We start from the raw sequence: 57,671 nt of genomic DNA on the forward strand, positions 1-57,671 counted from the left end.
GTAAGGTCAAGTCGGCCGCCGCAAGCAGCGAGCAGGGCACCGCCGTCGGCGGACAGGTGGCGTGCCTCGCCGGAAGCTGCTCGCAGGCCACTTTGCAACAGATCGCCAACGCCGAACGCGGCATGCCGGTGCTCCGTCTCGACCCCGACCGTATTCTTACGGGAGCAAACGAAACGCAGCGTGCGCTGGACTGGGCGAAGCAGCGATTGGCCCAGGGCCCCGTGCTGATTGCATCGAGCGCGACGCCGGCTGACGTCGCTGCGCTCCAGGCGCGTCACGGTCGCGACGCCGCGGGGCATGCCATCGAGCAGACGATGGCCGACATCGCCGAAAGCCTAGTGAAATCAGGTGTTCGGCGCCTGATCGTGGCCGGCGGCGAGACCTCCGGCGCCGTCGTCGACCGTCTCGGGATTCCTGGTTTCCTGATCGGCGCGGAGATTGCCGCGGGTGTGCCGGTGCTTCGCGCTGTTGGCGCCGCCGCCAGCGATATGCTGCTCGCTTTGAAGTCCGGCAACTTCGGTGGACCGGAGTTTTTCGCAGACGCGATTAGGCTCATGCGCTGAGCGCAGAGCATCCTTATCCCCTCATTCATTTCTTTAAGGTTCCGTACTCGTACGGAGTCGTAGTTAACAACTGCTCAGTCGCTTTGTTGTTGGATGTCGGCACCGCCGCTTTTGGTTGATCCATTCGACGCGCCGCCGCGCCAACGCAAAGAGACCGCCCATGTTCGCCACCATCTCTATCCGCGCCAAGATCATCAGTGTCGTGGCGTTCCTGCTGGTCGCGATGACCGGTATGGGCCTGCTCGCCGTCATGAAGATGCGGACGATCAACGCCAACACCGTCGACATCACCACGAACTGGATGCCGAGCGTCCGCGTGATCGGCGATCTGCGCGCCAGCGTCATCACCTACCGCAACGTGGTCCGCCAGCACATGCTGGCCGAGACCCTCGAGGACAAGCTCGCGACGGAGAAGGTCGCCGGCACCGTGATCGAGGCGCTCGCCAAGGCCCGCAAGAGCTACGAAACGATGATCGCCTCGCCAGAAGAGAGAGCGCTCTACAACCAGTGGTCCCAGCTCTGGGACGACTACAAGAAGGGCACCGAGGAGGTTTTTGCTCTGTCCCGCAAGGAGGCCGGCAAGGTCCCGCACGAAGCGCAGGAGTTGAACACCCAGAAGGTCAACAAGATCGGCCTCGCCGCGGATGAGGTCCTCACGAAGGACATCGAGCTTAACGCCAAGGGTGGCGACCAGGCGGCCGCGGATGCCGCCGACACCTTCTACTACGCCTTCATGCTGGTCGCGATCATCCTCGGTGTCGCCGTCATCGCCGGCACCGGCGTCAGCTTCTATCTGGTCCAGGATGTCTCCGCCGGCATCAACTCGATCATCCAACCGATGCAGGCGCTGGGCCGGGGCGACCTGACCGCCGAAGTCCCGCACTGTGACGAGAAGACCGAGATCGGTTCGATGGCCGACGTGCTCCAGGTCTTCAAGGAAGCGCTGATCGCCAAGAAGGCTGCGGACGAAGCTGCTGCGGCCGACGCCGAAGCCAAGATCGAGCGCGGCCGCCGCGTCGACGGCATCACCCGAGATTTCGAAACGATGATCGGCGAGATCGTCCAGACCGTGTCGTCGGCCTCGACCCAGCTCGAAGCCTCGGCCTCGACGCTGACCTCGACCGCCGATCGATCGCAGCGGATGGCGACCACGGTTGCCGCGGCCTCGGAAGAAGCCTCCACCAACGTCCAGTCGGTGGCCTCGGCGACCGAAGAGATGGCCTCCTCGGTCGGCGAGATCAGCCGTCAGGTGCAGGAATCGGCGCGGATGGCGGGCGATGCCGTTGGCCAGGCCCGTGCCACCACCGAGCGCGTCAGCGAGCTCTCGAAGGCCGCCTCGCGCATCGGCGACGTCGTCGAGCTCATCAACACCATCGCCGGCCAGACCAACCTGCTGGCGCTGAACGCGACCATCGAGGCGGCGCGCGCCGGTGAGGCCGGCCGCGGCTTCGCGGTGGTCGCCTCCGAAGTGAAGGCGCTCGCCGAGCAGACCGCCAAGGCGACCGGCGAGATCGGCCAGCAGATATCCGGCATCCAGGCGGCGACCAATGATTCGGTCGGCGCGATCAAGGAGATCTCCTCGACGATCGAGCGGCTCTCGGAAATCTCCTCGGCGATTGCCGCCGCGGTGGAAGAGCAGGGCGCTGCGACCCAGGAAATCGCCCGCAACGTGCAGCAGGCGGCCCAGGGCACCCAGCAGGTGTCGTCCAACATCACCGACGTGCAGCGCGGCGCCACCGAGACCGGCACGGCCTCCTCGCAGGTGCTCTCGGCCGCACAGATGCTGTCGAACGACAGCACACGGCTGAAGACCGAGGTCAGCAAGTTCCTGACCAACGTCCGCGCGGCTTGAGCCGGGACACGATAGCGGTTCTGAAAGCGGCGCCTCCGGGCGCCGCTTTTTTGTGTCGGCGGCAGTTGCTTCCGCGATCTCTGGGCGCAGGCTGCATATCTGGAATGCGATTTCGCGGTGCGATAGCAGGGAAGTGACCGCGCGTGACACGCTGTCGTTGGCCATTTCGGCGGTGTTCGGGTAGATCAGCTCAGGGAAACCGTGGGGGCGTGTTCCCTGTCCCCGTATTTGGAATTGCCTGACGAATGATTGCTCTGGTTCGTATTGCCCTGAGCCGGCCCTACACGTTTGTCGTGCTCGCGCTCCTGCTCCTGATCATCGGACCGCTAGCAGCGCTGCGGACGCCGACCGACATCTTTCCGGACATCCGCATCCCCGTGATCGGCGTGGTTTGGCAGTATACCGGCCTGCCGCCGGACCAGATGTCCGGCCGCATCACCACGCCGTTCCAGCGGGCGCTGACGACCACCGTCAACGACATCGAGCATATCACGGCCAATTCCTATAACGGCTTTGGCATCATCAAGATCTTCTTCCAGCCCAATGTCGACATTCGCACTGCCAATGCGCAGGTCACCGCGATTTCGCAGACGCTGCTGAAGCAGATGCCGCCGGGCGCAACGCCGCCGCTGATCCTGAATTACTCCGCCTCGACCGTGCCGATCATCCAGGTGGCGCTGTCGGGCGATGGCCTGACCGAGCAGAACCTCGCGGACATCGGCATCAATAATCTGCGTACCCCGCTGGTCACCGTGCCCGGTGCGGCAATCCCGTATCCGTTCGGCGGCAAGCAGCGCCAGATCCAGATCGACCTCGATCCGACCGCGCTCCAGGCCCGCGGCCTGTCGGGCCAGGACGTTGCCAATGCGCTGGCAGCCCAAAACCTGATCACGCCGGTCGGCACCCAGAAGATCGGTCAGTTCGAGTACAACATCCAGCTCAACAATTCGCCGCTCAAGATCGACGAGCTCGGTAATCTGCCGATCAGGACCGTCAACGGCGCCATGGTCTATGTGCGCGACGTCGCAACCGTGCGCGACGGCAATCCGCCGCAGACCAACATCGTCCATGTCGATGGCAACCGCTCGGTGCTGATGATGGTGCTGAAGGCGGGCGCGACCTCGACGCTCGACATCATCGCCGGCATCAAGCAGAAGGTGATCGACGTCAAGGACCAGCTGCCGGACGCGCTGAAGATCGGCTTCATCGGCGACCAGTCGGTGTTCGTCCGCGGCGCGATTCAAGGTGTCGCCTTCGAGGGCGTGATCGCGGCGCTGCTCACCAGCGTCATGATCCTGCTGTTCCTCGGCAGCTGGCGCTCGACCGTTATCATCGCCGTGTCGATCCCGCTTTCCGTGCTCGGCGCCATCATCATGCTGTCGGCGATCGGCGAGACGCTCAACATCATGACGCTCGGCGGTCTTGCGCTCGCGGTCGGCATCCTCGTCGACGACGCCACGGTGACCATCGAGAACATCAACTATCATCTGGAGCAGGGCAAACCCGTCGAGCAGTCGATCCTCGACGGCGCCAACCAGATCGTGACGCCCGCCTTTGTCTCGCTGCTCTGCATCTGCATCGTGTTCGTGCCGATGTTCTTCCTCACCGGCGTCGCCCGCTTCCTGTTCGTGCCGATGGCCGAAGCCGTGATGTTCGCGATGATGTGGTCGTTCCTCCTGTCGCGCACGCTGGTGCCGACCATGGCGAACTATTTGCTGCACGCGCATGTCCATCACGAGGGCACGCCGCCGAAGTCGCGCAATCCGCTGGTCTGGTTCCAGCGCGGCTTCGAGGCCCGGTTCGAGCGCATTCGCGGCGGCTACCATGATTTCCTCGGGCTGGCGCTGGCGCACCGCGCCGTGTTCGTGATCGGCTTCCTCTGTGTGGTCGGCGCGTCTTTTGCGCTGGTGCCGTTCCTCGGGCGCAACTTCTTCCCCGCGGTCGATGCCGGCAACATCCTGATGCATGTCCGCACCCAAGTGGGTACTCGCGTCGAGGAAACCGCCAACCAGCTCGCCGATGTGCAGAAGGCGATCCGCAAGCTGATCCCCGGCGAGATCGACACGTTGACGGATAACATCGGCATGCCGATCTCCGGCATCAACATGACCTACAACAACACCGGCGTGATCGGTCCGCAGGACGGCGACATCCAGATCAAGCTGAAGGAAGGTCACAAGCCGACCGAAGAGCATGTGAAGGTGCTGCGTGAGCAGCTGCCACGGCTGTTCCCGGGCGTCAGCTTCGCCTTCCTGCCGGCCGACATCGTCAGCCAGATCCTGAACTTTGGCGCGCCGGCGCCGATCGATCTCCAGATCCGCGGCGCCAACGCGGAAGCCAACTTTGCTTACGCCAACAAGTTGCTCGCCAGGGTCCGGCGCATTCCCGGCGTCGCCGACGCGCGCATTCAGCAGTCGCCGAGCAACCCGACCTTCAACATCGATGTCGACCGTACCCGCGCGCAATATGTCGGCTTGACCGAGCGCGATGTCACCAACAGCCTCGTGGTCAATCTTGCCGGCTCCTCGCAGGTCGCGCCGACCTACTATCTCAATCCCGACAACGGCGTGTCCTATTCGATCGTGATGCAGACGCCGCAATACCAGATCGACTCGCTCAGCGCGCTCCAGACGTTGCCGATCACGGCGACTGGAAACTCGCAGTCGCCGATCCTGGGCGGCATCGCCGACATCAAGCGTTCGACGTCGAGCGCGGTAGTGTCGCAATACGACATTCAGACGCTGGTGCAGATTTTCGCGACGACATCGGGCCGCGATCTCGGCGCGGTCGCCAACGACATCCGCCAGGTGATCGCCGACACCGCCAAGGAGGTGCCGAAAGGATCGTCGGTGGCGCTGCTCGGTCAGGTGCAGACCATGAACAGCGCCTTCTCCGGTCTGCTGTTCGGCCTGCTCGGCGCCGTCGTGCTGATCTATTTCCTGATCGTCGTGAACTTCCAGTCCTGGTCCGATCCGTTCGTGATCATCACCGCGCTGCCGGCCGCGCTCGCCGGCATCGTCTGGATGCTGTTCACGACCCAGACCACGCTGTCGGTGCCGGCGCTCACAGGCGCCATCATGTGCATGGGTGTCGCCACCGCCAACAGCGTGCTGGTGATCTCCTTCGCCCGCGAGCGCTATGAGGAGCTCGGCGACCCCATCGCTGCCGCGCTCGAAGCCGGCTTCGTCCGGTTTCGTCCGGTGCTGATGACGGCGCTCGCCATGATCATCGGCATGGCGCCGATGGCCCTGGGCTTGGGCGAGGGCGGCGAACAGAACGCGCCGCTTGGCCGCGCCGTGATCGGCGGCCTGATCTTTGCAACTTTCGCCACGCTGATGTTTGTTCCCGTGGTGTTCAGTATGGTACACAAGAAACAAGGCGCCAAAGCCGCCGCCCCCTTGGAGACTCCGCATGTCGCCCACTGAACCCCGCTCCCCGGTGTCGCACCGGAAACTGGGCATTTTCGGCGTGGTGGCGCTGATTGCGGCAGGCCTCGTGGTCGGCACCGGCATTCGGGCCCGAGAGGACCAGAGCTCCAAGCTGAAGGAATGGACCGACGATCAGGCCGTTCCCAGCGTTGCTGTGACTCTGCCCAACGCCAAGGCGCTCAATTCGACCATCGACCTGCCGGGCCGGCTCGAGGCCTATTACCGCGCGCCGATTTTCGCGCGCGTCTCCGGTTATCTCAAAAGCTGGAGCGCCGACATCGGCGCCCGCGTCAAGGCTGGCCAGGTGATCGCCGAGATCGAGGCGCCCGACCTCGACCAGCAGCTCTTGCAGGCCCGCGCTGACCTCGCCAGCCAGCAGGCCAGCGCCAGGCTGTCGGAAGCGACCCTCAATCGACGTAAGACGCTGGTCGCCTCCAACTTCGTCTCCGCCCAGGAGATCGACGAGCGCACCGCCGATCTCTCCAACAAGAACGCCGCCGTCCATTCCGGGCAGGCCAATGTCGAGCGTCTCGAGGCGCTCGCCGGCTACAAGAAGATCACGGTGCCGTTCGATGGCGTGGTCACGGCGCGCGACACCGACGTCGGCGCGCTGATCAACGCCGGCGGCGGCTCCGGCCCGGCGATGTTCGTGGTCTCCGACATCACCAAGCTGCGCGTCTACGTCAACGTTCCCCAGAACTATGTGCCGGCGATCAAGATCGGCGCCAAGGCCACCATGGTGATGCCGGAATATCCGAACCGGACGTTCCAGGCGACGGTGGAAGCTTCTTCCCAGGCGGTCGACGTCGCCTCGGGCACCACGCGCATGCAGCTTGGGCTCGACAATTCCAGCGGCGAACTGATGCCCGGCGGCTACGCCAGCGTGAAGCTCAACCTCCAGCGCGATACCGCGCCGCTGAGCATTCCCGCCAGCGCTTTGATCTTCAACGGCAGCGGCCTGCGCGTCGCGACCGTCGGTGCGGACGACAAGGTGCAGTTCAAGACCGTGACCATTGCCCGCGACCTCGGCAAGGAGATTGAGCTTGCCTCAGGGATTGCGCCCGACGACCGCGTCATCGCCGCTCCGCCGGACGGCCTGTCCGACGGGGATCAGGTTCGTGTGGTTGGTGGTGCCGGCGCCAAGGGCAAGCCGGCGACCGCGTCGGAGCAGCAGCCGCCAAAGGGTTAGGCCACCCGCCACTCCGGCACACCATCGGCGGCCATCGCGATCTCGCCGAGCGAGCCGACCGGCGTCCTGTCCATGTCGAGCAGATGCTTTAGCGTCGCTCCGTCGCCCGCCGGAATCCGCGCCAGTGTGCGCCGGTCATCCGCCGTGCGCAACATCACCACACCGTGCTCGGCATCGCCGCCACGGCCGTAAAGCACCGTAAAGCTCTCGACCTTGCCCTTACCGTTCGCCTCCGTGACGAACTCCGGCACCGCACGCTTGTTGCGGTCGGCCTCGCCTTGCACGCTGGTCTCCTGCGCCAACGCCTCCCGCGGCGGTGTCTTCGAAACGACCAGGGCGTGATGCTTGGTGACAAAGCCGCCCTGGCCGTAGAGCAGGCCGAGCTTGTCGCCACTACGCAGGCGCCGCACCATCGCGCAGGCTGCATGCGTCATGTAGGTGTTGAGCGGTGCGCCGAAGAAGGTGAGGCCGCCGTTCACGGTGGGCTGCACGTCGGCGCCCAGACCCAGCGTCCGCCGCGCCATCTTCGGCACGCAGGGGAAGCAGCTATAGAGCTCGATCGCATCGAACTTTCTGCCGTCGCCGCCGGCGATGTCCATCACGGCCTTCAGCACCGCGTTCTGCGAATGGCTCTCGTAAAACTGATCGCGCAGGAGATAGTCGCGCGGCTCTTCAGCCGAGGTGCCGCCGAGCGGATAGACCAGTCTGTCTTCCGCAATGCCGGCCGCACGCGCTTTGGCAAGGCTGGTGAGCAACAGCGCGCCGCCCATGTTGACGCTGGGGTTGGCGACCATGAGCTTGTTGTATGGCCACGCGATGAGCCGGTTGTCCGCGGTCGGCGTCGTGATCTCGTCCGGCGCATAGCGCCGCTTTAGCCAGGCGTTGGGATTTTGCGCGGCGGCTTCGGAATAGCGCGACCACAGCGTGCCTGATTCCGCCATCGCCTCGCGCGGCGTCTGGCCCCAATGCGCGGACGATGCCGCTTCATAGAACGGATAGACCGTGACGGGCCGGAACACGCCGAGCTTGACGGCGAGCGGCTTCTGGAACGCTGCGCCGCGCTTCGGCTCCGCGACATCGTGGGCGAACGGCGTCCATGGCAGCTTCACGCCGGCACGCTCCGCCTTGGTTGCCGTCGATTGCGCTTCTGCACCGCAGACCGCGGCGACGGTACATTCGCCGCGCGCGATGCGTTTGGCTGCTTCATGAATGAAGCGGATCGGGCTCTCGCCGCCGACCGGACCGTAATGGCAATGCGCCGGCGAGGCGCCGAGCCGCTGCGCCAGCAGCTTCTCCGGATCGCGATAGCGCCAGCTCAGGAAGTTGACGACGTCGAGCGACTGCACCTCGCCGAGCAGCTTGGCGCCGGCGTCAGCCTCTGCGCGTCGCAGTGCCTGTTCGAGCAGGTCGAGCGGCTCGAGGCCCTCGGCGATCTCCTTGGGGCGGTCGACGATCTCGCCGATGCCGACGATGACGGGGATGCGGTCTTCGGGAATGTTGGTCATTTCTTCTTGGTTCACTTTCTAGGTCTTCGGCACGCCGTCGCCCTTCGAGGGCCGCTGAAGAAGCGGCCACCTCAGGGTGACGGCTACGGGGACAGCGTCATCCTGAGGTGCGAGGCCTGCGGCGCAGCGCGCCGTCGAACGAGCCTCGAAGGATGGGCCCCGAGTACTGCTCCGGCCACGGGCAGCTACTCCGCCACCAGCGCATTCATGTGCTCGACGGCTTCGGCAAACTCTTCCTTGAACTCCTGCACCACGGCGCCCGCCGATTTCACGCTGTCGATCAGGCCGACGCCCTGGCCGACGAAATAGCTGACGAGGTCGCGCGCCCTGGCGTTGCCGCTCGCGGCCGCGCGGTCGATCGAGTTGAAGGCATCGCGGCTGATGATGCTCTGAAGCGGCATCGGCAGCGCGCCGGGGCTCTCCGGCGCGCGGTCCCAGGCATCGGTCCAGACCGAGCGGAGCTGTCGCGCCGGCTTGCCGGTGCGGCCCTTCGAGCGGATCGCATCACGGGACGATGCAGCGATCATCTTCTCGCGAAAGATCTCAGAGGTTTCGGACTCGACGGTGGCGAGCCACACCGAACCGGTCCAGGCGCCGGCTGCGCCCATTGCCATGCAGGCCGCCATCTGCCGTCCTGTCATGATGCCGCCAGCTGCGAGCACCGGCACGTCGCGGACCTTCTTGATCGCCTTGATCACCTCCGGCACCAGCACCATGGTCGAGACCTCGCCGCAATGGCCGCCGGCCTCGGTGCCCTGCACCACGAGGATATCGACACCGGCCGCGACCTGGCGCAACGCGTGCTCCTTGGCGCCGACGAGGGCTGCCACCGGCACGTTGTGCTTCTTGCCCATCTCGATCATCGCTTTCGGCGGCACGCCCAGCGCGTTCGCGATCAGCCGGATCGGATGATTGAACGAGACTTTCAGCAGCTGCAGCGCGGTCGCGGCGTCGAACGGCTGCGGCTGATTGTCGGCCACATCGGTCGTGGTCAGCTCGATGTCGTACTTCTTCAGGAGATCGCTTGTGTATTTGCGGTGCTCCTGCGGCACGCGCGCTTCCAGGCTCTTCCAGGTGACGTCCTTCTCGCCCGCGGTCGAGATGTTCTCGGGGATCAGCACGTCGATGCCGTAGGGCTTGCCGTCGACGTGGTCGTCGATCCATTTCAGCTCGCGTTCGAGCGTATCAGGCGTATGCACGGTAGCGCCGAGCACGCCAAAGCCGCCAGCGCGGCTGACGGCCGCAACGACATCGCGGCAATGACTGAAGGCGAGCAGCGGGAATTCGATGCCCAGCATGTCGCAGATCGGCGATTTCATGGTCCTCTCCCGGCGGCCTTCGACGACGCTAGCCCATCGTCATTTGCGATGCCACGCCGGATTCCCGCGCGCATCTTGCGCGCAGGCGTCACGTCGTGCCGTGAGCCATTCCGTCGCGCAAAATAAGCGGAGAGGGGCTGCGGACAGTTCGGGCGCAATTCGTCGTGCCTCGCTGGCTTGCGCGTCGGCCTGATCGGTACGGGGTCGTCAGGCATCCAATCGCCGAGCAGGCGAAACATCTCGCGGTGTTCCAGTCACGGTGTTCCAGCGCACGGCGAATTTCTCGATCTCGCGTTGGGAGCGTGGCGGACGCATGACGCGGGCCTGAGGCCCGCGCCGGACGCAGACCCGGCAGGCCTTGCCATCGCCGGTCCGTGGGCTAATTAATGCAGGCGCATCTTTTCGCCGGAGCCCCCGCATGACCGATACCCCTTACGTGCCGCCCAAGGTCTGGACCTGGAACAAGGAGAATGGCGGTCAGTTCGCCAGCATCAACCGGCCGATTGCCGGGGCCACCCATGACAAGGAGCTCCCGGTCGGCAAGCATCCCTTCCAGCTCTATTCGCTGGCGACGCCGAACGGGGTGAAGGTCACGGTGATGCTGGAGGAGCTTCTGGCGCTCGGCCACAAGGGCGCCGAATACGATGCCTGGCTGATCAAGATCGGCAATGGCGATCAGTTCGGCAGCGGCTTCGTCGATATCAATCCGAACTCGAAAATCCCGGCGCTGATGGACCGCTCCGGCCCCGAGCCTGTCAGAATCTTCGAATCCGGCTCGATCCTGTTCTACCTTGCCGAAAAGTTCGGCGCCTTCCTGCCGAAGGACATCAAGGCCCGCGCCGAGGCGATGTCCTGGCTGTTCTGGCAGATGGGCAGCGCGCCCTATCTCGGCGGCGGCTTTGGCCATTTCTACGCCTACGCACCATTCAAGATCGAATACGCCATCGATCGCTTCGCGATGGAGGTGAAGCGCCAGCTCGACGTGCTCGACCGGCGACTTGCCGACAACGAATATCTCGCTGGCAAGGAGTACACGATTGCGGATATGGCGGTGTGGCCGTGGTACGGCGCGCTTGCCAAGGGGCTGGTCTATGGCGCCGGCGAGTTCTTGTCGGTGCAGGACTACAAGAACGTGCAGCGCTGGACCGATGAGATCGCCAAGCGCCCGGCGGTGAAGCGCGGCCGCATGGTCAACCGTGTCTCCGGCGATCCCGCCAGCCAGCTCCACGAGCGCCACGACGCGTCTGACTTCGAGACGAAGACGCAGGACAAGATCGAGACGGCGACCTAGGTATTGCTCATTTACCTCGCCCCGCTTGCTGGGAGAGGTCGAATTCGATCGCAGATCGAATTCGGGTGAGGGGGTACAGCTCCCTCGATGATTTCCTGTGTGGAAGCAGCCCCTCACCCCAACCCTCTCCCCGTAAGGACGGGGAGAGGGAGAGGAGAGACTTTTACGCCATGCTCAGCTCGTGGCGTCCCACCACCATCCAGTGCACCTCGTCCGGACCATCCGCGAAGCGCAGATGGCGCACGTCCTGGTACATCTCGGCGAGCGGGGTCCAGTGCGAGATGCCGGTGGCGCCGTGCATCTGGATCGACTGGTCGATGATCTTGCAGGCGCGCTCCGGCACCATGGCCTTGACCATGGAGACCCAGACGCGGGCCTCCTTGTTGCCGAGCACGTCCATGGCCTTCGCGGCCTTCAATACCATCAGCCGCATCGCCTCGATCTCGCAGCGCGCCTGCGCGATGATCTGCATGTTGCCGCCGAGATGGGCGATCTTCTTGCCGAAGGCTTCGCGGGTGAGGCCACGCTGCACCATCAAATCGAGTGCCTTCTCGGCCTTGCCGATGGTGCGCATGCAGTGATGGATGCGGCCCGGTCCGAGGCGGAGCTGCGAGATCTCGAAGCCGCGGCCCTCGCCGAGCAGCATGTTCTCCTTGGGCACGCGCACATTGTTGAAGCGCATGTGCATGTGGCCGCGCGGCGCGTGGTCCTGGCCGAACACGTACATCGGGCCGAGCACCTCGACGCCGGGTGTGTCGCGCGGCACCAGGATCTGCGATTGCTGCTTGCTCGGCGCTGCGTCCGGATTGGTCTTCACCATCACGATGAGAATCTTGCAGCGGGGATCGCCGACGCCGGAGATGTAATACTTCTCGCCGTTGATGACCCATTCGTCGCCGACGAGTTTTGCCGTGGTCGAAATGTTCTTGGCGTCGGAGGAGGCGACGTTCGGCTCGGTCATGACATAGGCCGAGCGGATCTCGCCGTTCATCAGTGGCTTCAGCCACTTCTCCTTCTGCTCCTTGGTGCCGACACGCTCCAGCACCTCCATGTTGCCGGTGTCGGGCGCCGAGCAGTTCATGGTCTCGGACGCGAGCGGGCTCTTGCCGAGCTCGGATGCGATATAGGCGTAGTCGAGATTCTTCAGGCCCTGGCCGGTCTCGTCATCGGGCAAGAAGAAGTTCCAGAGGCCTTCCTTCTTGGCCTTGTTCTTGGCGACCTCGAGCACCTCGAGCTGCTTCGGCGTAAAACTCCAGCGATCCTGTTTGCCTTCGCCGGCCTTGGCGAATTCGATCGACATCGGCTCGACGGTCTCGCGAATGAACTTCCTGACGTGATCGTAGAGCGGCCGGACCTGGTCCGACATGCGGAGGTCGTTGAGCTCGTCGCCGGGATTGAGCGTGTAGTTGGTCGTGCGGGGAATGTAGGCGTGCTTTGTCATTGTTCCTCCCGGGGTCACTGAGATCGCGTTGGGCCGGAGAATAGTCGCAGCGCGCGCAAAGTGCGAGCGCGCATTTTCTCACGCGAGCCATGCCATGCGATGGAATTTCGCAAGAGCGTTTGAAATGTTGTTTGAATGGAGGAGCGAACTCTATCCCCACGTCGTCCCGGACAAGCGAAGCGCAGATCCGGACCCATAACCACAGGGAGAAGTTTGACGAAGACTCGCGGTCACCAGCTTGCGCCGCGACTCCTCCCTGGGGCAATGGGTCCCGGCTCCCGTGCGCAATTGCGTACTAGGCCGGGACGACATCGAGTATGTAGCTAGTTCGGCATCCGGTGCATCGCGCAGATCTTGTTGCCGTCGAGGTCGCGCAAATAAGCGAGATAGAGCTTGTTCCCCGCGCCCTCGCGGATGCCGGGCGGATTCTCGATCGGCGTTCCGCCGGCGGCGACACCGGCAGCGTGCCACTTGTCGACCTGCTCAGGTGAGTTGGCGGCAAAGCCGATAGTGCCACCGTTTGCACAGGTCGCCGGCTCGCCGTTGATCGGCTTCGACACCGAGAACACGCCGGTCTTGGTGAAATAGAAAATGCGATGGCCGTCGACCTTGGCCGGCCGCACTTCGAGCGTGCTGAGCAGGTTGTCGTAAAAGGCCTTGGCCTTGTCGAGGTCGTTGGTGCCGATCATGATGTGCGAGAACATTTGCCCATTCCCCTCAGAGTTTGTAGCCCGGATGGAGCGTAGCGAAATCCGGGTCTTGCTTACTTTTGAAAATCCCGGATTACGCTTCACTCCATCCGGGCTACGAAAATCAAAACGCCGTATAGCCGCCGTCGATCACGAACGTATCTGCGGTGTGATACGACGACGCCTTGCTCATCAGGTACACCGCGATGCCACCGAAATCGCTGGCCTCGCCGAAGCGGCGCATCGGAATCCGCGGCATCACGTTGGCGACGAATTTTTCGTTGGCCATGATGCCCGCGGTCATGTCGCTCTTGATCCAGCCGGGCAGGATCGCGTTCGCGGTGACGCCGTGGCGCGCGAGCTCGACGCCGAGCGCGCGCACCAGCGCGTTGATGGCGGCCTTGGTCGCCGCATAATGCTCGTTGCGCGCGGTGCCGAAGATCGAGGCGAGGCTCGAGGTCGCAACCAGCCGGCCGAAGGGATCGCCGGCATTGGCGCGGTCGGTCATGTGTTTTGCGGCGGCCTGGAAGGCGTGGAACACGCCGTCGAGATTGGTCGCAAACATCGTGCGCCATTCCTCTTCGGTGCGCTCGATGAAGGACCTGCGACCACCACCGCCGATGCCGGCATTGGCGAAGCACCCGTCGACCCGGCCGAAAGTGTCGAGCGTCGCTTTCATCGCGGCATTGACCGAGGCCGGATCGGTGACGTCGCAGACGCGGCTGTCGACCTTGCCGGAGAGGCCCGCCATGCTCGCGGCAGCGGCCTTGTTCTTGTCAGCATTGCGGCCCCAGATCGAGACGTTGCAACCCTGGCCGGCTAGCGCCTGCGCGATGCCGAGCCCGATACCGCCATTGCCGCCGGTGATCACGGCGACGCGGCCGGTGAGGTCGAAAAGGTTCATGGCGCGTTTCCTGTTTTTGGCAAGACTTCTTGGCAAGGTTTCTTGGTATGATGCGCGTCAGCCGCTGCGCGCAAGATCATGCGATATGACGGTGGGGTATGCTTTCGCCACCATGGACAAGACCGCGCCAAAAATCAAATATGCGCCGCGGCAAAACTAATTCCGGTCTGCGAAACTGACGTAGGCCGCAACTGGCGAGGAAACGATGCAGTTCAAACACGTCACGCTCGAATTAGATGGTTCGGTCGCGATCCTCAGGCTCGACCATCAGGAGGTGATGAACGCCGTCTCCATGGACATGCTGGGCGGGCTCTCCGATGCGCTCGACGAGATCGAGGAGAAGAAGGACGAGGTACGCTGCGTCGTGCTGACCGGCGCGGGCCGTGCGTTCTGCACCGGTGCAAATCTCCAGGGTCGCAACAATCAGTCCAAGGAGACCAAGGCCGGCCTGACGCTCGAGACCGGCTTTCATCCCTTCCTGCGCCGCATCCGCAATCTGCATTGCCCGATCGTGACCGCGGTCAACGGTCCGGCGGCCGGCGCCGGCATGAGCTTCGCGCTGCTCGGCGACATGATTTTGTGCGCGCGTTCCTCCTACTTCCTTCAGGCTTTCCGGCGCATCGGTCTCGTGCCGGATTGCGGCTCGACCTGGCTGTTGCCGCGCCTGATCGGCAAGGCGCGTTCGGTCGAATTGTCGCTGATGGGCGAGCGCCTGCCGGCCGAGAAAGCGCTGGAATGGGGTCTCGTCAATCGCGTCTATGACGACGGCGTGCTGATGGAGGAGGCGATGAAACTTGCGCGCGATCTCGCGAGCGGCCCGACGATCGCGCTGTCGCTGATCCGCAAGCTCTATTGGGACAGCCCGGAAAACTCCTTCGAGGACCAGCTCAATCTCGAATTCCAGTGCCAGCTGCGCGCCGGCGATACGCAGGATTTCCGTGAAGGCGTCGGCGCGTTCCTGGAAAAGCGACCCGCGCAGTTCAAAGGCAAATGATCGAGGCGGAGCTTTCCCGCAGCGTCCAGCGCTGGTGTCCCGGTGCGACCGGCGTCACCGGCGCGGCGAAGCTGTCCGGCGGCGCCAGCCAGGAGACCTGGCGCTTCGACATCACGCATCCCGATGGGCCGATCGGCGCGATCCTGCGCCGCTCGCCGAAAGGCTATGGCGCAGCGCCGACGCGCGCGGCGGGTCTTGCGGCTGAAGCGCAGCTGATGCAGCTCGCCTATGAGGCGGGCGTGCCGTCGCCGCGCGTGATGCATGTGCTGACGCCGGACGAAGAGCTCGGCACCGGCTTCATCATGCAGCGGGTCGAGGGCGAGACGATCGCACGCAAGATTCTTCGTGACGAGGAGTTCGCGGCGGCGCGGCCGCTGCTCGCGCGGCAGATCGGCGGCGTGCTTGCGGGCCTGCACAGGCTGCCGCAGGACAAACTGCCCGAGCTGCGCAGCCGCTCCGCGACCGAGGAGATTTCCGAGTTCGAGCGCGACTATCGCAGCCTGAATTGGCCAAAGCCGGTGTTCGAGCTGGCGCTGCGCTGGCTGCGCGACCACGATCCGGGCCCCTCGGCCGAGACCACGCTGGTGCATGGCGATTTCCGCAACGGCAATCTCATCATCGGCGCCGACGGCGTTCGCGCCGTGCTGGACTGGGAGCTCGCCCATCTCGGCGATCCCATGGAGGATCTCGGCTGGGTCTGCGTGAACTCCTGGCGCTTTGGCGAGATCGACAAGCCGGTTGGCGGCTTTGGCTCGCGCGAAGATCTATTCGCGGGCTATGAGGCAGTTGGCCGCAAGGTCGATCCGGCGCGCGTCAATTTCTGGGAAGTGATGGGGACGCTGCGCTGGGGCATCATGTGCGGCGGCATGATGCAGCGGTTCCGCGAGGGGCCGGATCATTCGATGGAGCGCGCGATGATCGGCCGCCGCGCGTCTGAAACAGAGATTGATCTGCTGCGGCTGCTCGCGCCGCGGGGAGGCTAAGCATGCAGGACGAACCGACATCGATCGAGCTGACCAAGGCTGTCGCCGACTTCCTCCGCAACGACATCACGCCGCTGATCTCCGGCCACCAGGCGTTCAAGCTGCGGGTGGCGATCAACATTCTCGACCTCGTCACGCGGCAGCTGACGCGCGAGGCGGGGAGCGACGCGAAGGAGCTGGAGCGGCTACGCGCGCTGCTCGGCATGGACGGCTCGGTGACCGAGCTCAACCGCGCACTCGCGGAACGTATCGCCAAGGGCGAGGTTGATTTAGCAACACCAGGCCTTGCCGAGCATCTGTGGGCGACCACGATGGACAAGCTCGCGGTCGATCAGCCGAATTACGCGTCCTATAAGCGCGAGCTGTCGCGAGGCGGGTAGGCCTCTCCCCGTCATTGCGAGGAGCCCTTGCGACGAAGCAATCCAGACTGTCTCCGCGGGTGCATTTCTGGATTGCTTCGCTTCGCTCGCAATGACGGCGGAGGGACCGCCTACTTCCCCACCCATTTCGGCGGCCGCTTCTCCGAAAACGCCTTCGGGCCCTCGATATAATCCTGTGAGGCCACCATTGCCTTCACCGCCGGATATTCGCGCTGCTCCTCGATCGCCTGCTCCAGCGACACGGCAAGGCCCTTCTGAATCGTTTGCTTCGAGGCCCGGATCGACATCGGTGAGTTCTTGGTGATCATCTCCGCCCAGCGCAGCGCGCCCGCAAGCGCCTCGCCCTGCGGCACCACCTCGTTGACGAAGCCGAGCTCATGGCCCTCCTTGGCGCTGACATGACGCGCTGTGAGGATCATGCCCATCGCGCGCTTCAGCCCGATCTGGCGCGGCAACCGGTGCAGGCCGCCGGCGAGTGCGGCAAGGCCGACACGCGGCTCGGGCAGCGCGAAGGTCGCGTTTTCCGAGGCGATGATCAGGTCGCAGGCGAGCGCGATCTCGAAGCCGCCGCCCATCGCGACACCGTTCACCGCGGCGATGATCGGCTTGTCGCAGTCGAATCGCGAGGTGAGGCCAGCGAAGCCGCCCTTGTCCCAGCCGCGCTTGCCCCCCGCCGCCTGCCACTTCAGATCGTTGCCCGCGCAGAACGCCTTGTCGCCGGCGCCGGTGACGACCGCGACCCACTGCTCGGGGTCGGCGGCGAAATCGTCAAACACCTTGTTGAGCTCGAAATGCGCATCGATGTGCAGCGCGTTGTAGACCTCGGGCCGCAACAACGTGATGATCGTGATCGGCCCCTTGCGTTCCACCTTTGAGAATTTCAGCTCCATCGCGCGCTCCCATAGTTTCTTCCGAAGGAATATTGGCGTCATACTACCGCGCCTCAGTGCGAGAGCACCATCGAATTGCGCTGGTGCGCCTTGCGCCTCTGACACGCCTCACTTTGCTTGACTTGGAGGCGCTCTTCTCACCTTAATCGCGCGAAGCAAAATGCGCCTAGCGCCTTAACGCAAAACGATAAAATCAATCCGGGAGAGAGCCGTGGATTTCTCATTGCCTGCCGATCTCGTCGCCTATCTCGGAGAGCTCGATCGCTTCATCGAGCGCGAGATCAAGCCGCTGGAAGCGGCCGACGACAACATCCGCTTCTTCGATCATCGCCGCGAATGGGCGCGCACCGATTTCGAGAATGGCGGCCTGCCGCGGCATGAGTGGGAAGCGCTGCTGCGCAAGGCCAAGGATCTCGCGGACGCCGCCGGTCATCTGCGCTTCCCGGTGCCGAAGCAGTATGGCGGCAAGGACGGCTCCAACCTCTGGATGGCCGTGATCCGCGAGCATTTTGCGGCAAAGGGCCTTGGCCTGCACAATGATCTCCAGAACGAGCACTCCATCGTCGGTAATTTTCCCGTCGTCACTATGCTCGACCGCTACGGCCGCGACGACCAGAAGGCGATGATCGACGGCTCGATCAAGGGCAAGTACCGCATCACCTTTGGCTTGACCGAGCCGCATCACGGCTCGGACGCGACACATATGGAGACGCGCGCGGTGCCGGCTGTCAGGGACAACGTCAAGGGCTGGATCATCAATGGCGAGAAGATGTGGACGACCGGCATGCATGTCGCCACACACTGCGCGTTGTTCGCGCGCACCTCGGGCAATGACGGCGATGCCCGCGGCATCACCTGCTTCCTGGTGCCGGCCAAGAGCCACGGCGTGAAGGTCGAGGAGTACATGTGGACCTTCAACATGCCGACCGACCATCCACGCGTCAGCTTTACGGATGTGTTCGTGCCTGAGGATGCGCAGTTCGGCGAGGTCGGTCGCGGCTTGTCGCTGGCGCAGTGCTTTGTCCATCAGAACCGCATCCGCCAAGCCGCAAGTTCGCTCGGCGCTGCCGTCTACTGCATCAACGAGAGCGTGAAATATGCGCGCGAGCGAAAGCCGTTCGGCAAGGCGCTCGCCGAGAACCAGGCAATCCAGTTCCCGCTGGTCGAGCTCGCCACCCAGGCCGAGATGCTGCGCCTGCTGATCCGCAAGACCGCCTGGGAGATGGACCAGCTCAACGAGGAGCAGATCGAGCGGACGCTCTCCGACCGCGTCTCGATGTGCAACTACTGGGCAAACCGCCTTTGTTGTGAGTCTGCCGACCGCGCCATGCAGGTCCACGGCGGCATGGGCTACTCACGCCACAAGCCATTCGAGCACATCTACCGCCACCACCGCCGCTACCGCATCACGGAAGGTAGCGAGGAGATCCAGATGCGCAAGGTGGCGGGGTTCCTGTTCGGCTATATGGGGCCGGGGAAGCATTAGCCCCATGTCGTCCCGGCGAAGGCCGGGACCCCTAACCCCAGGGAGATGTTGTCGCGCCGGATGGCGACTCCGAGTCATCGCCAAACCCAAGCCTGGGGGTATGGGTCCCGGCCTTCGCCGGGACGACCACGAGGATAGGGCGAGGCTAATTCACCCGTCGATCCTTCCCCGCCCAATAGGGCTCGCGCAATTGCCGCCGCAAGATCTTGCCGCTCGGATTCCGCGGCAGCGCCGGCAGGAACTCCACGCTCTTCGGCGTCTTGAACCCTGCGATGCGCTCGCGGGTGAAGTTGATGATGTCGGTGGCGGTCGCCTCCTTGCCGGGCTTCATCACCACGACGGCCTTCACGGCCTCGCCCCATTTGTCGTCGGGGATGCCGATCACGGCGGCCTCCGCGACGTCAGGATGATCGCACAGCGCGCTCTCGACCTCGGCCGGGTAGATGTTCTCGCCGCCGGAAATGATCATGTCCTTGATGCGGTCGTGGATGTAGAGATAACCGTCCTCGTCCATGTAGCCGGCATCGCCCGTGCGCAGCCAGCCGTCGCTGCGCAGCGTCGACGCGGTCGCCTCCGGCAAATTCCAGTAGCCGGCCATGTTGGAGCCCGAGCGCGTCGCGATCTCGCCGACCTCGCGCGGCGGTAGCGGCTTGCCGTCAGCGCCCAGAATCGCGATCTCGACGCCCGGCAGCGCCTTGCCGGCGGAACGCATCCGCTCCAGGCCCTCGACGTGGTCCTCAGGCGGCAGCGCGACGATGGTGCCCGTCGTCTCCGTCATGCCGTACATCTGCACAAAGTCGCATTTGAAGACCTCGATGCATTCCTTCAGAAGCGCCGCTGGAATAGGCGAAGCGCCGTAGAGCATGTATTTCAATCGCGAGAAGTCGACTGTCTTCGCGCGCGGCTGCCGCACCACGAACTGCATCGCCGCCGGCACCATGAACAGCTTTGTGATGCCTGATAGCTCGAAGAAATCCAGCACCTTGGTCGGATCGAATTCGCGTGCGATCACGCCGCGGGCGCCGTGATAGAGCCCCATCACGCCCCAGCCGGAGCCGCCGATATGGAAGATCGGCATCGCCACCAGCGACACATCGTTGGTCGACCACCGGTTCCACTCCGGCTTGTCCTCGGCGTTTCCGGTCTGCACGAGGTTGAGAAAGTTTGCATGCGACAGCATCGCGCCCTTCGGCTTGCCTGTCGTGCCGGACGTGTAGAGCTGGATTGCGATGTCCCTGGTGTCGATCGGCACCTTGGGATCGTCGCCGCTCTGCGCATCGCGCCACGCTGTAAAATCCTGCCATTCCGGCGCGCCGCCTTCGGTGGTGATGACGCTACGCACGCCGGTCAGCTGGTCCTTGATCTGGTGGACCTGCGTGATGAACTCCGGCCCCACGAATAGCACCGGCGCCTTGCAATCCGAGACGATGAAGGCGACCTCGGGGCCCGCCAGCCGCCAGTTCACCGGCGCCATCACCACGCCGGCCTTCATCGCGCCCATCAGCAGCTCGAAATAGAGATCGCTGTTCTTGCCGAGATAGGCGATGCGGTCGCCCTTCTTGACGCCCATCGCAATGAGCGCATTCGCGACCTTGTTGGTCTTGACGTCGAACTCGGCAAAGCTGGTGACGCGGCCCTCGAACTCATAGGCGGTGGCGTTGCCGCGGCTCGTCGCGCGCTCTCGCACCATGTCGGCAAGATTCGCCAATGGCTGTGTGGTCATGTTTCTCCCGTCGGCGTTTTGTTTTTATGCCGCGGAGTGTGGCGTCATCCGCGGGTGAAGACAAGATGGGAGGAGGGGCACTGGAATTTCAACATCGTCGTCCCGGCGAAGGCCGGGACCCATAGCCACAAAACGCAATTTGGCGAAGACCGGTCATGACCAGCCTTCGCCAAATGTCTCCCTGGGGATATGGGTCCCGGCCTTCGCCGGGACGACAACAACTACCCCCGCTTCGCCCGGTCCTTCTCGTTTTGCGCCACGATGCTCTCGCGCGCGGTTTTCCAGTCGTCGTCGCTCCAGTCGCGGAGCTGGTAGAAATTGCCGCCCATCGCGAGCGCCTGGGCGCCGTCCATGGCGATGGTTTCGCCGGTGATCCAGTCGCAGCCGCCGGAAATCAGGAACACCGCGAGGTTCTGCAGCTCCTCCATGGTGCCGACGCGGCCCATCGGGTTCATCGCCTTGGTGCGGGCGCCGGCTTCATCACCGGGCTTGATGCGCTTGCTCATGCCCTCGGTCGGGATCTCGCCTGGTGCGATGGTGTTGAGGCGGATACCGTAGCGGCCCCATTCGGTCGCGAGCGACATCGTCATCGCATGGATCGCCGACTTGCTCATCGCCGACGGCACCACGTAAGGCGAGCCGTTGCGCACCCAGGTCACGGTGATCGACACGACGTTGCCGGGTTGCTTCAAGGCGATCCAGCGCTTGCCGACCGCATGCGTCACATAGAACGTGCCGTGCATGACGATGTTGGCGACCGCATCGAAGCCGCGCGGCGAAAGTTCTTCGCTGCGCGAGATGAAATTACCGGCTGCGTTGTTGATGAGATCGGTCAGCGGCGCATCGCGAAAAATGGTCTCGATCATCTCCTCGACCGCGAGCGCATTGCGGATGTCGACGCCGTGGCTGGTGACGCGGCCGCCATATTCGGCCATCAGCTCGGTCGCGGTCTCGTCGCAGACGATCTTGCGCCGGCCGCAGATGTGCACCTCGGCACCGAGCTGGAGAAAGCGCGCCGCCATCGATTTGCCGAGCCCTGTGCCGCCACCGGTGACAAGGATGTTCCTGCCAGCCAGAAGATTTTCCTTGAACATGGCTGTTTCTCCCGTACGGATTGTCAGTTAATTGGTCGATTGACTAAATCCGGCCGACAGCTTTCTGTAAAGCGGCACCGAACAGGAACAGGGGAGAATTCATCCATGGAAGAGCGCGTCTCGATCTCGATCTCGGAAGGCGTCGCCGACGTGCGCCTGGTGCGCGCAGACAAGATGAATGCGCTCGATCAGGCCATGTTCGAGGCCCTTGTTGCGGCAACCGAGCGGCTTTCGCAGGAAAAAGGCGTGCGCGTCGTCGTGCTGTCCGGCGAGGGCCGCGCCTTCTGCGCCGGCCTCGACATGGGGCGCTTTGCCGCCATGAAGGAGAAGGGCGGCAACGGAATTCCGGGTGGCGAAAATCGCGATCTCACCAAGCGGACGCACGGTCAGGCGAACTTTCCGCAACAGGCGGTATGGGGATGGCGCCAGCTTCCGGTTCCCGTGATCGCGGCCGTGCATGGCGTTGCCTTCGGCGGCGGCTTCCAGCTCTCGCTCGGCGCCGACATGCGTTTTCTCGCACCCGATGCGCGGATGTCGGTGATGGAAATCAAATGGGGCCTCGTGCCTGACATGGCGGGCACGCCGATCCTGGCCTCGCTGGTGCGCGACGACATCTTGCGCGATCTCACTTACACCGGCCGCATCTTCTCCGCGCAGGAGGCGATGACGTATGGCCTCGCCACACGCATCTGCGATGATCCGCGCGCCGCAGCGCTCGAAGTCGCGCGCGAGATCGCCGGCAAGAGCCCCGATGCGATCCGCGCCGCCAAGCGCCTGCTCAACAATCTCTCGGTCGATCCGGGCCCCGCGCTGCTCGCCGAATCCGTCGAGCAGCAGAAGCTGATCGGCAGCGCGAACCAGACCGAAGCGGTGCGGTCGAATCTGGAGAAGCGTGCAGCGAAGTATGCGGATTAGCGGCGCCGTCATTCCGGGATGCGCCGTAGGCGCAGGCCCGGAATCCATCGAGCCGCATAGTCTGCGGTGAAATGGATTCCGGGCTCGATGCTGCGCATCGCCCCGGAATGACGACCTGAGTGTTGTCCACGTCTCTTAACCCGACGAAAGATCGGAAAACAAAAATGAGCGAAACGCCCCCATTCCTCGGCATCGTCTCCGGCGAGCGCCGTCGCGCCCACGCCGAGGTCGCCAATCGCGCCGACCGCATCGCAAGCGGCTTCGCCAAGATCGGCGTCAAGCAGGGCGATTGCGTCTGCATACTGATGCGCAACGACATCGCGTTTGTGGAAGCCGCTTACGCTGCGATGCGGCTCGGCGCCTATGGCGTGCCGATCAACTGGCATTTCAAGCCGGAGGAGATCAATTACATCCTTGGTGATACCGGTACGTCCGTGCTGATCGGACATGCCGACATGCTGCACGCCCTGCGCGATGCGATTCCGAAGGGCGTCACGGTGCTCAGCGTGCCGACGCCGCCGGAGATTTTGAAGAACTACAAGATCGATTCCGATCACCTGACGACGCCGGACTTCGCGATCGATTTCGAGCCTTGGCTCGCGCAGTACCAGCCCTATGACGGCCCGGTCGTGCCGCAGCCGATGAACATGATCTACACGTCGGGGACGACTGGCCATCCCAAGGGCGTGCGCCGCAACGCGCCGACGGCGGATCAGCAGGCGGCCGGTGAACGCATGCGCGCGATGATCTACGGACTGAAGCCCGGCGCCCGCGCGATCCTGCCGGGCCCGCTCTATCATTCCGCGCCGAACTCGTTCGGCATTCGTGCCGGAAAACTCGGCGGCGCGCTGGTGCTGATGCCGCGCTTCGAGCCGGAAGAGTTTCTGCAGCTGATCGAGCGGTACACAATCGACACCATCTTCATGGTGCCGACTATGTTCATCCGCCTGATGAAGCTGCCGGAGGCGGTGCGCAAGAAATACGACGTCTCCTCGCTCCGCCACATCATTCACGCCGCCGCGCCATGCCCAGCCGACGTCAAGCGCGCCATGATCGAATGGTGGGGGCCGGTGATCTATGAATTCTACGGCTCGACCGAATCCAGCGCCGTCACCTTTGCGACCTCCGAGGACGCGCTGAAGAAGCCCGGCACGGTCGGCAAGATATCGCCCGGCGCGGAGCTGCGCTTCCTCGGCGAAGACGGACGCGTGCTGGGCGTCGGCGAGATCGGCGAGATCTATTCCCGCATGGCCGGGATGGCCGACTTTACCTATCACAACAAGCCCGAGAAGCGCGCCGAGATCGACCGCGACGGATTCATCACCTCGGGCGACGTCGGTTATATCGACGAAGACGGTTATGTCTTCATCTGCGATCGCAAGCGCGACATGGTGATCTCTGGCGGCGTCAACATCTATCCGGCCGAGATTGAATCCGTGCTGCACGCCGTGCCCGGCGTGCATGATTGCGCGGTGTTCGGCATTCCGGATGCCGAGTTCGGCGAGGCGTTGATGGCCGTGGTCGAGCCGCAACCGGGCATCACGCTCGATGCCGCCGGCATCCGCGCGCGGCTGAAGGGCTCGCTCGCCGATTACAAGGTGCCGAAGCACATCGAAATCCGCACGGGGCTGCCGCGCGAAGACTCCGGGAAAATCTTCAAACGCCGGCTGCGCGATCCCTATTGGGAGCAGGCGGGGCGAAAGATTTGAAGGCCTTGTAGCCCGGATGGAGCGTAGCGCAATCCGGGGCGGTGCTCGCGTTTAAAACTCCGGATTTCGCTTCGCTCCATCCGGGCTACGATAGCGAAGGCGCTCTACGCCAGCTCCCCGCCAACGAACAGCAGGAACGACCGGCCCGGCACCTTGTAGATGCCGTCGAACTCGAACCGGGCACCGGATGCGCCGTCGCCGACATTCGTGTCGAGCAGCAGCGACCAGCATGGGCCCGCCGTGGTGTGCGGCAGCTTGAAGTCGACCTCGCCCTCATAGCTGTTGAGGATGATCAGCACGCTGTCGTCCTCACCACGGCGCGGGATCGCGGTCTTGCGCGCGCGGCCGTCGAGCACGACGCCGAAGCATTTTTGCCAGCCGCTCTCCCAATCCGCGCTCGACATCTCGCTGCCGGTGGCATTGACCCAGACGACGTCGCGGATGTCGAGTTGTGTATCATGCGCGCCCGTGAGGAAGCGGCTGCGCCGCAGGATGGGGTAGTCGCGCCTGAGCTGGATCACCCGCTTGGTGAAGGCGAGCAGCTTTTGCGCATCCTCGCCCATCGTCCAGTCGAACCAGGAGATATCGCTGTCCTGGCAATAGGCGTTGTTGTTGCCCTGTTGCGTCCGGCCAAACTCGTCGCCGCCGAGCAGCATCGGCGTTCCCTGCGAAAGCAACAGGGTCGCCAGCATGTTACGCTTCTGCCGCTCGCGCAGGGCAATAATATCCTTGCTATCGGTCGGGCCTTCGACGCCGCAGTTCCAGGAGCGGTTGCTGGAATTGCCGTCGCGGTTGCCCTCGCCATTGGCTTCGTTGTGCTTGTCGTTGTAGCTCGCCCAATCGTTCAGCGTGAAACCATCATGAGCCGTGATGAAGTTGACGCTCGCCCATGAGCGACGGCCGCCCCAGCGGCCGAAGATGTCGCCCGAGCCAAGGAACCGCGAGGCGAGCACGGACGGCGGCGCCTCGCCGCGCCAATAGTCGCGGACGGTGTCGCGATATTTATCGTTCCACTCGGCCCAGCCTGGCGGGAAGCCGCCAACCTGGTAGCCACCGGGTCCACAGTCCCAGGGCTCGGCGATCAGCTTGACGGTCGAGAGCAACGGATCCTGATCCATCGCCTTCAGAAATCCGCTCTGCTCGTCGAAGCCGTAGACCTCGCGCGCGAGGATGGTGCCGAGATCGAAGCGAAAGCCGTCGATATGCATGTGCCCGGCCCAGTAGCGCAAGGAATCCATCACCATCTGGATCACGCGCGGATGGGACAGATTGACGGTGTTTCCGGTGCCGGTGTCGTTGATGTAATAGCGCTTCCGGTCGGGCAGGAGGCGATAATAGCTGGCATTATCGATGCCCTTGAAGGACAGCGTCGGCCCGAGCTCGTTGCCTTCGGCCGTGTGGTTGTAGACGACGTCGAGGATCACCTCGAGCCCGGCGCCGTGCAGCTTCGAGACCATCTCCTTGAACTCGCGCAGACTGTTCGGCACGTCCGATGCGTAGCGCGGGTCGGGCGCGAAGAAGCCGATGGTGTTGTAGCCCCAGTAATTGACCAGGTTCTTCTTCAGAAGATTGTCGTCGTTGATGAAGGAATGCACGGGCAGCAGCTCGATCGAGGTCACGCCGAGCGATGTCAGATGGCCGATCAGCTCCGGCGCGGCGAAGCCGGCATAGGTGCCGCGCAGGTTCTCCGGTACACCCGGGTGCTTCTTCGTGAACCCCTTGACATGGGTCTCGTAGACGATGGTCTCGTCCCAGTGGACGTTCTGACGGGCCGCCTCGGCCTGCCAGTCGAAATCAGGATCGACCACAACACATTTCGGCATGAACGGCGCACTGTCGCGTTCGTCGAAGGTGCGGTCGTCGCCCGTCTCCATCTTGTAGCCGAACACGGCCGGATTCCAGTTCAAGCTACCGGCATGTGCGCGGGCGTAGGGATCGAGCAGCAGCTTGTTGGGATTGAAACGGTGACCGGCGTCGGGCTGATAGGGCCCGTAGACGCGGTAGCCGTAAAAGGTGCCTGGACCGACGCCGGCGATGTATCCGTGGAAGACTTGGTCGGTATATTCCGGCAGCTCGAATCGATGCGTTTCGCGATCGCCATCGTACAGGCAGACTTCCACCTTGGTGGCATTGGCCGAAAACACCGCGAAGTTCGTGCCCTGGCCGCTCCAATGGGCACCCAGCGGATAGGGCAGGCCTTCCTCGATGACGAAATTGGACATGTGAATCCCCCGGCTCCAATGGCCGCGACAGCAACGCCTGCCGAATGGTTCAAGCGCCGTGCCATTCTGGTCGCCGCGTGCGTCAAATCGATGAAGTAGAGAACGGGTGACGCCATTTGAGGCAGTCACACGCGGCGGTCGATGGGCATCTTCGCAGCGACGATTTTCACTCCTATATAGGCGGGGTCATCGACCCCGGGATAAAACCATGGCCCCCGTTTCCATTCTGCTCAACGTCATCTGGATTCTCATCGGCGGTGCCTGGATGGCATTCGGCTGGCTGGTGGCGTCCGTCATCATGGCCATCACCATCATCGGCCTGCCCTGGGCGCGGGCGGCGTTCAATATCGCCGTCTACGCCCTGCTGCCATTCGGGTCGCGAGCGGTCAGCCGCGACGAGGTCACTGGGGCTGGCGATATCGGCACCGGCCCGCTCGGGGTGATCGGCAACATCATCTGGCTCGTGCTGGCCGGCTGGTGGCTGGCGCTCGGCCACGTCCTGACGGCCGTGATCTTCGCCATCACCATCATCGGCATTCCCTTCGCCTGGGCCCATCTGAAGCTCGCGGGCATCGCGCTCTGGCCGATCGGCAAGGTGATCGTGCCGGCCTAGCTCCACCCTCGGTGTGCGCCGCCCCCAACTTCATCTTGCGCTGCGGCAAAAAACTTGCACACTCCGTAGGCCGGGGAGCCATTGGGAGCTCTACAGGGAGAGCAAGCCATGTCCCTCCAGACCGTACCATCCGACGCCACCGATCTTCGCCCGAACAGGCCTGAGGACGCCCAGGCGCTGGAGGCTGATGCGCGGCTGCGCGACGACATCCGCCTGCTCGGGCGCATCCTGGGCGACACCGTGCGCGACCAGGAGGGCGCAGATGTGTTCGACCTGGTCGAGCGCATCCGGCAGACCTCGATCCGGTTCCACCGCGACGAGGACCGGCTCGCCCGACGCGAGCTCGAGCAGATCCTCGACGGCATGTCGACCTCGGATACGGTGCGGATCGTCCGCGCCTTCAGCTATTTCTCCCACCTCGCCAACATCGCCGAAGATCAGAACAACATCCGCCAGATGCGCGCCCGCAGTGCGGCCAACGGCTCGGGCGTGCTGGCAGAGACTCTGGCCAAGGCCAGGGGTGCAGGAATCGGCACCGACGTACTGCGCCATTTCTTCAAGAGCGCGCTCGTCAGTCCCGTCCTGACGGCGCACCCCACGGAGGTTCGCCGCAAGAGCACCATGGACCGCGAGATGGAGGTCGCCGGCCTGCTTGACCGCCGCGAGCGGGTTGCGCTGACGGAGGATGAAGCCGCCGCCAGCGACGAGCAGCTGCGCCGCGAGGTGCTGACGCTGTGGCAGACCAATTTGTTGCGCCGGACCAAGCTCACCGTGCTCGACGAGGTCGCCAACGGCCTGTCGTTCTACGACTACACTTTCCTTCGTGAAGTACCGCGGCTGGTCAACGCGCTGGAAGACAAGCTGGAGGAGGGCGGCGAGCAGGCCGCCAGCGAACTCGCCTCGTTCCTGCGCATGGGCAGCTGGATCGGCGGCGACCGTGACGGCAATCCGTTTGTGACCGCCGACGTGATGCGCGGTACGCTGCGGCTCCAGTCCAGCCGGGTGATGCAGTTCTATCTGGAAGAACTGCACGTGCTCGGCTCCGAGCTGTCGATCGCGGCCCATCTCGCCGACGTGTCCGAGGAGCTGCGCACGCTGGCGGAGCGTTCGCCCGATACCTCGCCGCACCGGAGCGGCGAGCCCTATCGCCTCGCGGTCTCCGGCATCTATGCCCGCCTGACGGCCACGGCCGAAAAGCTCGAGGTCGAGATCACCCGCCGTCCCGTCGGCAAGGGCGCGCCTTATGAGAGCGTCAGGGAATTGCAGGCCGATCTCGACGTGCTGCACCGCTCGCTGATCTCCAACAATGCCCGCGTCATCGCGCGCGGCCGGCTGCGGTTGTTGCGCCGCGCGGTGGATTGCTTCGGCTTCCACCTGGCGCGGCTCGATATCCGGCAGAACTCGGCGGTGCACGAACGCACCATCGCAGAGCTGATGGATGCGGCCAATCCCGGCATGTCCTATCTCGCCCTCGGCGAGGACGCACGCATCTCGCTGCTCACCAACGAATTGCGCTCTACGCGCGCGCTGGTCTCGCCGTTCGTCAAGTACAGCGACGAGACCATGGGCGAGCTCAACGTCTTCCATGCGGCTGCGGAGGCGCATGCGAAGTTCGGCTCGGACGCCATTCCCCAATGCATCATCTCGATGTGCAAGAGCATGTCTGACATGCTCGAGGTCGCGGTGCTGCTGAAGGAGGTGGGCCTGGTCCATCCCTCCGGGCGCAGCGCCATCAACATCGTGCCGCTGTTCGAGACCATCGAGGATTTGCAGGCGTCGAGCGGCATCATGGATCGCATGCTGTCGCTGCACGATTACCGCCGCCTCGTCGATAGCCGCGGTAGCGTCCAGGAGGTCATGCTCGGCTATTCCGACTCGAACAAGGATGGCGGCTTCGTCACCTCGGGCTGGGAGCTCTACAAGGCCGAGATCGGCCTCGTCGACGTATTCGAGCGCCACGGCGTCCGCCTGCGCCTGTTCCACGGCCGCGGCGGCTCGGTCGGCCGCGGCGGCGGACCGAGCTATGACGCCATCGTCGCGCAGCCGGGCGGGGCGGTGAACGGCCAGATCCGCATCACCGAGCAGGGCGAGATCATCTCGTCGAAATATTCCAACGCGGAGGTCGGCCGCAACAATCTCGAGATCCTGGCGGCGGCGACGCTGGATGCAAGCCTGTTGCAGCCGAGCCAGAGCGCGCCGCGCCGCGAATATCTCACTGCGATGGACGAGCTTTCAAATCTCGCCTTCAAAGCCTATCGCGGCCTCGTCTACGAGACCGACGGCTTCGTCGAATATTTCTGGTCCTCGACCGTGATCAACGAGATCGCGACGCTCAACATCGGCAGCCGCCCGGCCTCGCGCAAGAAGACCCGCGCGATCGAGGATTTGCGTGCCATCCCCTGGGTGTTCTCCTGGGCGCAATGCCGCCTGATGCTGCCGGGCTGGTACGGCTTTGGCAGCGCAGTGGAGCAATGGATCGCGGAGCATCCCGACAAGGGCATGCCGTTCCTGAAAGAGCTCTACAAGGAATGGCCGTTCTTCCGCATGCTGTTGTCGAACATGGACATGGTGCTGGCGAAAAGCTCGATCGCGATCGCCTCGCGCTATGCGGAGCTGGTGCCGGACGAAGCCCTGCGCGAAAAGATCTTCGGCCGCATCCGCCGCGAATGGCATTCCTGCATCGAGACGTTGCTCGACATCATGGATCAGGACCGGCTGCTGCAAGGCAATCCGCTGCTGGAGCGCTCCGTGCGTCATCGCTTCCCCTATCTCGACCCGCTCAACCACGTGCAGGTCGAGCTGTTGAGGGCGCACCGCACGCAGAACCCGGATGAGCAGGTGCTGCGCGGGATTCAGCTGACGATCAACGGCATCTCGGCGGGGTTAAGGAATACGGGGTAGGGCGCCGCTACGGCCACACACTCAGCCGTCGTGCCCGGGCTTGTCCCGGGCATCCACGTTCTTCGTGCCGCGGGGTTAGGCGTGGATGGCCGGGACAAGCCCGGCCATGACGCGTGGAGGAGGCGGAGGTCATAAACCGCGACCTTTACACCGGATCCCACGGAAAAATGTCGGCGGAGCGGTCGAGCTTGTAGAACGAGCCCTTCAGCGCCGGCATGCCATGTTCCGCAATCGACTGCGGCGTCCAGCCTTCGCTCCGATGCACCGAGCGCAGCGGGCGGTTCTGGCTGAACAGGAACAGCTCGTTCATGCGCGCGCCAAAGATCTGGCCGGAGACATCCTTGGCGGCATCGGAGAGTAGATAGGCGCAGATCGGCGCGATCTTCTCCGGACCCATCTGCTTGATTTTCTCGACGCGCGCCTTCTCGGCCTCGGTCTCAGTCGGGATGGTGCCGATCATGCGGGTCCAGGCGAACGGCGAGACGCAGTTCGAGCGGACGTTGAAGCGGCCCATGTCGAGTGCGATAGATTTAGAGAGCCCGATGATGCCGAGCTTGGCGGCAGCGTAGTTGGCCTGGCCAAAGTTACCGATCAGGCCCGAGGTCGAGGTGAAGTGCACGAAGGAGCCAGACTCCTGCTCGCGGAAGATGCGTGCGGCGGCGTGGCTGACGTAGAACGAGCCCATCAGATGCACCTTGATGACGGCCTCGAACGCTTCCACGCTCATCTTGTGAAAGATCATGTCGCGCAGGATGCCGGCATTGTTGACGACGCCGTCAAGCCGGCCGAAATGATCGGTCGCGGTCTTCACGATCTTGCTCGCCGGGACGGCTTCCGCCACCGACTCGAAGTTGGGCACGGCGATGCCGCCGCGCTTCTTGATCTCCTCGACCACCTCCTCGGCGGGCGTAGCGCTCGAACCGGCGCCGTCGGCGGCCCCGCCGGGATCGTTGACGACGACCTTGGCGCCTTCGGCTGCGCAAAGCAGGGCGATCTCACGCCCGATGCCACGGCCTGCGCCGGTGACGATGATGACCTTGTCCTGCAGTGATTTTGTCATGTGGGTTCTCCGCTAGCCGTTCCAAATTCCGTCGTCATTCCGGGGCGCGCCTCTTGGCGCGAGCCCGGAATCCATACTCCCGATCGTGGCTATGGATTCCGGGCCTGCGCCTTCTGCGCATCCCGGAATGACCGCCACTACCTCTCGTTCGTAAACACGATCGTGCCACTGGCGGCGAACATGCCACCAACGCCGTGGCACACCGAAATCTTCGCGTTGGCGACCTGTGCCGGCGCAATGCCGCGCATCTGGCGCACGCTCTCCTGGAGCGCGTACATGCCGTACATGCCCGAATGCATGTAGCTCAATCCGCCGCCATTGGTGTTGAGCGGCAGCTTACCGCCTGGGCGCGTGTTGCCGTCCGCGATGAACTTGCCGGTCTCCTCGTGCGGCATGAAGCCGAGATCGCCGAGGCCGAACAGCGGAAGATGCGCGAACGCATCGTAGATCATGAGATGATCGACGTCCTTGTGGGCGATGCCGGCCTCCTTGAACGCAAGGGGGCCCGCGGTCTTGAACGCGCGCGAGGAGTTGAACGTCTCCATCTGGCTGACCATCGGCGTCTCGACGCTCTCGCCGGTGCCCATGATGTAGACGGGCCTGCGCGGAAAGTCCTTGGCGCGGTCGGCCGAGGTCAGGATCAGCGCGCCGCCGCCGTCGGTGACGAGGCAGCATTGCAGCAGGCGGAACGGATAGGCGATCATGCGCGAGTTGAGGACGTCGGCGACCGTGATCGGGTCCTTCATCATCGCGCGCGGATTCTTCGCCGCCCATTCGCGCTGGACGACCGCGACTGAGGCGAGCTGCTCATGCGTGATGCCGTAGGTCTTCATGAAGCGCAGCACGGGGATCGGGAACATGCTCGGCGGGCCGTAGACGCCGTAGGGCGCCTCGAACTGGCCTTGCAGGCTGTCGGCGGGGATCGAGCGCGGCGCCTTGCCGATCATCGACTTGCCGCTCTCGGCATGCGTGATCAGCACGGTCTTGCACAAGCCGGCCTCGATCGCCGCCGCGGCGTGGCGGACGTGCAGCATGAAGGAGCAGCCGCCGACCGAGGTGCCGTCCACCCAGGTCGGTTTGATGCCGAGATAGTGGCAGACCTGCTGCGGCGTCTCGACCGCGGTGGCAAAACCGTCAATGTCCGAGAGCTTCAGCCCGGCATCGGTGATAGCGTTGAGCGCCGCATCCGCGTGAAGCTGGAGCTGCGAGACGTTGGGGATGACGCCGAGCTCGGTGGTCTCGGCCGCGCCGACGACGGCAACCTGGTTCTTGCGCATGGTTTACCCCTTCGCCGGACGGAACACGGGGAGGGTGATCTTGTCGTCAAGTGCCTCGAACGCGACCTCGAGCTTCATGTCGAGCTCGAGCGCCTCCGGTGTCTGTGGGCAATCGATTATGTTGCTCATCATCCGCGGCCCTTCGGCCAATTCGACCACCGCGATCGCGTAAGGCGGCGTGAAGCCGGGCGCGGCGGGGCGGTGGTTGATCACGTAACTATAGAGAAAGCCCTTGCCGCTCGCCCTGAAGACACTGACCTTGCGCGAGGCGCAGGACGGGCAGAACGGGCGCGGCGGGAAATAGACATGCGCGCAGGCGTCGCAGCGCTGCAGGCGCAATTCGCCCGCTTTCGTGCCGTCCCAGAAATGCTGGGTTTCCGGCGTCGGTTTCGGTCGCGCGCGCTGCGGTTCGGCCATCTCGGAACGCCCTCCTCATGGACAGGCTTCATGCCCGCCTGTTTCGATCTTGATGCGACAATCGGCTATAGTGCGTCAACGGTCCAGCAGGCAGCATGCATGACATCATGCGCACAGTGCTTGTGTCGAACTGAGCCGGCGCTATAGATTGCGCGCGCAATATTCCGTGAGACAGACATGCCCGATTTTCCGACACTGGCGAAGCTCGCTGACGACCTCGAAAGCGGCCGCACCACCTCCCGAAAACTGGTCGAGGCGTGCATCGCCAAAATCGCCGATCCCGCCGGCGAGGGCCAGCGCACCTTCATCCATGTCGACAAGGACGCCGCGCTCGTAACCGCGGATGCGATGGACGGCTTGCGCAAGGCCAAGGCCGCGCCGTCGCGCTATGCCGGTATCCCGATCTCGATCAAGGATCTGTTCGACATCAAGGGCCAGGTGACGCGCGCCGGCTCCCGCGCCCTCGACGACTCCCCGCCGGCCGAGCAGGATGCCGCCACCGTGGCGCGGCTGCGCAAGGCTGGCTTCGTCGTGATCGGGCGGACCAACATGACCGAGTTCGCCTATTCCGGCATCGGCATCAATCCGCATTACGGCACGCCGAAGGGCGCCTGGAACCGGGCCGAGGGGCATGTGCCTGGCGGCTCGTCTTCTGGCGCCGCGGTGTCCGTGCTCGACGGCATGGCGCACGGTGCGCTCGGCACCGACACCGGCGGCTCCTGCCGGATTCCGGCGGCCTATAACGGCATCGTCGGCTACAAGCCGACGCAGCGCCGCGTTCCGCTCGACGGCTCTGTGCCGCTGTCGTTCTCGCTCGACAGCATCGGGCCTTTGGCACGATCGGTCAGCTGCTGTGCCATTCTCGACGCCGTGCTCGCGAACGAGCCGATCGTCGCTCTGAAGCCGCGTCCCGTGAAAGGCATGCGGCTCGCGGTGCCGACCACGATCGCGCTGGACGATCTCGACGCGGCGGTGACTGATACCTTCGAGCGCGCGCTGAAATCGCTCGCCGATCACGGCGCCATCATCGAGCGCATCGAGATGGCCGAGTTCCACGACATCGGCCCGATGAATGCCAAAGGCGGCTTTGCCGCGTCCGAAAGCTATGCCTGGCATCGCTATCTCATCACGTCCAAGGGTGACGTCTACGATCCCAGAGTCTCCGTGCGCATCATGCGCGGCGAGGCGCAGAGCGCGGCCGACTACATCGACCTCCTCAACGAGCGCCGCTCGCTGATCGCCCGCGTCAATGCGCGCATCGCGCCTTATGACGCGCTGGTGCTGCCGACCACCGCCAACACGCCGCCGAAGATCGCTGATCTTGCCGACGACAAGGCATTCACCACCCAAAACCTGCGCGCGCTGCGCAATTGCACCCTGATCAACATGATCGACGGCTGCGCCATCTCGCTGCCGGCACATCGCGAGGGCGACGTCCCGGTCGGCCTGATGCTTGCAGGCGCGGGTGGATCCGATCGTCGCATCTTTGAACTTGCTGCCGGCATGGAGGCCGTTATTCGTGTTTGACCTGACTTTCACCGTCGACGCCCAGGACGCCACCACGCCGCTGACGCTGGCGATCGACCAGATGGTCATCGCCGGCTGGACCGGCCGCGATCCCGTCGCGCGCGACAAGCACATCGCCGAGCTGGAAGCCGTCGGCATCGCCCGGCCGGCCTCAACGCCGATCTACTACCGCGCCTCGGCGCGGCGGCTGACCATGGAAGACAGCATCGAATGCTGCGGCGGCGATTCCAGCGGCGAGGTCGAGTTCGTGCTGATCGGCTGGCAGGGCCGCATCTTCGTCGGCTGCGGCTCAGACCATACCGACCGCAAGGTCGAGGCCTACAACGTCACCGTCTCCAAGCAGATGTGCGACAAGCCGATAGCGTCCACGCTGTGGGAACTCGATGACGTCATCGGCCACTGGGACAAGATGATCCTGCGCTCCTACGCTACGATCAAGGGCGAGCGCGTGCTCTACCAGGAGGGCACGCTGGATGCGATGCTGCCGGTCAACGACCTCATCACGCGGGGCTTCGAGGGCGGGAAATTCCCCGACGGCTGCGCCATGTTCGGCGGCACGTTTGCGGCCAAGGGCGGCATCCGGCCTGCCGATCGCTTCGATTTCGAGCTGGAGGATCCCGTGCTGAAGCGGACGATCAAGCACGGATATGACGTGACCACGCTGCCGGTGCGGGGCTGAGGCGCTTCCCCACCGTCATTGCGAGCGAAGCGAAGCAATCCAGAATCCCTCCGCGGGAACCAGTCTGGATGCTTCGTCGTATCAGCGCAAAATTGTTACGCAATTTTGTCGCGAGCTCCTCGCAATGACGGGGAGAGAGTCGGGAATCGGGTGGCGGAAGGCTCGGCGGTCTTGCGAAAGTCATGATCATGACAGCAACAGCACGCAAATCAGCCCATACGCCATCCGTCGACCCCGCCGCCCGCGTCGACGCCCTCGACTGGCCCCAGATCACCGCCGAGCTCGACTCCCAGGGCTGCGCCGTCCTGAAGGGCCTGCTCACCCCCGACCAATGCAACGCCGTCGCCGAGCTCTATCCCGACGATGCGAACTTCCGCAGCCGCGTCGTCATGGGCCGCCACGGCTTTGGCCGCGGCGAGTACAAATATTTCGCCTATCCGCTCCCCGACCTGATCGCGCAGCTGCGGCCGGCGCTTTATGCCCATCTCCAAGGCGTCGCCAATCGCTGGAACGAGTCGATGGGGATCGACATCCGCTATCCCGCCGCGCATGCGGCGTTCCTCAAGCGCTGCCATGAGGCGGGGCAGGCACGGCCGACGCCGTTGCTGCTGCAATATGAAGCCGGCGACTACAATTGCCTGCACCAGGACCTCTATGGCGAGCACGTGTTTCCGCTCCAGGTCGCGATCCTCCTATCCGAGCCGGGTCGGGATTTCAGCGGCGGCGAGTTCGTGCTGACCGAGCAGCGACCACGCATGCAGTCCCGCGCCGAGGTGGTGCCGCTGGCGCAGGGCGACGCGGTTGCCTTCGCTGTGCATCATCGCCCGGTGCAGGGGACGCGCGGCACATACCGCGTTAACCTGCGCCATGGCGTCAGCCGTATCAGGTCCGGCCAACGCCACACGCTGGGTGTGATCTTCCATGATGCCAAATGAGTGGGACGATTGACGGCTGATCTGTTCGACAGCGTTGCCGAGGCGCAGCCGTCGCGCGAGGCGATCGCCGACGGCGCCGTGCTGCTGCGCGGCTTCGTCAAGCCGATCGAGCGCGATCTGATCGAAGCCGTGCGCGCGGTCGTGGCGCAGTCGCCGTTCCGCCGCATGACCACGCCCGGCGGTCATCTGATGTCGGTCGCCATGACCAATTGCGGCGAGCGCGGCTGGATCACCGATCACACCGGCTATCGCTACGATCCCATCGACCCGCGAACCGGCGCGCCATGGCCGACGATGCCGCCCGTGCTCCGTGATCTCGCCCGCCGCGCCGCGGAGCAGGCTGGCTTCCAGAACTTTGCGCCCGATGCCTGCCTCGTCAATCGCTACGAGCCCGGCACGCGGCTGTCGCTGCATCAGGACAAGGACGAGCTGGATTATTCGGCACCGATCGTCTCGGTCTCGCTCGGCCTGCCCGCGACCTTCCTGTTCGGCGGCCTGGCGCGCGCCGACAAGCCGCGGCGCTACCGGCTGGTCCATGGCGACGTCGTGGTCTGGGGCGGACCGAGCCGGCTCGCCTTTCACGGCGTCGCGCCGCTCGCCGAGGGCGAGCATGCACTGCTGGGCCGGAAGCGGATCAATCTCACGTTCCGCAGGACGCGCTGAGGTTTACGGCTTCGGCGGGTGAATGAACGCCCACGGGCTGACTTCGGAATCCCTGGTCACCTCGACCGAGATCAGATACGGCCCGCCGTGGCTAAGCGCCTTCTCCATCGCCGCCTTGAACTGATCGGGCGCGGTGACGCGCGCTGCTGCAACACCGAAGGATTCCGCAAGCTTGACGAAGTCCGGATTGACGAGGTCGGATGCCACCACGCGGCCGTCAAAGCGCTCGCGCTGGTCGCGGCGGACATTGCCGTAAGCATTGTTGTTGAACACCAGCGTCACCACGCCGATGTTGAACTGTACGGCGGTGGCAAGCTCCTGCACACCGAACATGAAGCCGCCGTCGCCGGTGATCGCGACGACCGGCCTGTCCGGATTTGCAACCTTGGCTCCTAACGCGGTCGGGAAGCCCGAGCCGAGCGTACCCTGATAGCCCGAGGTGATGAAGGTGCGCGGCTGGTAGATCGGAAAGCCGTACCACGAGGCAAAGCCGAACTGCGACAGCTCATCAGTCACGATCGCATTTGCCGGCAGCACCTCGCGCAAAATGTTGAGATACGCCATTTGCGGCTGGACGCGCTGGATTTCCTCTTGCGCGGTCGCCGTGGCCTCGCGGATCGCGGCGCGGCGGCCGGCGGTCTTGCTGTAGCCGGCCTTGCTGACGGCGGCAGCGAGATCGGCTGTCGCGGTCTTGGCGTCGGCGACGATGGCGGTGTCGGAGATGAAGCGGCGCATCTCGACGGGATCGATGTCGATGCGGATGCTCTTCAGCCCGTCGGGGCGATAGGGCCAGCGTGACATGGTCGGCAGCTCGAGCCGCGAGCCGATGCCGATCATCAGGTCCGTCCTCGGCCAAAGCTTGTAAGCGGCGGCCATGGTGAGGCCGAGCTCGTGCGCATTGGAGACGATGCCGCGACCGCTGCGGAACGCCACGACGGGCGCATCGATCATCTCGGCGAGCTCGAGGATTTCCTCGCGCGCCTCGATCGCACCGCTGCCGACGAAGATCATCGGCGCCTTGCTGGCCTTGATCAGCGCAGCCGCCTGTTTGATCATGTCAGGATCGGGCCGGGGTGCGGGCAGGGGCTCCAGCACCTGTGCTGCGGCTGTGTCGGCGCGCTGGGTAAAAATGTCCCAGGGCATCTCGACCGAGGCGGGGCCGCGGCGGCCCGAGGTCATCTCCTGGAAGGCGCGCGCCACGGTCGTCGGGGCATTGCCGGGATGTTCGATGCGGTCGGCCCATTTCACATAGGTGCGCAGGGTCGCTAGCTGGTCCGGCATCTCATGCAGATGGCCGCGGCCCTTGCCCAGAAACTGCGTCGGCACCTGGCCTGTCACGCACAGCACCGGCTCGTTGCAGCCGTAGGCGGTGAGCAGCGCCGCGCTGGCGTTGAGCACGCCGGGGCCGGGCACGACGCTGAACACGCCGGGTTTGCCGCTGGAGCGCGCATAGCCGAACGCCATGTAGCCGCAGGCCTGCTCGTGCCGCGCGCCGATCACCTTGAGCTGGGCCTGGTGGAACGCGTCGAACAGGCCGTAGACCTGCGCGCCGGGCAGGCCGAACACGGTGTCGACGCCATGGGCGACAAGGCCGCTTACAATCGCTTCGCCGCCGGTGAGGGTGGTCATTGCATCATTCCACTTCGATTGTTGGTCAGGCTTCGTCGACGACGCCGTTGCGCAAAGATCCGATGCCCTCGGCCGCGACCTCGATGACGTCGCCGGGCTTCAGGTATCGCGGTGGATCGAACCGCGCACCGGCGCCGGTCGGCGTGCCCGTGACGATGATGTCGCCGGGGACCAGCGTCGCGAAGGTCGAGATATAGCTGATGAGATAGCGGAACGGAAACATCAGCCGGCTGGTACGGTCGTCCTGCCGCAGCTCGCCGTTGACATGCGTGGTCAGACGGATGTCGGCGATCTGCGCTTCCTTGGTGTAAGGCACGAGCCAGGGCCCGAGGCTGCCGCTCGAATCAAAATTCTTGCCCTGCGTCACGTTGAACTTTGCGTGGCGCAGCCAGTCGCGCACCGAGCCTTCGTTGCAGAGCGTGAGCGCTGCGATGTGATCGAGCGCCGAGCCTTCCGGAATGTGCCGGCCGGGCTTGCCGATCACCAGCACGATCTCGCCCTCATAGTCGAGCTGCGCTGACGCGCGCGGCCGCACCAGCGGTGTGTCGTGACCCACGAAAGAGCGGGGCGAGCGCATGAACATGCTCGGATATTTCGGCGCGTCCTGGCCGTCCTTGTACTCGGCATTGCGGTCGGGATAGTTGACGCCGATGCAGATGATCTTTTCCGGCGCCGGCACCGGCGGCAGCCATGTGATCTCGCCCAGCGCGTGAACCGGCGTGCGGCCCGCGGCCTCTTCGGCGAGGCTCGCGAGCTTTCCCGCTGCGATGACCTCGCGCAGCGTCGGATAGTCTTTTGCGTAGCGCGCGGAGAGATCGACGATGCCGCCCTCGAGGACGGCGCCGTAGCGGGTTTCACCCTTGACGGAATAAGTGGCGAGGCGAGGGAGCTTCATTGAGTGGCTATCCTTGTCGTCCCGGCGAAGGCCGGGACCCATACCGCGTGATTTATCGATTGTGTTCGGTCGGAGTACCGAACGACGAGTCTTCGCCAAACTCCGCCCTGTGGCTATGGGTCCCGGCCCCCCGTGCGCAATTGCGCACTAGGCCGGGACGACGAACTCAAAGTTCTTCGCGCGCATTAATCCGCCACCAGCACGTCGGCCACGAATTTCGGCTCACGCACGGCTTGCCCCGTAAATGGCGAGCCCTGCTCGAACCACGAGCGTGGCGCCGGCGCGCCCCACAATGTCTGGCGGCGCGGATCGCGCAACGACCAGCGCAGCGGTTCGTGGTCGTGATCGCCGGTGAAATAGTCGCTGGTGTAGAGTTCGAGGCGGTGCCCATCGGGATCGCGCACATAGAGGAAGAACGCGTTCGAAATGCCGTGGCGGCCGGGGCCGCGCTCGATGTTGTTCACGAAGCCTGCGGAGGCCATGACATCGCAGAGATGGATGATGTTCATCGCCGTCGGCGTCCAATACGCGAAATGATGCAGCCGCGGGCCCTTGCCGTTGGTGATCGCGAAATCGTGGACGTTGCCCTTGCGATGCATCCAGGCGGCGGCGATGCGCCCGTTCGGCCCGTCTTCCTCCGCATATTCGGTGAGACGGAAGCCCAGCCGAGCATAGAACTCGACCGTGTCCTGCACCTCGGCGGCGAACACGTTGAAATGGTCGAGACGCTGCGGATGGCAACCCTTGTAGAGATCGAAACGACGCAGCAGATGCGGCCGCCGGTCCATGGACGCATAGAGCTCGATCTGGAAGCCGAAGGGATCTGTGAACTGCAGCGTGCGGCCCTGGAACGGCTGGTCGGCGAAGGCGTAGCCAAGACCGTTCTCGGAGAGAAACTTTGCGGCCTTGTCGAGATCGCCGTCATTGCCGACCTTGAAGCCGAGCCTGTTACAGGCGGGCACGGCCGCTTTGCGCAGCACCAGCGAGTGATGCTGATGCTCCTCGGCCGCGCGCAGGTACACGACCTTGTCGTCGGCATCCTCGACATGCAGGCCGACAACGGTCTCGTAGAACGCGCGGCTCAGCTTCAGATCGGTGACGTCGAGCACGACATGGCTGGAGCGGATGATGTTGAACGGCGGCTCGAAAATGTGTTGCGGTACCGGCATTGCGTTTCCCCTCGGAACGACGAGCGTCAGATTCCCAGTTTCTGAATCTTGTGCGTGCCTCGCGCCAGCGAGACGTGCTTGGTTTCCATGTAGAAATCGAACGAGTAATCGCCGCCGTCGCGGCCGATGCCTGAGGCCTTCATGCCACCGAACGGCGTCGGCAGATGGCGCACGTTTTCGGAGTTCAGCCAGATCATGCCGGCCTCCAGCGCGTCCGCAACACGCAAGGCGCGGCCGACATCGTTGGTCCAGACATAGCCGGTGAGGCCATAGCGGATGTCGTTGGCGATCTCGATCGCCTCGGCCTCGTCCTTGAAGGGCAGCACGGTGAGGAAGGGGCCGAACACCTCTTCCTGCGCAACGCGCATCTTGCCGCTCGCGCCGGTCACCAGCGTCGGCTCGACATAATGTCCACCGCCGGGACCATCAAAAGCCTTGCCGCCGACCGCAATCGTGGCGCCGTCCTGGCGTGCGACGTCGAAATACGAGCAGACCTTTGCCAGGTGGCGTTCGTGGATCAGCGGCCCGATTTCGGTGGCGGGATCGAGGGGATGACCGACCTTCAGCGCCTTGACGCGCGCGGTCAGCTTTTCGATGAACTTGTCGGCGATGCTCTGCTGGATCAGCAGGCGGCTGGAGGACGTGCAACGCTCGCCATTGAGCGAGTAGATCATGAACACGACTGCATCGAGCGCGCGATCGAGGTCGGCGTCGTCGAACACGATCACCGGGTTCTTGCCGCCGAGCTCGAAATGCACGCGCTTCAATGTCGGTGCACCCTGCACCATGATGGCCGATCCCGTCGCGCTCTCGCCGACGAAGCCGATCGCCTTGATCGCGGGATGCTCGGTCAAGGCCTTGCCGGCCTCTTCGCCAAAGCCGTGCACGGTGTTGAACACGCCGTCGGGCACGCCGGCCTCCTTGACCAGCCGCGCGAGAATGGCGGCCGTCACCGGCGACCATTCGGCCGGCTTGTGCACGACAGTACAGCCGGCCGCCAGCGCAGGGGCGATCTTCCAGGTCGAGAGCATGAACGGCGTGTTCCACGGCGTGATCACACCGACGGGGCCGATCGGCACGCGGGTCGAGATATTCCAGTGCTCGTCGCTCGGCGTGTTGAGGCCGTCGCGGGCTTCGGCGCATTTGTCGGCAAAGAACCGGAAGTTTTCCGCGGCGCGGACCGCGGCCTTGGCCATGAAGCGATAGGCTTGGCCGGTGTCGATGCATTCGAGCACGGCGATGTCTTCGGCATTGTCCTCGATCGCGTCGGCGACGCGATGCAGCAGCTTCTTGCGCATCGCAGGTCCCATGTCGCGCCAGGACTTGAAAGCGAGCGCTGCAGCAGTGGCCGCAGCGTCGATGTCCTCCGCATTGCCGCGGGCAACGCTTGCGAGCAAGGCGCCATCGACCGGCGACTTCGTCTCGAACCTCTGGCCCGAGATCGAAGGGACGATCTTGCCGTCGATCATGTGGCCGATGCCGTCGGCGCTGAGCTTCTTCAGCAGCGGCGCGACACGGTCGCGGTTGGCCTGGAACACATCGGCTTTCGGGCTGGGCTTATCCATGGGCGGCCTCCACTTTCAATGCGTCGTGGATGTTGTTGCGCTTCCAGCTGGTGTCCTTGTCGTTGATCTGCATGTCGAACGACAACGCGAACTTGCTGGCGGCGAAGACGGGATCGAGGTGCTTTGAGAGCGCCTGAAAGACATGCTCACCAGCTTTCTGGCGGGTGGGGAGGTCGCGGCCCTCACCAATGCGCAGCAGCATGTCGAGGAAGCCGTAGTCGTGCTTGGCGTCGGCGATCGCATAGTGCTCGCAGCGGATGGCGCGAACGCGGATGCCGCCGAGCGGGAAGATGCCGGTTTCAACCGCCGCCTTGCGCACGACCTCGCAGACGGCGCCGATGTCGAGACGACGCTCGAGATTGGCCGAATATTCGATCGTGAAATGCGGCATGGCGGTTTCACTCCCTGTGTCGTCTTATTGCTTTAAGCGAAGTAGCAGCTGACCGAGCCGTAGGCGCCATAATCGGCTTGAATTGTGTCGCCCTTGCGGGTCTCGATCGGACGGATGAAGGAGCCGGCGAGCACGATTTGGCCGGGCTCGAGCGCGAGCCCAAGCGGCGCGATCTTGTTGGCGAGCCAGGCCACAGCGGTCGCGGGATGATTGAGCACCCCAGCGGCAAGGCCGGTCTCTTCCAGCTGGCCGTTCTTGAAGCAGAGCGCGCCGATCCAGCGCAGGTCCGCGTCGAGCGGGCGGATCGGCCGGCCGCCGAGCACGATGCCGGCATTCGCGGCATTGTCGGCGATGGTGTCGAAGATTTTGCGCGTGGCTTTCGTCTTGGGATCGACGCGCTCGATGCGCGTATCCAGAATCTCCAGCGCCGGCACCACGAAGTCGGTGGCATTGAGCACGTCGAACATCGTGCAGTCCGGCCCCGAGAGCCGCTTGCTCATGACGAAGGCGAGCTCAGCCTCGACGCGCGTGGCGATGAAACGCTCGGTCGGGACCAGGCCGCCGTCGGCGAAGAACATGTCGTCGAGCAGCACGCCGGAATCCGGCTCGTTGATGTCAAGCGCACTCTGCATCGCCTTCGACGTCAGGCCGATCTTGTGGCCTTTGACGAGGCGCCCCTCGGCGATCTTGATGTCGACCCACGCCTTCTGAATCGCGTAGGCATGGGCGATGGTGATGTCAGGGAAATCCTGCGAGAGCTGCCGGATCTGGACGCGGGTCTTCTCCGCCTGGTGCAGACGGTTCGCGCAAGCAAGGATATCGTCTTTGGAAAGCGCCATTAGTGATCGACCAAAATCGTGGTGCCCGGAAATACTTAACATGTTAAGTGAATGCGTCAAACAGAATCTGGGCTTGCTGCACTGCAAACGTCTGGCGGCTAGAGAGGGCGGCCTTTGAAAGGACGATATGGCGAAGAGATCGGCTGATCCCACCAACGGAGGCGCACCTGCCGCGCGCCAGGTACCGATGCGCGATTTCTCGCGCTCGCTGCCGATGTCGCTGCTGCGGGCGCGCGAAGCGGTGATGCGGCAATTTCGCCCATCGCTGCGCGAGCATGGCCTGACCGAGCAGCAATGGCGCATCCTGCGCGCGCTCGCGTCCATCGAGGCCGCCGAGGTCACGGAACTCGCGCGCACCGCGTTTCTCCTTGGGCCGAGCCTGTCGCGCATCCTGCGCGATCTGGAGGCGCGCAATCTGATCGAGCGCAAGACGGCGAAGGCGGATCAGCGCCGCAACATGGTCTCGATTTCGAAAGAGGGCGTGAAGCTGATGGCCTCCGTCGCGCCGTCGTCGGAAGCGATCTATGCCGAGATCACGCAGCGCTTCGGTGCGCGCAAGCTCGCCGAGTTGCAGGAGATGCTCGGAGAGTTGGAATTGTGCCTTGCTTCCACGGATGCGCGTGACGAGATCGCGGACGATGCGTAGCGGCAAATTTGCATGATGACGTTCCCGTCACGCATGACTGTCATCATTGCTTAACGCGTGGGCAGCGCGCACGGCGCGAAATGCGGGAAAAGCCCGGAAAAGGCAGCTGAGACTAGATCGCCGCCGCAGGTGTTAATCACCTCTGGAGCGCGAGCTCTCCGCACTTAGTCGATGACATCTCAATATCAATTTACTCACACGGTGAGAATCCGTAAGTAGCATCCGGCTCTGTATTCAGAAACAGAGCCAAAAGAACGCGAAGACAAAGAAGGGCCGACAAGGATGCCCGGCCCCAGGGAGGAATGAATGAGACTGACGAGACGCGATTTTGCTGCCGGAATTGCTGCCGGTATTGCCGCGCCATACCTCATCAAGAGCGCGAATGCGCAGGGCGCCACCATTAAGATCGGCATGTGCGCGCCCGTCACCGGTCCGGCCGCTGAATCCGGCGGTTACGCCATCAAGGGCGCCAAGCTCGCGCTCGAAGCCGTCAACAAGGCCGGCGGTATCCTGGGAAAGCAGGGCGAGCTGATCGTCGAGGACGACCAGACCACCAATCCTGGCATCGTGCTTGCGTTCTCGAAACTCGCCGCGCAGTCCGACATCGTCGGCTTCCTCGGCTCGATCCGTTCGACCCAGGTGCATGCGATGGCGCCCGACGTCATCAAGCTCGGCAAGCCCGTGATGATCGGCGGCACCGATCCGAACCTCACCCATATGGGCAATCAGTGGCTGTTCCGTTGCCGTCCCAATGACAGCTATTCCGGCCGCGTCATCGCCGAATACGGCGTCAACACGCTCGGCAAGAAAAAGTGGGCCGTACTGCACTCGACCGACGCCTTCGGCACCGCCGGCGGCAAGGCGCTGACGGGCGCGCTGGAAAAGCTCGGTGCCCCCTCGGTGCTCGACCAGGGCTACGCCAACCAGAGCCAGGACTTCACGCCGGTCGTGCTCGCGATCAAGCAATCGGGCGCCGACATTCTCGGCTCCTATTTCACCTTCGAGAACGATCTCGGCATCTTCGCGCGCCAGCTCCGTCAGCTCGGCGTGAACATCCCGTGGGTCGGCTCGCCCTCGATCGTCAACATCACCGCGCTGAAGCTCGCCGGTCCCGCGCTCTACAACACGTATGGCGTTGCCGACTATGCCGAGGATTCCAGCGAGGGCTCGAAGGCGTTCGGCAAGATCTACCGTGACGCGGTCAAGGTCGCGCCCGACAACCAGAGTTCCTGGACGTTCGATGCCATCAACGTGCTGTCCGCGGCGATCAACAAGGCCGGCTCGACCGATCCCGGCAAGATCCGCGAAGCCATCCTGGCAACCAAGAAGTTCGCCGGCGCCGAGGGCGAATACAATTTCGACCAGAATGGCGACGGTCTCCACGGCTACAACATCGTGAAGAACGACAAGGGGAATATCGTCTTCGACAAGCACATCGAGTTCAACGACTGACCGGGTCAGGGACGCACGAACGGATGGGTTCCCTCCCCCCTCTTGTCCGCCGAAGCCCGCCTTCGGGCGAAGGCGGATGCGGGGGAGGGTTAGGGAGAGGGGTAAGCCGCACGGGCGGTGTTTGCGGTTTCCCCCTCTCTCCAACTCTCCCCCGCAAGAGGGGAGAGAGCCCTACCACCTCCCGCGCGGCCTTTAACGAGATGCGGTGAACACGACAGCCATCCCGCTCCCGCCGGCACCGAAATCTTCGCTTCCCCTCCAACAGAAGCTTGTCATGGATCTCGCCCTACAATTGCTCTTTACCGGCATCGGTATCGGCGCCGTCTACGCGCTTGTCGCGCTCGGCTTCGTGCTGATCTTCCGTGCCACCAATGTGGTGAATTTTGCCCAGGGCGAATTCTCCATGGTCGCGGCCTATCTGATGGTGGTCGCGGTCGAGGCCGGTCTGCCCTATTGGGCGGCCTTCATCGTCGCGCTGCTCGGCATGGCGCTGCTCGGTGTCGTCTTCAATCTCGGCGTCTATTATCCGCTGCGCCACCGCACCTATCTGCCCGTGATCATCGCCACCATCGGCGCCTCGATCCTGCTGGCGAACTCCGTGCTCGCGATCTACGGCCCGCAGCCGCAGGTGCTGCAGGGCTGGTTCGACACGCCCGGCATCCAGCTCGGCCCGGTCTATCTCGACAGCCAGTATCTCCTGATCATCGGCGTCACCATCTGCCTCGTGATCTTCAACTTCTGGTTCTTCGAGAAGACGCTGCTCGGCAAGAAGCTGCAGGCGACGTCGCAGGACAAGGAGATGGCCTCGCTGCTCGGCATCTCCGTGTCGACCATGATCATGATCACCTTCATCTATTCGGCGGTGCTCGGCGGCCTCGCCGGCATTCTGGTCGCACCCGTGCTGTTCGTCTCGATCCAGATGGGCTCGACCATCGCGCTGAAGGCGTTCGCGGCGACCATCATCGGCGGCTTCGGCGACGTCGCCGGCGCCATCATCGGCGGTCTCGCGCTCGGCGTGATCGAGACGTTTGGCGCGGCCTATATCTCGGTGCCGTACAAGGACGGCTTTGCCTTCCTCGTGCTGATCGCCTTCCTGATCTTCCGGCCGCAGGGCATCTTCGGCGAACGCGTGGCGGAGAAGGCATGAGCGCCCCCAGCGACAACATGCCGATTCCGGCGCCCGCCATCCACTCGAAGCCGCTGCTGGTCCGGCACCTGCCGTATTTCATCGGCGCGGCCATTTTGGTCGTGCTCGCGGCCAACATGAACTTCGACGGATACGTTCACAACATCCTGCTCCAGGCGACGACATTCGCGATCGCGGTGTTCGGCCTCTCGGTCGTGCTCGGCCTGTGCGGCCAGATCAATCTGGCGCAGGCGGCGTTCTTCGGTCTCGGCGCCTATGCGGTCGGCATCGGCACGACGGATCTGCAGGTCAGCTTCTGGCTGTGCCTTGTCGGCGGCTGCGTGATCTCGTTGCTGGCAGGCGCGCTCCTGGGCATGTCGACCCTGCGGCTTGGCGGGCATTACCTCGCGATGGTGACGATCTCGTTCCAGCAGATCGTGACGCTGGTGATGATCAACGCGATCTGGCTGACGCACGGCCCCGACGGCGTCTCCAACATCAAGCGTCCGGACCTGTTCCAGAGCTCGCAGAGCTATCTCGCCTTCTGCGTCGCGATGCTCGCGATCGTCGGCTACCTGGTCTGGCACCTCTCCGACACCAAGCTCGGCCGCGCCATGCGCGCGGTGCGCGACAACGAGCTAGCGGCCGGCGTTAACGGCATCGACGTCTTCCGCACCAAGATCTACGCCTTCGCGCTGTGCGCGCTGCTTGGCGGTCTCGCGGGTGGCCTGTTCGCCGGCGGCTTCGCCTATGTCAGCCCCGATCAGTTCTCCTTCGCGGAATCGATCGTGTTCCTGACCATGTCGCTGCTCGGCGGCGTGGCCTCGCCGATCGGCTCGGCGATCGGTACGGGTCTGTTGATCCTGATCCCGGAATGGCTGCGTTTCCTCAAGAGCGTGCCGGGCTTGTACCTCGCCATCTACGGCCTGTTCGTGATCCTGATCATCCGCTTCATGCCCGACGGCATCTGGGGCTTCGTCGCGGATGCCTTCACGCGCTGGCGCGCCAAGATCAAGGCGACGCCGGCATCGGCGGCCTTGCAATTGAAGCCGGCGACGGTCGGCGGCGACACGGTGCTGGAAGTCACCGGTCTGTCGAAGCACTTCGGTGGCCTCAAGGCCGTCGATGGCGTCGACATTGCGGTGAGGCGCGGCGGCGTGCATGCGCTGATCGGGCCGAATGGCTCCGGCAAGACCACGACGCTCAACGTGCTCTCGGGTCTCTATGTGGCGACCGCGGGCAAGATCGTGCTGGATGGCACCGACATCACCCACATGCCGCCGCATCAGCGTACGGCGTCGGGTCTCGGCCGCACCTTCCAGAACATCCGCCTGTTCCGTTCGATGACGGCGCTGGAGAATGTCGAGATCGGCGCGGAGCGGCCCGGCAACACCATGGTCGGGAAGGGCGATGACGCGCTCACCGAGCGGGCGATGGAAGCGCTGACCTTCGTCGGCCTCGGCAGCCGCGCCAACGAGCTGATATCGAGCTTCTCCTACGGCCATCAGCGCCTGATCGAGATCGCGCGCGCACTGGCCTCGAACCCGACGCTGCTGCTGCTCGACGAGCCCGCGGCCGGCCTGAACTCGACCGAGAAGCTCGAACTGCACGAGCTGCTCAAGCGGATCGCCGCGCAGGGGCTGACCATCCTGATCATCGATCACGACATGACGCTGGTCTCGGAAGCGGCCCAGCACATCACCGTGCTCAATTTCGGACGCCGCATCGCGGACGGCGAATCCATGGCCGTGCTGCGTCATCCCGACGTCGTCTCCGCCTATCTCGGGAGCGAATGATGCCGTTGCTCGAAATCCGCAACCTTGTCGTGCGCTATGGCGAGATCGAGGCGCTGCGCGGCGTCACTTGCGCCGTGGAGCAGGGGCAGGTGGTGACGCTGCTCGGCGCCAACGGCGCCGGCAAGTCCACGACCCTGCGTGCGATCTCCGGCCTCGCCAAGCCGACCTCCGGCGATATCCTGTTCGACGGCAAGTCGATCGCGGGCCTCGGCCCCGAGGCCATCGTCCGCATGGGCATCAGCCACGTGCCGGAAGGCCGCCGCGTCTTCCCGGGTCTCACGGTGAAAGAGAACATCATGCTCGGCGCATCCAACCGCAGGGCTGCGACCTCCGAGATTTCGCGCGAGGCGGATGCGATGTTCGACCTGTTCCCGGACATCAGGAAGTTCAGCGACGCGCTCGGCTGGACGCTGTCCGGCGGCCAGTTGCAGATGGTCGCAGTCGCGCGCGGGCTGATGGCCAAGCCGCGGCTGTTGCTGCTGGACGAGCCGTCGCTTGGGCTGGCGCCCGTCATCGTGCAGGCCGTGTTCAAGATCATTTCCGAGATCCGCCGCAATACCACAGTGCTGCTGGTCGAGCAGAATGCGCGAATGGGCCTGTCGGTCGCCGATTACGGCTATGTGCTCGAAACCGGCCGCATCGTGCTTGGCGGCAAGCCCGACGAGCTCTGGGGCAACGAAGCGATCCGCGCCGCCTATCTCGGCGGCCATGCCAAGGCGAGCGCCTAGACGGCGGGTTCCGTCCAGGGGCACGATCCGGGATGGCATCCCCTTGCCGGACGGCACCCGGGCGGCGATAGTGTCGCTGCCCGCAAGGCCCGCACCCAGTGGGCGCGCGCATAGGTCTTGCGTCATTGCGAGCGTAGCGCGGCGACCCGGTTCGCGGTAACAGCGAGGGTGTGCTGTCGCGGCGCTCGGCGTGGTGACGGCGGTCCAAACAACGCGGTCCAAAAAACACGCGTCCAAACAACGAAGAAGGAAGGCAACGTGGCGAACAAGGTCAAGGAAATCTGGAAGTCGGGCAAGGCCGTGGTCAACGCGTGGCTCGCGATTCCCTCCGGCTTCTCCGCTGAGATGATCGCGCAATGCGGCTTCGACAGCGTCACCGTCGACATGCAGCACGGCGTGCAGGATTATCTCTCGATGGTGCAGTGCTTCCAGGCCATGGACAAGCACCCGGTCACCCCGATGGTCCGCGTGCCCTGGAACGAGCCCGGCATTATCGGCAAGGTGCTCGACGGCGGCGCCTATGGCGTGATCTGCCCGATGGTCAACACGGCGCAGGAAGCCAGGAACCTCGTGTCCTATTCGAAATATCCGCCGCAGGGCGTCCGCTCCAACGGCCCGATCCGCGCCGGCATGTACGGCACCGCGGGCTCCTATCAGAAGACCGCGAACGCCGACACCATCCTGCTGCCGATGATGGAGACGAAGACCGCGGTCGAGAACATGGAAGCGATCCTCGACGTCGAGGGCATCGACGGCGTCTATATCGGCCCGTCCGACCTCGGCTTCTCCTACGGCCTCGAGCCGAAGCTCGACCGCACCGAGCCCGAGATCCTCGCGATCTACGACAAGATCATCAAGGAGTGCGCCAAGCGCAACCTCAACGCCGGCATCCATTGCAGCGGCGCCGAAGGTGCGGCGCGTGCCATCAACATGGGCTTCAAGCTGGTGACGCTCTCGAACGAGGTCGGCATGATGACGACCTATGCCAAAATGCAGGTCAACGCGACCCGCAAGGATTCGGCCGGCAAGGCTTAAGACCTCGCGAATGGCGAATGGGGAGTGGCGAATAGGGCTGCTCCCCTTTTTCCATTCGCCACTCGCTACTCACTATTCGCTACAGGAGACTCCCATGACCATCAGCCCCGTCATCCGCCTGCATCCCGCTGATGGTGTGCTGATTGCGCGCGCGAGCCTGCCGCCGGGGACATTGGTGGCTGACGGCGTCACCACGGTCGAGCGCATTCCCTCCGGCCACAAGGTGGCGATCAAGCCGATCGCGGTGGGCGAGCCCGTCATCCGCTACGGCCAGATCATCGGCTTTGCCACCGCGCCGATCGCGCCGGGCCAGCATGTGCACGTGCAGAACATCGGCATGGGCGACTTCGCCAAGGACTACGCCTATTGCGCCGACGTCAAGCCGACGCCGAATTTCGATCTGCCGGCGACCTTCGAAGGCATCCGCCGCCCGGACGGCCGCGTCGCCACGCGCAACTATATCGGCATCCTCACCTCGGTGAATTGCAGCGCGCATGTCGCGGGCCTTGTCGCCGATGTCTTCAAGAAGAATCCCTTCACCGGCGACAATCCGCTGGCCGAATTCCCCAATGTCGACGGCGTGGTCGCGCTGACCCACAAGACCGGCTGCGGCATGACGCAGAACGAGCCGCTCGCATTGCTTCGCCGCACGCTCGGCGGCTATGCGCGTCACGTCAATTTCTCCCACGTCATCGTGCTCGGGCTGGGTTGCGAGGTGAACCAGATCGGTGGGCTGATGGAAGAGCAGAAGCTCGCCGGCCGTCTGCGCGCGATGGACATCCAGGAGGTCGGCGGCACCCGCAAGACGGTCGAGGCCGGCATCGCCTTCGTGCGCGAGGCGCTCGCTGACTCCAACAAGGTCAAGCGCGAGTCCGTGCCGGTGAGCGAACTCACCGTGGCGCTGCAATGCGGCGGCTCGGACGGCTATTCCGGCGTATCGGCCAATCCGGCGCTGGGCGCGGCGAGCGATCTCATCGTGCGTCACGGCGGCACCGTGATCCTTTCGGAGACGCCCGAGACCTACGGTGCCGAGCATCTGCTGACGCGCCGCGCGGTCAGCCGCGAGGTCGGCGAGAAGCTGGTCGATCTCATGCGCTGGTGGGACGAATACACCGAGCGCGAAGGCGCCGAGATGAACGCCAACCCCAGCCCCGGCAACAAGGCTGGCGGTCTCACCACCATTCTGGAAAAGTCGCTCGGTGCGATGGCCAAGGCCGGCACCACCAATCTGGTCGACGTGCTGCGCTACGCCGAGCCGGTGACCAAGCGCGGCTTCGTTTTCATGGACACGCCCGGTTACGATCCGGTCGCGGCAACGGGGCAGGTCGCGGGCGGCGCCAACCTCGTCTGCTTCACCACCGGCCGCGGCAGCGTGTTCGGCTGCAAGCCCGCGCCCTCGATCAAGCTCGCCACCAACACGCCCATGTACAAGCGCATGGAAGAGGACATGGACGTCAATTGCGGCACCATCCTCGAAGGCGAGGAGAGCGTCCAGGAGTGCGGCCAGCGCATCTTCGATCTCATCCTGAAGACCGCATCCGGCCAGCCGACCAAAAGCGAAAGCTTCGATTTCGGCGGTGCCGAGTTCGCGCCCTGGGTGTTAGGGGCGACGATGTGACGGCGCGCGGCGCTCCTCGCCGCGGAAATATGCAGGATGGGCAGAGCACGTAGGTAATCCTACGGAGCCGCCACGTCGCCGCACCGGTTCCCATGGTCACGCATGATTAATGATTCATGCCGTAATCCAACAACGATGCGGGCCGCTCCTTCGAGGCGCGGCCCTTCGTGAGGATTCGTCGACGATGACGCGTGCGATACGGCCAACTGGCGTAGAAAATCTCCTCGGCGAGGAGGAGTTGATCGTATCAAAGACGGATCTGAAGGGCCGCATTACCTACGCCAACGACGTCTTCGTCCGGGTGGCGAAATATTCCTACGCGGAACTGATGGGCGCGCCGCACAGCATGATCCGCCATCCCGACATGCCGCGCTGCGTCTTCAAGCTGCTGTGGGACACACTACAGTCCAAGCAGGAAATCTTCGCCTACGTCGTCAATCTGGCGGGGGACGGCAGCCATTACTGGGTGCTTGCCCACGTCACGCCGACCTTCGACGAACGTGGCAATGTCGTCGGCTATCACTCCAACCGTCGCAAGGCCGATGCCGTGCAGATCGAGCGCATCAAGCCGATCTACAAGTCGCTGTGCGCGGAAGAGGCGCGCCACGCCAATGCCAAGGACGGCATGCGTGCGAGCTTCGATGCGATGGTCGGACTGCTCAAGCAACAGGGTGTCGGTTACGATGAATTTGTGCTCTCTCTCTAAGGCGCAGGGAGCGACCGCGCTCGCATGTGTTCTTGCCGTCGTTGCGTTCGTCGTCTCGCTTATCGGTGTCACGGGAATCTCCGGCGCGGTGTTGGCGGGCGCGACGGTCGTGCTGCTCGGCTACGCCGTCTGGTGCCAGAATCGCACGGTCGTCGCGATCGATGAGGTGGCCGATGTGTGCCGCAAGGCCGCGCGTGGCGATCTCGAAACGCGCATCCTGAGCATCCGGCAGGCCGGGCGGATCGGGTCGATCCAGAAGTCGGTCAACGACATGCTCGACATCACCGACGCCTTTCTGCGCGAGGCTTCGGCGTCGATGGACTATGCCAGCCGCGGCAAGCATTTCCGCAAGATCCTCGCGCGCGGTCTGCCCGGCTCGTTCCGCCGGTCGGCCACCGTCATCAATTCCGGCACCGACGGCCTCGGCCGCCGCGTGGTCGAGATCGCGGGCCTCGCAACGCAGTTCGGCACGCATCTCGACGAGGTCGCCGGCACGCTCATGGGGGCGGCGACCGACCTTGAATCCGACGCCGGCCAGATGGCGGCGGCGGCCGAGAAGACCAGCAAGCAGACCTCCGGCGTGCTCAGCGCGTCCGACCAGGCCTCGCGCAATGTCGCGACCGTCGCCAGCGCCGCCGAGCAGCTCGCATCCTCGATCACAGAGATCGGCCGTCAGGTCACCGGCTCGACCGCGAGCACGGAGCGCGCCGTGAACGAAGCCAATCGTGCCGGCAACGAGATCCGCACGCTCGCGGACGCGGCGCTGCGGATCGGCGACGTCGTCAAGCTGATCAGCGAGATCGCCTCACAGACGAACCTTCTGGCGCTCAACGCCACCATCGAGGCGGCCCGCGCGGGCGAGGCCGGCCGCGGCTTCGCGGTCGTGGCGTCCGAGGTCAAGAGCCTCGCCAACCAGACCGCGAAGGCGACCGAGGAGATCAGCGCCAAGGTCGGCGAGATGCAGCAAACGACCACCAATTCGGTTGCGGCCGTCGAGGCGATCGCGCAGACCATCGCCGAGATCAACGGCATCACCGCCTCGATCGCAACCTCGGTCGAGCAGCAGGGCCTCGCGACCCGCGAGATCGCCCGCAACGTTCAGGAAGCCTCCGCCGGCACCTCGCATGTCTCCTCCAACGTCACCGGCATCAGCCAAGCCGCCGCCGACACCGGGCGCGTGGCAAGCCGCGTCAACAGCGCCTCCGAACGCGTCCATGGCGAGGTCGAGACGCTCCGGCGCGAGGTGACGCAGTTCCTGCAGCGGCTGACCTCGGCCGCGTAAGACCTTCGGCGTATCAGACAGCGACGCGAAAGCAGTCGGCCCGCACCTTGCATAGGCACAGTCTGCCCGTTGTTAGTGCTTGATCGCACTGACATCAGGTGTTCTGCTCAAAAAAGCTGCTGGAGCACCGCACCCCGTGTCGATCTACGTCGCATTACACCACGTCACCCACTACAAATACGACCGCCCGATCGATCTGGGACCGCAGACCATCCGCCTGCGGCCGGCGCCGCACACGCGCACGCCGATCCTGAGCTATTCGCTCAAGGTCACCCCGGCCAATCACTTCGTGAACTGGCAGCAGGACCCGCAGGGCAACTGGCTCGCGCGCTACGTCTTTCCGGAGAAGACCACCGAGCTGAAATTTGAGGTCGACTTCACGACGCAGATGACTGTGGTCAATCCGTTCGACTTCTTCGTCGAACCCTATGCGGACAGCTTTCCGTTCGAATACCCCAGGGATCTCAAGACCGAGCTGGCGCCGTATCTCGAGACCATCAAGCCCGATCCCGCCTTCGCCAAATATCTCGCCTCGATCCCGCGCGAAGCGCCGAACACGGTCAACTTCCTGGTCGACCTCAACAGGAATCTGCAACAGAAAATCAACTACGTCATCCGCATGGAGCCCGGCGTGCAGACGCCGGAGGAGACACTCACCTCCTGCGCCGGATCGTGCCGCGACTCCGCCTGGCTCCTGATCCAGACCTTTCGCCATCTCGGCCTCGCCGCGCGCTTCGTCTCCGGCTACCTGATCCAGATCCGTCCCGACATCGATCCGATCGAAGGCCCGCCGGAAGTCGAGAACGACTTTACCGATCTGCACGCCTGGGCCGAGGTCTATCTGCCGGGCGCCGGCTGGATCGGTTTTGACGCGACCTCGGGCATGCTTGCGGGCGAGGGGCACATCCCCGTCGCCGCCACGCCGCATTATCGCTCCGCCGCGCCGATCTCCGGCGGCGCCGGCTTTGCCGAGGTCGAATTCGACTTCGACATGAGCATCCGGCGCATCCGCGAAGCGCCGCGCATCACAAAGCCGTTCTCCGACGAATCCTGGGGGCGGCTCAACGATCTCGGCGAGCAGGTGGACGGCGATCTCGCCGCCCAAGACGTGCGGCTCACCATGGGCGGCGAGCCGACCTTTGTGTCGGTGGATGATCTCGAAGCGGCGGAGTGGAATACCGAAGCGGTGGGCCCGACCAAGCGCGCGCTCGGCGACGATCTGATCCGCCGCTTGCGCACGCGCTTCGCGCCGGGTGGCCTACTGCACTACGGCCAGGGCAAATGGTATCCGGGCGAGAGCCTGCCGCGCTGGGCCTTTGGCCTGTACTGGCGCAAGGACGGCGTGCCGATCTGGAAGAATGGCGATCTCATCGCCAGGATCGAGAATCCCAGGCGCGCCGTGACCGAGGATGCCGAAGACTTCATGGATGGCACGGCGGCGCGGCTCGGGCTCGATCCCGGCTACATCATTCCGGCCTATGAGGACACTGCCTACTGGCTGCTGAAGGAGGCCGAGCTTCCTCTCAACGTCGATCCGTCCGACTCCAAATTGTCCAATCCGGAGGAACGCGCGCGCATGGCGCGGGTGTTCGATCAGGGCCTTCGCAAGCCGCGCGGCTTCGTGCTGCCGGTGCAGCGCTGGAACGCGCCGCCGCGCTGGCGCAGCGAGCGCTGGCAGCTCCGACGCAATCATCTATTCCTGATGCCGGGCGATTCACCGCTCGGCCTGCGCTTGCCGATCGGCTCGCTCGGCTACGTCCCGCCCGGTGAATATCCCTACATCGTCGAGCAGGACCCGATGGAGGCGCGCGGCAAGCTGCCGGTGTTCACGCTCCCGGAGCGCCCGAAATCGCCGCCGTCGCGGGTCGCGCCCGAGAAGCTCAACACGTCTATTCCGGTCCGCACGGCGCTGTCGATCGAAGTCCGCGACGGCGTGATCTGTGCGTTCATGCCGCCGGTGGAGCGTATCGAGGACTATCTCGAGCTGGTCGCGGCGGTCGAAGCCACCGCCGAGGAGATGCAGCTCCAGGTCCATGTCGAGGGCTATGCGCCGCCGTTCGATCCGCGCATCGAGGTCATCAAGGTGACGCCTGACCCCGGCGTGATCGAGGTCAACGTTCAGCCCGCAAAGAATTGGCGTGAGGCGGTCGACATCACCGTCGGGCTCTATGAGGATGCCGGCAAGATACGCCTCGGCGCCAACCGCTTCCTTGTCGACGGCCGCCACACCGGCACCGGCGGCGGCAATCACGTCGTCGTTGGCGGCTCGAGCCCGCAGGATTCGCCGTTCCTGCGCCGCCCTGATCTCTTGAAGAGCCTCGTTCTGTACTGGCAGCGGCATCCGTCGCTGTCCTATTTCTTCTCGGGTCTCTTCATCGGCCCGACCAGCCAGGCGCCGCGCATCGACGAGGCGCGCCACGACAGCATCTACGAGCTCGAGATCGCGCTCTCGCACGTGCCGCCGCCGGGTTACCAGACGCCGCTGTGGCTGGTGGATCGCCTGTTCCGGCATCTGCTCGTCGACATCACCGGCAATACCCATCGCGCCGAGATCTGCATCGACAAACTCTATTCGCCCGATGGCCCGACCGGCCGGCTCGGCCTGGTCGAATTCCGTGCGCTCGAAATGCCGCCGGATCCGCGCATGTCGCTGGCGCAGCAGCTGCTGATCCGCGCGCTGATCGCAAAGTTCTGGCGCGAGCCGCAACAGGGCAAGTTCGTGCGCTGGGGCACGGCGCTGCATGACCGCTTCATGCTGCCGCATTTCATCTGGGAAGACTTTCAGGACGTGCTCTCCGAGCTCAAGAGCTCAGGCTATCCGTTCGAGCCGGAATGGTACCTGGCCCAGCTCGAATTCCGCTTCCCCGCCTTTGGCCGCGTCCACCATGGCGGCGTGACGCTGGAATTGCGCCAGGCGCTGGAGCCCTGGCATGTGCTGGGCGAGGAGGGCTCGGCTGGCGGCACCGTGCGCTATGTCGACTCGTCGGTCGAACGGCTCCAGGTCAAGGCCGAGGGCTTCGTCGAGGGCCGCCACGTCGTGACCTGCAACGGCCGCCGCCTGCCGATGACCTCGACCGGCCGCTCGGGAGAAGCCGTGGCCGGCGTCCGCTTCAAGGCCTGGCAGCCGGCGTCCGGCCTGCACCCGACGATTCCCGTTCATGCGCCCTTGACCTTCGACCTGATCGACACCTGGAACGGCCGCTCGATCGGCGGTTGCGTCTATCACGTCGCCCATCCCGGCGGGCGCAGCTACGACACCAAGCCGGTCAACACCTACGAGGCCGAGGCGCGGCGGCTGGCGCGCTTCCAGGACCACGGCCATACGCCCGGGCCGATGCAGACGCCGCCCGAGGAACGCACAAATGAATTTCCGCTGACCCTCGACTTGCGGACACCCCTCCTGCAATGAGTATGATGGTGGGGCAGGGAGAGGCGCATGGGCGAGGGCGCAGCACAGGACGACAAGGCAGGTAAGGCGCAAGGTCAGCGCGAAGGCCAGCGCCGCCTCGCGCAATGGGTCCGCGATTATCGTCGCCTGCCTGGCACCCCCGACGAATTCCTGGGGCCTGACGGCGCCCCGCGCGCGGTCTGGAGCCGCTTCTTCGATGCCTTCGGCGCGCTCGCGCCCGACGAGGTCGAGCGGCGCTTCGGCATGGCCGACCGCCATCTCCGCGAGGCCGGCGTCACCTACCGCGCCCCCGGCGACAGCGCCGACCGGCCGTGGTCGCTCAGCCATCTGCCGCTGCTGATCGACGAGGCCGACTGGAAGCAGCTCTCCGCCGGCATCACCCAGCGCGCTGAGCTTTTGGAGCTCGTGCTGCGCGACATCTATGGCGAGGGGCGGCTGGTCGCGGAAGGCGCGCTGCCTGCGGGCGCGATCGCCGGCAGCCCCGAATATCTTCGTCCAGTCTGCGGCGTGCCGCCGCCGGGCGGGCGCTACCTCTCGCTCTATGCCGCCGATGTCGGCCGCGGGCCCGACGGCCGCTGGTGGGTGCTTGGCGACCGCACGCAGGCGCCATCTGGCGCGGGCTATGCGCTGGAGAACCGCCTGGTGCTCTCGCGCGCCTTCTCCGATCTCTACAAGTCGATGAACGTGCCGCGCGTTGCACCGTTCTTCGAGGCGTTTCGCGATAGCCTTCGCGCGC

The 57,671-nt window shown here is 64.5% G+C and carries 47 protein-coding genes (2 of these 47 running past the window's edge); 29 read left to right on the top strand and 18 right to left on the bottom strand.

The genetic code is table 11. From position 1 onward, the window contains the following. From otnK to ACLFLU_RS13980, 4 genes are all read left to right on the top strand, one after another. Window positions 1-563 carry the 3' portion of a 3-oxo-tetronate kinase gene (otnK, locus tag ACLFLU_RS13965; RefSeq protein ID WP_426412751.1) on the top strand. The gene continues 715 nt to the left of window position 1, outside the view, so 563 of the gene's 1,278 nt are visible here — the last part of the coding sequence; its start codon lies beyond the left edge, outside the window; the stop codon is at window positions 561-563. Between the two features lie 160 nt (window positions 564-723). Beyond that, window positions 724-2,415 (top strand): methyl-accepting chemotaxis protein, encoded by a 1,692-nt coding sequence (locus ACLFLU_RS13970; protein ID WP_426412752.1) that lies wholly within the window; start codon window positions 724-726, stop codon window positions 2,413-2,415. A gap of 245 nt (window positions 2,416-2,660) precedes the next feature. Further along, window positions 2,661-5,840 (top strand): efflux RND transporter permease subunit, encoded by a 3,180-nt coding sequence (locus tag ACLFLU_RS13975; protein WP_426412753.1) that lies wholly within the window; start codon window positions 2,661-2,663, stop codon window positions 5,838-5,840. Next, a complete protein-coding gene (locus ACLFLU_RS13980; protein ID WP_426412754.1) occupies window positions 5,827-7,032 on the top strand; it encodes an efflux RND transporter periplasmic adaptor subunit in 1,206 nt (401 codons plus the stop codon). Before ACLFLU_RS13975 ends, ACLFLU_RS13980 begins: the two co-directional genes overlap by 14 nt. Here ACLFLU_RS13980 and ACLFLU_RS13985 read toward each other — a convergent pair. Both ACLFLU_RS13985 and ACLFLU_RS13990 read right to left on the bottom strand, forming a co-directional pair. Then, complete coding sequence (locus ACLFLU_RS13985; RefSeq protein ID WP_426413989.1) at window positions 7,029-8,537, bottom strand: acetyl-CoA acetyltransferase; 1,509 nt, start codon at window positions 8,535-8,537, stop codon at window positions 7,029-7,031. The two genes, ACLFLU_RS13980 and ACLFLU_RS13985, sit on opposite strands and share 4 nt — an antisense overlap. Before the next feature lie 185 nt (window positions 8,538-8,722). Next, window positions 8,723-9,856: a nitronate monooxygenase gene (locus tag ACLFLU_RS13990; RefSeq protein ID WP_426412755.1), complete on the bottom strand. Its 1,134-nt coding sequence runs from the start codon at window positions 9,854-9,856 to the stop codon at window positions 8,723-8,725. 418 nt (window positions 9,857-10,274) lie between these two features. Between ACLFLU_RS13990 and yghU the strand changes: the two genes are divergently transcribed. Then, the gene (yghU, locus tag ACLFLU_RS13995; protein ID WP_426412756.1) at window positions 10,275-11,147 is read left to right on the top strand and encodes a glutathione-dependent disulfide-bond oxidoreductase; all 873 of its coding nucleotides are present in this window, start codon (window positions 10,275-10,277) and stop codon (window positions 11,145-11,147) included. Window positions 11,148-11,310: 163 nt separating this feature from the next. Here the strand turns inward: yghU and ACLFLU_RS14000 are convergent, their stop codons facing one another. The 3 genes from ACLFLU_RS14000 to ACLFLU_RS14010 all read right to left on the bottom strand — a co-directional run bounded on the left by ACLFLU_RS14000 (window position 11,311) and on the right by ACLFLU_RS14010 (window position 14,181). Further along, window positions 11,311-12,588 carry an acyl-CoA dehydrogenase family protein gene (locus ACLFLU_RS14000; protein WP_008138641.1) on the bottom strand — a complete coding sequence of 426 codons (1,278 nt, stop codon included), beginning with the start codon at window positions 12,586-12,588 and terminating at the stop codon, window positions 11,311-11,313. A gap of 323 nt (window positions 12,589-12,911) precedes the next feature. After that, window positions 12,912-13,292, bottom strand: a complete 381-nt coding sequence (locus ACLFLU_RS14005; RefSeq protein ID WP_426412757.1) for a VOC family protein — start codon at window positions 13,290-13,292, stop codon at window positions 12,912-12,914. Between the two features lie 109 nt (window positions 13,293-13,401). Beyond that, the gene (locus tag ACLFLU_RS14010; protein ID WP_426412758.1) at window positions 13,402-14,181 is read right to left on the bottom strand and encodes an SDR family NAD(P)-dependent oxidoreductase; all 780 of its coding nucleotides are present in this window, start codon (window positions 14,179-14,181) and stop codon (window positions 13,402-13,404) included. Here ACLFLU_RS14010 and ACLFLU_RS14015 point away from each other — a divergent pair. The 4 genes from ACLFLU_RS14015 to ACLFLU_RS14030 are packed head-to-tail and all read left to right on the top strand — an operon-like array spanning window position 14,180 to window position 16,538. Beyond that, a complete protein-coding gene (locus tag ACLFLU_RS14015; protein WP_426412759.1) occupies window positions 14,180-14,341 on the top strand; it encodes a hypothetical protein in 162 nt (53 codons plus the stop codon). The two genes, ACLFLU_RS14010 and ACLFLU_RS14015, sit on opposite strands and share 2 nt — an antisense overlap. Before the next feature lie 45 nt (window positions 14,342-14,386). After that, window positions 14,387-15,175 carry an enoyl-CoA hydratase/isomerase gene (locus ACLFLU_RS14020; RefSeq protein WP_426412760.1) on the top strand — a complete coding sequence of 263 codons (789 nt, stop codon included), beginning with the start codon at window positions 14,387-14,389 and terminating at the stop codon, window positions 15,173-15,175. Continuing rightward, window positions 15,172-16,158 (top strand): phosphotransferase family protein, encoded by a 987-nt coding sequence (locus ACLFLU_RS14025; protein WP_426412761.1) that lies wholly within the window; start codon window positions 15,172-15,174, stop codon window positions 16,156-16,158. The genes ACLFLU_RS14020 and ACLFLU_RS14025 overlap by 4 nt, the downstream gene beginning before the upstream one ends. Before the next feature lie 2 nt (window positions 16,159-16,160). Next, window positions 16,161-16,538: a DUF6285 domain-containing protein gene (locus ACLFLU_RS14030; RefSeq protein WP_426412762.1), complete on the top strand. Its 378-nt coding sequence runs from the start codon at window positions 16,161-16,163 to the stop codon at window positions 16,536-16,538. Between the two features lie 110 nt (window positions 16,539-16,648). Here ACLFLU_RS14030 and ACLFLU_RS14035 read toward each other — a convergent pair whose 3' ends face one another. Next, window positions 16,649-17,428, bottom strand: coding sequence for an enoyl-CoA hydratase-related protein (locus ACLFLU_RS14035; protein WP_426412763.1), 780 nt, complete (start codon window positions 17,426-17,428; stop codon window positions 16,649-16,651). Window positions 17,429-17,639: 211 nt separating this feature from the next. On the opposite strand from ACLFLU_RS14035, the gene ACLFLU_RS14040 reads away from it, so the two are divergent. Further along, window positions 17,640-18,914, top strand: coding sequence for an acyl-CoA dehydrogenase family protein (locus tag ACLFLU_RS14040; protein WP_426412764.1), 1,275 nt, complete (start codon window positions 17,640-17,642; stop codon window positions 18,912-18,914). 145 nt (window positions 18,915-19,059) lie between these two features. On the opposite strand, the gene ACLFLU_RS14045 is transcribed toward ACLFLU_RS14040, so the two are convergent. Continuing rightward, window positions 19,060-20,637: a fatty acid--CoA ligase gene (locus tag ACLFLU_RS14045; protein ID WP_426412765.1), complete on the bottom strand. Its 1,578-nt coding sequence runs from the start codon at window positions 20,635-20,637 to the stop codon at window positions 19,060-19,062. A 221-nt stretch (window positions 20,638-20,858) separates the two neighbouring features. After that, entirely contained in the window at window positions 20,859-21,731 is an 873-nt protein-coding gene (locus tag ACLFLU_RS14050) for an SDR family oxidoreductase (RefSeq protein ID WP_426412766.1), read from the bottom strand. Window positions 21,732-21,836: 105 nt separating this feature from the next. Here ACLFLU_RS14050 and ACLFLU_RS14055 point away from each other — a divergent pair, with 105 nt between their 5' ends. After that, window positions 21,837-22,646 (top strand): crotonase/enoyl-CoA hydratase family protein, encoded by an 810-nt coding sequence (locus tag ACLFLU_RS14055; protein ID WP_426412767.1) that lies wholly within the window; start codon window positions 21,837-21,839, stop codon window positions 22,644-22,646. A 164-nt stretch (window positions 22,647-22,810) separates the two neighbouring features. Beyond that, window positions 22,811-24,355 carry an acyl-CoA synthetase gene (locus tag ACLFLU_RS14060; RefSeq protein WP_426412768.1) on the top strand — a complete coding sequence of 515 codons (1,545 nt, stop codon included), beginning with the start codon at window positions 22,811-22,813 and terminating at the stop codon, window positions 24,353-24,355. Window positions 24,356-24,459: 104 nt separating this feature from the next. Here the strand turns inward: ACLFLU_RS14060 and glgX are convergent, their stop codons facing one another. Further along, window positions 24,460-26,577 carry a glycogen debranching protein GlgX gene (glgX, locus tag ACLFLU_RS14065; RefSeq protein ID WP_426412769.1) on the bottom strand — a complete coding sequence of 706 codons (2,118 nt, stop codon included), beginning with the start codon at window positions 26,575-26,577 and terminating at the stop codon, window positions 24,460-24,462. A 208-nt stretch (window positions 26,578-26,785) separates the two neighbouring features. On the opposite strand from glgX, the gene ACLFLU_RS14070 reads away from it, so the two are divergent. Continuing rightward, window positions 26,786-27,190: a YccF domain-containing protein gene (locus tag ACLFLU_RS14070; protein ID WP_426412770.1), complete on the top strand. Its 405-nt coding sequence runs from the start codon at window positions 26,786-26,788 to the stop codon at window positions 27,188-27,190. 108 nt (window positions 27,191-27,298) lie between these two features. Further along, window positions 27,299-30,091: a phosphoenolpyruvate carboxylase gene (gene ppc, locus ACLFLU_RS14075; protein WP_426412771.1), complete on the top strand. Its 2,793-nt coding sequence runs from the start codon at window positions 27,299-27,301 to the stop codon at window positions 30,089-30,091. A 145-nt stretch (window positions 30,092-30,236) separates the two neighbouring features. Here the strand turns inward: ppc and ACLFLU_RS14080 are convergent, their stop codons facing one another. The 3 genes from ACLFLU_RS14080 to ACLFLU_RS14090 form a co-directional block, all read right to left on the bottom strand. Further along, window positions 30,237-31,151 carry an SDR family oxidoreductase gene (locus ACLFLU_RS14080; protein WP_212482948.1) on the bottom strand — a complete coding sequence of 305 codons (915 nt, stop codon included), beginning with the start codon at window positions 31,149-31,151 and terminating at the stop codon, window positions 30,237-30,239. Between the two features lie 137 nt (window positions 31,152-31,288). Further along, entirely contained in the window at window positions 31,289-32,428 is a 1,140-nt protein-coding gene (locus ACLFLU_RS14085; RefSeq protein WP_426412772.1) for a thiolase C-terminal domain-containing protein, read from the bottom strand. 3 nt (window positions 32,429-32,431) lie between these two features. Beyond that, a complete protein-coding gene (locus ACLFLU_RS14090) occupies window positions 32,432-32,845 on the bottom strand; it encodes a Zn-ribbon domain-containing OB-fold protein (protein ID WP_426412773.1) in 414 nt (137 codons plus the stop codon). Between the two features lie 177 nt (window positions 32,846-33,022). Here ACLFLU_RS14090 and ACLFLU_RS14095 point away from each other — a divergent pair, with 177 nt between their 5' ends. The 4 genes from ACLFLU_RS14095 (at window position 33,023) to alkB (ending at window position 36,649) form a co-directional block, all read left to right on the top strand. Next, window positions 33,023-34,372, top strand: a complete 1,350-nt coding sequence (locus tag ACLFLU_RS14095) for an amidase (protein WP_426412774.1) — start codon at window positions 33,023-33,025, stop codon at window positions 34,370-34,372. Continuing rightward, window positions 34,365-35,051 carry a DUF2848 domain-containing protein gene (locus ACLFLU_RS14100; RefSeq protein WP_426412775.1) on the top strand — a complete coding sequence of 229 codons (687 nt, stop codon included), beginning with the start codon at window positions 34,365-34,367 and terminating at the stop codon, window positions 35,049-35,051. The genes ACLFLU_RS14095 and ACLFLU_RS14100 overlap by 8 nt, the downstream gene beginning before the upstream one ends. Before the next feature lie 188 nt (window positions 35,052-35,239). Beyond that, window positions 35,240-35,986, top strand: a complete 747-nt coding sequence (locus ACLFLU_RS14105; RefSeq protein WP_426412776.1) for a 2OG-Fe(II) oxygenase — start codon at window positions 35,240-35,242, stop codon at window positions 35,984-35,986. Between the two features lie 9 nt (window positions 35,987-35,995). Continuing rightward, the gene (gene alkB / locus ACLFLU_RS14110) at window positions 35,996-36,649 is read left to right on the top strand and encodes a DNA oxidative demethylase AlkB (RefSeq protein ID WP_426412777.1); all 654 of its coding nucleotides are present in this window, start codon (window positions 35,996-35,998) and stop codon (window positions 36,647-36,649) included. Window positions 36,650-36,652: 3 nt separating this feature from the next. Here the strand turns inward: alkB and ACLFLU_RS14115 are convergent, their stop codons facing one another. From ACLFLU_RS14115 to hpaH, 6 genes are all read right to left on the bottom strand, one after another. Then, window positions 36,653-38,278 (bottom strand): thiamine pyrophosphate-dependent enzyme, encoded by a 1,626-nt coding sequence (locus ACLFLU_RS14115; RefSeq protein ID WP_426412778.1) that lies wholly within the window; start codon window positions 38,276-38,278, stop codon window positions 36,653-36,655. A gap of 25 nt (window positions 38,279-38,303) precedes the next feature. Further along, entirely contained in the window at window positions 38,304-39,173 is an 870-nt protein-coding gene (locus tag ACLFLU_RS14120; protein WP_426412779.1) for a fumarylacetoacetate hydrolase family protein, read from the bottom strand. A 185-nt stretch (window positions 39,174-39,358) separates the two neighbouring features. Then, a complete protein-coding gene (gene hpaD / locus ACLFLU_RS14125; RefSeq protein ID WP_426412780.1) occupies window positions 39,359-40,342 on the bottom strand; it encodes a 3,4-dihydroxyphenylacetate 2,3-dioxygenase in 984 nt (327 codons plus the stop codon). Window positions 40,343-40,368: 26 nt separating this feature from the next. Continuing rightward, on the bottom strand, window positions 40,369-41,907 hold the full coding sequence (hpaE, locus tag ACLFLU_RS14130; RefSeq protein ID WP_426412781.1) for a 5-carboxymethyl-2-hydroxymuconate semialdehyde dehydrogenase: 1,539 nt from the start codon (window positions 41,905-41,907) through the stop codon (window positions 40,369-40,371). Continuing rightward, a complete protein-coding gene (locus ACLFLU_RS14135) occupies window positions 41,900-42,298 on the bottom strand; it encodes a 5-carboxymethyl-2-hydroxymuconate Delta-isomerase (RefSeq protein ID WP_426412782.1) in 399 nt (132 codons plus the stop codon). The genes hpaE and ACLFLU_RS14135 overlap by 8 nt, the downstream gene beginning before the upstream one ends. A gap of 32 nt (window positions 42,299-42,330) precedes the next feature. Continuing rightward, complete coding sequence (gene hpaH / locus ACLFLU_RS14140) at window positions 42,331-43,137, bottom strand: 2-oxo-hept-4-ene-1,7-dioate hydratase (protein WP_426412783.1); 807 nt, start codon at window positions 43,135-43,137, stop codon at window positions 42,331-42,333. A gap of 127 nt (window positions 43,138-43,264) precedes the next feature. Between hpaH and hpaR the strand changes: the two genes are divergently transcribed. From hpaR to ACLFLU_RS14195, 11 genes are all read left to right on the top strand, one after another. After that, the gene (hpaR, locus tag ACLFLU_RS14145) at window positions 43,265-43,783 is read left to right on the top strand and encodes a homoprotocatechuate degradation operon regulator HpaR (protein ID WP_426412784.1); all 519 of its coding nucleotides are present in this window, start codon (window positions 43,265-43,267) and stop codon (window positions 43,781-43,783) included. A 306-nt stretch (window positions 43,784-44,089) separates the two neighbouring features. Then, complete coding sequence (locus ACLFLU_RS14150) at window positions 44,090-45,235, top strand: ABC transporter substrate-binding protein (RefSeq protein WP_426412785.1); 1,146 nt, start codon at window positions 44,090-44,092, stop codon at window positions 45,233-45,235. Between the two features lie 274 nt (window positions 45,236-45,509). Further along, window positions 45,510-46,382, top strand: coding sequence for a branched-chain amino acid ABC transporter permease (locus ACLFLU_RS14155; RefSeq protein WP_234681350.1), 873 nt, complete (start codon window positions 45,510-45,512; stop codon window positions 46,380-46,382). Continuing rightward, on the top strand, window positions 46,379-48,157 hold the full coding sequence (locus tag ACLFLU_RS14160) for an ABC transporter permease subunit (protein WP_426412786.1): 1,779 nt from the start codon (window positions 46,379-46,381) through the stop codon (window positions 48,155-48,157). The genes ACLFLU_RS14155 and ACLFLU_RS14160 overlap by 4 nt, the downstream gene beginning before the upstream one ends. Further along, entirely contained in the window at window positions 48,157-48,885 is a 729-nt protein-coding gene (locus tag ACLFLU_RS14165; RefSeq protein ID WP_426412787.1) for an ABC transporter ATP-binding protein, read from the top strand. Before ACLFLU_RS14160 ends, ACLFLU_RS14165 begins: the two co-directional genes overlap by 1 nt. Window positions 48,886-49,143: 258 nt before the next feature. Beyond that, a complete protein-coding gene (locus ACLFLU_RS14170) occupies window positions 49,144-49,920 on the top strand; it encodes an HpcH/HpaI aldolase family protein (RefSeq protein ID WP_426412788.1) in 777 nt (258 codons plus the stop codon). A 94-nt stretch (window positions 49,921-50,014) separates the two neighbouring features. Further along, window positions 50,015-51,538 carry a UxaA family hydrolase gene (locus ACLFLU_RS14175; protein WP_426412789.1) on the top strand — a complete coding sequence of 508 codons (1,524 nt, stop codon included), beginning with the start codon at window positions 50,015-50,017 and terminating at the stop codon, window positions 51,536-51,538. A gap of 184 nt (window positions 51,539-51,722) precedes the next feature. Next, window positions 51,723-52,244 carry a PAS domain-containing protein gene (locus tag ACLFLU_RS14180; RefSeq protein WP_426412790.1) on the top strand — a complete coding sequence of 174 codons (522 nt, stop codon included), beginning with the start codon at window positions 51,723-51,725 and terminating at the stop codon, window positions 52,242-52,244. After that, window positions 52,222-53,526 carry a methyl-accepting chemotaxis protein gene (locus tag ACLFLU_RS14185; RefSeq protein WP_426412791.1) on the top strand — a complete coding sequence of 435 codons (1,305 nt, stop codon included), beginning with the start codon at window positions 52,222-52,224 and terminating at the stop codon, window positions 53,524-53,526. Before ACLFLU_RS14180 ends, ACLFLU_RS14185 begins: the two co-directional genes overlap by 23 nt. Window positions 53,527-53,662: 136 nt before the next feature. Then, the gene (locus ACLFLU_RS14190; protein ID WP_426412792.1) at window positions 53,663-56,935 is read left to right on the top strand and encodes a DUF2126 domain-containing protein; all 3,273 of its coding nucleotides are present in this window, start codon (window positions 53,663-53,665) and stop codon (window positions 56,933-56,935) included. Window positions 56,936-56,962: 27 nt separating this feature from the next. Next, window positions 56,963-57,671, top strand: partial view of a circularly permuted type 2 ATP-grasp protein gene (locus ACLFLU_RS14195; RefSeq protein ID WP_426412793.1) — the 5' end (the start) only. It continues 1,814 nt past the right edge of the window; only the first 709 of its 2,523 coding nucleotides appear in the window; the start codon lies at window positions 56,963-56,965; the stop codon falls past the right edge of the window.

It is taken from the genome of Bradyrhizobium ganzhouense, assembly GCF_049949285.1.
Taxonomy (GTDB): domain Bacteria; phylum Pseudomonadota; class Alphaproteobacteria; order Rhizobiales; family Xanthobacteraceae; genus Bradyrhizobium; species Bradyrhizobium ganzhouense.

Coding starts and splice junctions, on each gene's coding strand:
- glgX (WP_426412769.1), bottom strand. CDS start 26,577: ATGTCCAATTTCGTCATCGAGGAAGGCCTGCCCTATCCGCTGGGTGCC.
- hpaR (WP_426412784.1), top strand. CDS start 43,265: ATGGCGAAGAGATCGGCTGATCCCACCAACGGAGGCGCACCTGCCGCG.
- ACLFLU_RS14020 (WP_426412760.1), top strand. CDS start 14,387: ATGCAGTTCAAACACGTCACGCTCGAATTAGATGGTTCGGTCGCGATC.
- ACLFLU_RS14015 (WP_426412759.1), top strand. CDS start 14,180: ATGGCGCGTTTCCTGTTTTTGGCAAGACTTCTTGGCAAGGTTTCTTGG.
- ACLFLU_RS14165 (WP_426412787.1), top strand. CDS start 48,157: ATGCCGTTGCTCGAAATCCGCAACCTTGTCGTGCGCTATGGCGAGATC.
- ACLFLU_RS14175 (WP_426412789.1), top strand. CDS start 50,015: ATGACCATCAGCCCCGTCATCCGCCTGCATCCCGCTGATGGTGTGCTG.
- ACLFLU_RS14025 (WP_426412761.1), top strand. CDS start 15,172: ATGATCGAGGCGGAGCTTTCCCGCAGCGTCCAGCGCTGGTGTCCCGGT.
- ACLFLU_RS14010 (WP_426412758.1), bottom strand. CDS start 14,181: ATGAACCTTTTCGACCTCACCGGCCGCGTCGCCGTGATCACCGGCGGC.
- ACLFLU_RS14160 (WP_426412786.1), top strand. CDS start 46,379: ATGAGCGCCCCCAGCGACAACATGCCGATTCCGGCGCCCGCCATCCAC.
- ACLFLU_RS13990 (WP_426412755.1), bottom strand. CDS start 9,856: ATGAAATCGCCGATCTGCGACATGCTGGGCATCGAATTCCCGCTGCTC.
- ACLFLU_RS14045 (WP_426412765.1), bottom strand. CDS start 20,637: ATGACCACACAGCCATTGGCGAATCTTGCCGACATGGTGCGAGAGCGC.
- ACLFLU_RS14135 (WP_426412782.1), bottom strand. CDS start 42,298: ATGCCGCATTTCACGATCGAATATTCGGCCAATCTCGAGCGTCGTCTC.
- hpaH (WP_426412783.1), bottom strand. CDS start 43,137: ATGGCGCTTTCCAAAGACGATATCCTTGCTTGCGCGAACCGTCTGCAC.
- hpaD (WP_426412780.1), bottom strand. CDS start 40,342: ATGCCGGTACCGCAACACATTTTCGAGCCGCCGTTCAACATCATCCGC.
- ACLFLU_RS13980 (WP_426412754.1), top strand. CDS start 5,827: ATGTCGCCCACTGAACCCCGCTCCCCGGTGTCGCACCGGAAACTGGGC.
- ACLFLU_RS14095 (WP_426412774.1), top strand. CDS start 33,023: ATGCCCGATTTTCCGACACTGGCGAAGCTCGCTGACGACCTCGAAAGC.
- ACLFLU_RS14055 (WP_426412767.1), top strand. CDS start 21,837: ATGGAAGAGCGCGTCTCGATCTCGATCTCGGAAGGCGTCGCCGACGTG.
- ACLFLU_RS13970 (WP_426412752.1), top strand. CDS start 724: ATGTTCGCCACCATCTCTATCCGCGCCAAGATCATCAGTGTCGTGGCG.
- ACLFLU_RS14085 (WP_426412772.1), bottom strand. CDS start 32,428: ATGCGCAAGAACCAGGTTGCCGTCGTCGGCGCGGCCGAGACCACCGAG.
- ACLFLU_RS14180 (WP_426412790.1), top strand. CDS start 51,723: ATGACGCGTGCGATACGGCCAACTGGCGTAGAAAATCTCCTCGGCGAG.
- ACLFLU_RS13975 (WP_426412753.1), top strand. CDS start 2,661: ATGATTGCTCTGGTTCGTATTGCCCTGAGCCGGCCCTACACGTTTGTC.
- yghU (WP_426412756.1), top strand. CDS start 10,275: ATGACCGATACCCCTTACGTGCCGCCCAAGGTCTGGACCTGGAACAAG.
- ACLFLU_RS14005 (WP_426412757.1), bottom strand. CDS start 13,292: ATGTTCTCGCACATCATGATCGGCACCAACGACCTCGACAAGGCCAAG.
- hpaE (WP_426412781.1), bottom strand. CDS start 41,907: ATGGATAAGCCCAGCCCGAAAGCCGATGTGTTCCAGGCCAACCGCGAC.
- ACLFLU_RS14120 (WP_426412779.1), bottom strand. CDS start 39,173: ATGAAGCTCCCTCGCCTCGCCACTTATTCCGTCAAGGGTGAAACCCGC.
- ACLFLU_RS14090 (WP_426412773.1), bottom strand. CDS start 32,845: ATGGCCGAACCGCAGCGCGCGCGACCGAAACCGACGCCGGAAACCCAG.
- ACLFLU_RS14000 (WP_008138641.1), bottom strand. CDS start 12,588: ATGACAAAGCACGCCTACATTCCCCGCACGACCAACTACACGCTCAAT.
- ACLFLU_RS14060 (WP_426412768.1), top strand. CDS start 22,811: ATGAGCGAAACGCCCCCATTCCTCGGCATCGTCTCCGGCGAGCGCCGT.
- ACLFLU_RS14155 (WP_234681350.1), top strand. CDS start 45,510: ATGGATCTCGCCCTACAATTGCTCTTTACCGGCATCGGTATCGGCGCC.
- ACLFLU_RS14185 (WP_426412791.1), top strand. CDS start 52,222: ATGAATTTGTGCTCTCTCTCTAAGGCGCAGGGAGCGACCGCGCTCGCA.
- ACLFLU_RS14080 (WP_212482948.1), bottom strand. CDS start 31,151: ATGACAAAATCACTGCAGGACAAGGTCATCATCGTCACCGGCGCAGGC.
- ACLFLU_RS14105 (WP_426412776.1), top strand. CDS start 35,240: ATGACAGCAACAGCACGCAAATCAGCCCATACGCCATCCGTCGACCCC.
- ACLFLU_RS14030 (WP_426412762.1), top strand. CDS start 16,161: ATGCAGGACGAACCGACATCGATCGAGCTGACCAAGGCTGTCGCCGAC.
- ACLFLU_RS14035 (WP_426412763.1), bottom strand. CDS start 17,428: ATGGAGCTGAAATTCTCAAAGGTGGAACGCAAGGGGCCGATCACGATC.
- ACLFLU_RS14115 (WP_426412778.1), bottom strand. CDS start 38,278: ATGACCACCCTCACCGGCGGCGAAGCGATTGTAAGCGGCCTTGTCGCC.
- ppc (WP_426412771.1), top strand. CDS start 27,299: ATGTCCCTCCAGACCGTACCATCCGACGCCACCGATCTTCGCCCGAAC.
- ACLFLU_RS14150 (WP_426412785.1), top strand. CDS start 44,090: ATGAGACTGACGAGACGCGATTTTGCTGCCGGAATTGCTGCCGGTATT.
- ACLFLU_RS14070 (WP_426412770.1), top strand. CDS start 26,786: ATGGCCCCCGTTTCCATTCTGCTCAACGTCATCTGGATTCTCATCGGC.
- ACLFLU_RS13985 (WP_426413989.1), bottom strand. CDS start 8,537: ATGACCAACATTCCCGAAGACCGCATCCCCGTCATCGTCGGCATCGGC.
- ACLFLU_RS14050 (WP_426412766.1), bottom strand. CDS start 21,731: ATGTTCAAGGAAAATCTTCTGGCTGGCAGGAACATCCTTGTCACCGGT.